At 62.1% G+C, this 55184-nt stretch carries 57 protein-coding genes and 3 tRNA genes (2 of these 60 only partly in view); 30 read left to right on the top strand and 30 right to left on the bottom strand.

Annotated features, from left to right (window positions below; translation table 11 throughout):
• Window positions 1–773: the final stretch of a sodium-translocating pyrophosphatase gene (locus PCJ21_RS04785; protein ID WP_269930234.1), read on the top strand. The gene continues 1375 nt to the left of window position 1, outside the view; 773 of the gene's 2148 nt are visible here — the last part of the coding sequence; its start codon lies beyond the left edge, outside the window; its stop codon occupies window positions 771–773.
• A gap of 170 nt (window positions 774–943) precedes the next feature.
• Here the strand turns inward: PCJ21_RS04785 and PCJ21_RS04780 are convergent, their stop codons facing one another.
• Entirely contained in the window at window positions 944–1477 is a 534-nt protein-coding gene (locus PCJ21_RS04780) for an outer membrane protein assembly factor BamE (protein ID WP_442865961.1), read from the bottom strand.
• Between the two features lie 110 nt (window positions 1478–1587).
• Here PCJ21_RS04780 and PCJ21_RS04775 point away from each other — a divergent pair, with 110 nt between their 5' ends.
• The 8 genes from PCJ21_RS04775 (at window position 1588) to PCJ21_RS04740 (ending at window position 7165) form a co-directional block, all read left to right on the top strand.
• Window positions 1588–2130, top strand: a complete 543-nt coding sequence (locus PCJ21_RS04775) for a ubiquinol-cytochrome C chaperone family protein (RefSeq protein WP_269930279.1) — start codon at window positions 1588–1590, stop codon at window positions 2128–2130.
• 12 nt (window positions 2131–2142) lie between these two features.
• On the top strand, window positions 2143–2697 hold the full coding sequence (locus PCJ21_RS04770) for a DUF177 domain-containing protein (protein ID WP_269930233.1): 555 nt from the start codon (window positions 2143–2145) through the stop codon (window positions 2695–2697).
• Between the two features lie 105 nt (window positions 2698–2802).
• The gene (gene plsX / locus PCJ21_RS04765; protein ID WP_269930232.1) at window positions 2803–3870 is read left to right on the top strand and encodes a phosphate acyltransferase PlsX; all 1068 of its coding nucleotides are present in this window, start codon (window positions 2803–2805) and stop codon (window positions 3868–3870) included.
• Between the two features lie 12 nt (window positions 3871–3882).
• Window positions 3883–4854: a beta-ketoacyl-ACP synthase III gene (locus tag PCJ21_RS04760; RefSeq protein ID WP_269930231.1), complete on the top strand. Its 972-nt coding sequence runs from the start codon at window positions 3883–3885 to the stop codon at window positions 4852–4854.
• Between the two features lie 132 nt (window positions 4855–4986).
• Window positions 4987–5310 (top strand): integration host factor subunit alpha, encoded by a 324-nt coding sequence (locus PCJ21_RS04755; protein ID WP_269930230.1) that lies wholly within the window; start codon window positions 4987–4989, stop codon window positions 5308–5310.
• Window positions 5311–5421: 111 nt separating this feature from the next.
• Window positions 5422–5958, top strand: a complete 537-nt coding sequence (locus PCJ21_RS04750) for a MerR family transcriptional regulator (protein WP_269930229.1) — start codon at window positions 5422–5424, stop codon at window positions 5956–5958.
• A gap of 124 nt (window positions 5959–6082) precedes the next feature.
• A tRNA-Pro gene (locus PCJ21_RS04745) sits at window positions 6083–6159 on the top strand.
• 313 nt (window positions 6160–6472) lie between these two features.
• On the top strand, window positions 6473–7165 hold the full coding sequence (locus PCJ21_RS04740) for an outer membrane protein (RefSeq protein ID WP_269930228.1): 693 nt from the start codon (window positions 6473–6475) through the stop codon (window positions 7163–7165).
• A gap of 82 nt (window positions 7166–7247) precedes the next feature.
• Here PCJ21_RS04740 and PCJ21_RS04735 read toward each other — a convergent pair whose 3' ends face one another.
• From PCJ21_RS04735 to PCJ21_RS04710, 6 genes are all read right to left on the bottom strand, one after another.
• Window positions 7248–7499 carry a DUF1344 domain-containing protein gene (locus PCJ21_RS04735; protein WP_269930227.1) on the bottom strand — a complete coding sequence of 84 codons (252 nt, stop codon included), beginning with the start codon at window positions 7497–7499 and terminating at the stop codon, window positions 7248–7250.
• A 398-nt stretch (window positions 7500–7897) separates the two neighbouring features.
• Window positions 7898–8134, bottom strand: coding sequence for a DUF1344 domain-containing protein (locus PCJ21_RS04730; protein ID WP_269930226.1), 237 nt, complete (start codon window positions 8132–8134; stop codon window positions 7898–7900).
• 213 nt (window positions 8135–8347) lie between these two features.
• A complete protein-coding gene (locus PCJ21_RS04725; RefSeq protein WP_269930225.1) occupies window positions 8348–9586 on the bottom strand; it encodes an O-antigen ligase family protein in 1239 nt (412 codons plus the stop codon).
• On the bottom strand, window positions 9583–11115 hold the full coding sequence (locus tag PCJ21_RS04720) for an undecaprenyl-phosphate glucose phosphotransferase (RefSeq protein WP_269930224.1): 1533 nt from the start codon (window positions 11113–11115) through the stop codon (window positions 9583–9585). Before PCJ21_RS04720 ends, PCJ21_RS04725 begins: the two co-directional genes overlap by 4 nt.
• Window positions 11116–11171: 56 nt before the next feature.
• Window positions 11172–12365, bottom strand: coding sequence for a glycosyltransferase family 4 protein (locus tag PCJ21_RS04715; RefSeq protein ID WP_269930223.1), 1194 nt, complete (start codon window positions 12363–12365; stop codon window positions 11172–11174).
• Window positions 12366–12371: 6 nt separating this feature from the next.
• Window positions 12372–12938 carry a polysaccharide biosynthesis/export family protein gene (locus PCJ21_RS04710; RefSeq protein ID WP_269930222.1) on the bottom strand — a complete coding sequence of 189 codons (567 nt, stop codon included), beginning with the start codon at window positions 12936–12938 and terminating at the stop codon, window positions 12372–12374.
• A 198-nt stretch (window positions 12939–13136) separates the two neighbouring features.
• Here PCJ21_RS04710 and PCJ21_RS04705 point away from each other — a divergent pair, with 198 nt between their 5' ends.
• Complete coding sequence (locus PCJ21_RS04705) at window positions 13137–15338, top strand: GumC family protein (RefSeq protein ID WP_269930221.1); 2202 nt, start codon at window positions 13137–13139, stop codon at window positions 15336–15338.
• A 4-nt stretch (window positions 15339–15342) separates the two neighbouring features.
• Here the strand turns inward: PCJ21_RS04705 and PCJ21_RS04700 are convergent, their stop codons facing one another.
• Window positions 15343–16470, bottom strand: coding sequence for a GNAT family N-acetyltransferase (locus tag PCJ21_RS04700; protein ID WP_333474382.1), 1128 nt, complete (start codon window positions 16468–16470; stop codon window positions 15343–15345).
• 164 nt (window positions 16471–16634) lie between these two features.
• Here PCJ21_RS04700 and PCJ21_RS04695 point away from each other — a divergent pair, with 164 nt between their 5' ends.
• Window positions 16635–17693 (top strand): polysaccharide deacetylase family protein, encoded by a 1059-nt coding sequence (locus PCJ21_RS04695; protein ID WP_269930219.1) that lies wholly within the window; start codon window positions 16635–16637, stop codon window positions 17691–17693.
• A 3-nt stretch (window positions 17694–17696) separates the two neighbouring features.
• On the opposite strand, the gene PCJ21_RS04690 is transcribed toward PCJ21_RS04695, so the two are convergent.
• Complete coding sequence (locus PCJ21_RS04690) at window positions 17697–17915, bottom strand: DUF2842 domain-containing protein (RefSeq protein WP_269930218.1); 219 nt, start codon at window positions 17913–17915, stop codon at window positions 17697–17699.
• 160 nt (window positions 17916–18075) lie between these two features.
• Here PCJ21_RS04690 and PCJ21_RS04685 point away from each other — a divergent pair, with 160 nt between their 5' ends.
• Window positions 18076–19170 (top strand): COX15/CtaA family protein, encoded by a 1095-nt coding sequence (locus tag PCJ21_RS04685; protein ID WP_269930217.1) that lies wholly within the window; start codon window positions 18076–18078, stop codon window positions 19168–19170.
• Here PCJ21_RS04685 and PCJ21_RS04680 read toward each other — a convergent pair.
• The 3 genes from PCJ21_RS04680 to speB form a co-directional block, all read right to left on the bottom strand.
• A complete protein-coding gene (locus PCJ21_RS04680) occupies window positions 19160–20002 on the bottom strand; it encodes an aminoglycoside phosphotransferase family protein (RefSeq protein ID WP_269930216.1) in 843 nt (280 codons plus the stop codon). The two genes, PCJ21_RS04685 and PCJ21_RS04680, sit on opposite strands and share 11 nt — an antisense overlap.
• Before the next feature lie 2 nt (window positions 20003–20004).
• Window positions 20005–20943, bottom strand: coding sequence for an N-acetyl-gamma-glutamyl-phosphate reductase (gene argC, locus PCJ21_RS04675; RefSeq protein ID WP_269930215.1), 939 nt, complete (start codon window positions 20941–20943; stop codon window positions 20005–20007).
• Between the two features lie 85 nt (window positions 20944–21028).
• Complete coding sequence (gene speB / locus PCJ21_RS04670) at window positions 21029–21985, bottom strand: agmatinase (RefSeq protein WP_269930214.1); 957 nt, start codon at window positions 21983–21985, stop codon at window positions 21029–21031.
• 200 nt (window positions 21986–22185) lie between these two features.
• Here speB and PCJ21_RS04665 point away from each other — a divergent pair, with 200 nt between their 5' ends.
• Entirely contained in the window at window positions 22186–23256 is a 1071-nt protein-coding gene (locus PCJ21_RS04665) for a glycerophosphodiester phosphodiesterase family protein (protein WP_269930213.1), read from the top strand.
• A gap of 27 nt (window positions 23257–23283) precedes the next feature.
• On the opposite strand, the gene PCJ21_RS04660 is transcribed toward PCJ21_RS04665, so the two are convergent.
• From PCJ21_RS04660 to PCJ21_RS04645, 4 genes are all read right to left on the bottom strand, one after another.
• Window positions 23284–23565, bottom strand: a complete 282-nt coding sequence (locus PCJ21_RS04660) for a hypothetical protein (protein WP_269930212.1) — start codon at window positions 23563–23565, stop codon at window positions 23284–23286.
• A gap of 126 nt (window positions 23566–23691) precedes the next feature.
• Window positions 23692–24168, bottom strand: coding sequence for a 30S ribosomal protein S9 (gene rpsI, locus PCJ21_RS04655; RefSeq protein WP_269930211.1), 477 nt, complete (start codon window positions 24166–24168; stop codon window positions 23692–23694).
• Window positions 24169–24170: 2 nt separating this feature from the next.
• A complete protein-coding gene (gene rplM / locus PCJ21_RS04650) occupies window positions 24171–24635 on the bottom strand; it encodes a 50S ribosomal protein L13 (protein WP_269930210.1) in 465 nt (154 codons plus the stop codon).
• Window positions 24636–24849: 214 nt separating this feature from the next.
• Complete coding sequence (locus PCJ21_RS04645) at window positions 24850–25314, bottom strand: PaaI family thioesterase (RefSeq protein WP_269930209.1); 465 nt, start codon at window positions 25312–25314, stop codon at window positions 24850–24852.
• A gap of 150 nt (window positions 25315–25464) precedes the next feature.
• On the opposite strand from PCJ21_RS04645, the gene PCJ21_RS04640 reads away from it, so the two are divergent.
• The 5 genes from PCJ21_RS04640 (at window position 25465) to PCJ21_RS04620 (ending at window position 29116) form a co-directional block, all read left to right on the top strand.
• Window positions 25465–26286 (top strand): enoyl-CoA hydratase, encoded by an 822-nt coding sequence (locus PCJ21_RS04640; RefSeq protein ID WP_269930208.1) that lies wholly within the window; start codon window positions 25465–25467, stop codon window positions 26284–26286.
• A 1-nt stretch (window position 26287) separates the two neighbouring features.
• A complete protein-coding gene (locus PCJ21_RS04635; protein ID WP_269930207.1) occupies window positions 26288–26710 on the top strand; it encodes a VOC family protein in 423 nt (140 codons plus the stop codon).
• A gap of 43 nt (window positions 26711–26753) precedes the next feature.
• A complete protein-coding gene (locus PCJ21_RS04630; protein WP_269930206.1) occupies window positions 26754–27275 on the top strand; it encodes a CoA-binding protein in 522 nt (173 codons plus the stop codon).
• Window positions 27276–27421: 146 nt separating this feature from the next.
• Window positions 27422–28705, top strand: coding sequence for an O-acetylhomoserine aminocarboxypropyltransferase (locus PCJ21_RS04625; protein ID WP_269930205.1), 1284 nt, complete (start codon window positions 27422–27424; stop codon window positions 28703–28705).
• Window positions 28706–28771: 66 nt separating this feature from the next.
• A complete protein-coding gene (locus tag PCJ21_RS04620; protein ID WP_269930204.1) occupies window positions 28772–29116 on the top strand; it encodes a cupin domain-containing protein in 345 nt (114 codons plus the stop codon).
• 3 nt (window positions 29117–29119) lie between these two features.
• On the opposite strand, the gene PCJ21_RS04615 is transcribed toward PCJ21_RS04620, so the two are convergent.
• Window positions 29120–29773 (bottom strand): CatB-related O-acetyltransferase, encoded by a 654-nt coding sequence (locus PCJ21_RS04615; RefSeq protein ID WP_269930203.1) that lies wholly within the window; start codon window positions 29771–29773, stop codon window positions 29120–29122.
• Window positions 29774–30049: 276 nt separating this feature from the next.
• On the opposite strand from PCJ21_RS04615, the gene clpP reads away from it, so the two are divergent.
• The 4 genes from clpP (at window position 30050) to PCJ21_RS04595 (ending at window position 35414) form a co-directional block, all read left to right on the top strand.
• Entirely contained in the window at window positions 30050–30682 is a 633-nt protein-coding gene (clpP, locus tag PCJ21_RS04610; protein WP_269930202.1) for an ATP-dependent Clp endopeptidase proteolytic subunit ClpP, read from the top strand.
• A 300-nt stretch (window positions 30683–30982) separates the two neighbouring features.
• On the top strand, window positions 30983–32257 hold the full coding sequence (gene clpX, locus PCJ21_RS04605; protein WP_269930201.1) for an ATP-dependent Clp protease ATP-binding subunit ClpX: 1275 nt from the start codon (window positions 30983–30985) through the stop codon (window positions 32255–32257).
• Window positions 32258–32530: 273 nt separating this feature from the next.
• Complete coding sequence (gene lon, locus PCJ21_RS04600) at window positions 32531–34945, top strand: endopeptidase La (RefSeq protein ID WP_269930200.1); 2415 nt, start codon at window positions 32531–32533, stop codon at window positions 34943–34945.
• A gap of 196 nt (window positions 34946–35141) precedes the next feature.
• Window positions 35142–35414, top strand: a complete 273-nt coding sequence (locus PCJ21_RS04595) for an HU family DNA-binding protein (protein ID WP_018427423.1) — start codon at window positions 35142–35144, stop codon at window positions 35412–35414.
• A 181-nt stretch (window positions 35415–35595) separates the two neighbouring features.
• Here PCJ21_RS04595 and PCJ21_RS04590 read toward each other — a convergent pair whose 3' ends face one another.
• The 3 genes from PCJ21_RS04590 to PCJ21_RS04580 form a co-directional block, all read right to left on the bottom strand.
• Window positions 35596–36690: a M24 family metallopeptidase gene (locus tag PCJ21_RS04590; RefSeq protein ID WP_269930199.1), complete on the bottom strand. Its 1095-nt coding sequence runs from the start codon at window positions 36688–36690 to the stop codon at window positions 35596–35598.
• Window positions 36691–36769: 79 nt separating this feature from the next.
• The gene (locus tag PCJ21_RS04585; RefSeq protein ID WP_269930198.1) at window positions 36770–38362 is read right to left on the bottom strand and encodes an ABC transporter substrate-binding protein; all 1593 of its coding nucleotides are present in this window, start codon (window positions 38360–38362) and stop codon (window positions 36770–36772) included.
• Complete coding sequence (locus tag PCJ21_RS04580; protein ID WP_269930197.1) at window positions 38362–39033, bottom strand: helix-turn-helix domain-containing protein; 672 nt, start codon at window positions 39031–39033, stop codon at window positions 38362–38364. The genes PCJ21_RS04585 and PCJ21_RS04580 overlap by 1 nt, the downstream gene beginning before the upstream one ends.
• 188 nt (window positions 39034–39221) lie before the next feature.
• Between PCJ21_RS04580 and PCJ21_RS04575 the strand changes: the two genes are divergently transcribed.
• The 6 genes from PCJ21_RS04575 to PCJ21_RS04550 all read left to right on the top strand — a co-directional run bounded on the left by PCJ21_RS04575 (window position 39222) and on the right by PCJ21_RS04550 (window position 44613).
• Window positions 39222–40235 carry an ABC transporter permease gene (locus PCJ21_RS04575; protein ID WP_269930278.1) on the top strand — a complete coding sequence of 338 codons (1014 nt, stop codon included), beginning with the start codon at window positions 39222–39224 and terminating at the stop codon, window positions 40233–40235.
• The gene (locus tag PCJ21_RS04570) at window positions 40235–41140 is read left to right on the top strand and encodes an ABC transporter permease (protein WP_269930196.1); all 906 of its coding nucleotides are present in this window, start codon (window positions 40235–40237) and stop codon (window positions 41138–41140) included. The genes PCJ21_RS04575 and PCJ21_RS04570 overlap by 1 nt, the downstream gene beginning before the upstream one ends.
• On the top strand, window positions 41137–41967 hold the full coding sequence (locus tag PCJ21_RS04565; RefSeq protein ID WP_269930195.1) for an ABC transporter ATP-binding protein: 831 nt from the start codon (window positions 41137–41139) through the stop codon (window positions 41965–41967). The genes PCJ21_RS04570 and PCJ21_RS04565 overlap by 4 nt, the downstream gene beginning before the upstream one ends.
• The gene (locus PCJ21_RS04560) at window positions 41964–42707 is read left to right on the top strand and encodes an ABC transporter ATP-binding protein (RefSeq protein ID WP_269930194.1); all 744 of its coding nucleotides are present in this window, start codon (window positions 41964–41966) and stop codon (window positions 42705–42707) included. The genes PCJ21_RS04565 and PCJ21_RS04560 overlap by 4 nt, the downstream gene beginning before the upstream one ends.
• 14 nt (window positions 42708–42721) lie before the next feature.
• A complete protein-coding gene (locus PCJ21_RS04555) occupies window positions 42722–43228 on the top strand; it encodes a GAF domain-containing protein (protein ID WP_269930193.1) in 507 nt (168 codons plus the stop codon).
• Window positions 43229–43512: 284 nt separating this feature from the next.
• Window positions 43513–44613, top strand: coding sequence for a helix-turn-helix transcriptional regulator (locus PCJ21_RS04550; RefSeq protein WP_269930192.1), 1101 nt, complete (start codon window positions 43513–43515; stop codon window positions 44611–44613).
• Window positions 44614–44679: 66 nt separating this feature from the next.
• On the opposite strand, the gene PCJ21_RS04545 is transcribed toward PCJ21_RS04550, so the two are convergent.
• Window positions 44680–45402 carry a hypothetical protein gene (locus PCJ21_RS04545; protein ID WP_269930191.1) on the bottom strand — a complete coding sequence of 241 codons (723 nt, stop codon included), beginning with the start codon at window positions 45400–45402 and terminating at the stop codon, window positions 44680–44682.
• 48 nt (window positions 45403–45450) lie between these two features.
• Here PCJ21_RS04545 and PCJ21_RS04540 point away from each other — a divergent pair, with 48 nt between their 5' ends.
• Window positions 45451–46482, top strand: a complete 1032-nt coding sequence (locus tag PCJ21_RS04540) for a glycosyltransferase family 4 protein (RefSeq protein ID WP_269930190.1) — start codon at window positions 45451–45453, stop codon at window positions 46480–46482.
• 327 nt (window positions 46483–46809) lie between these two features.
• Here the strand turns inward: PCJ21_RS04540 and PCJ21_RS04535 are convergent.
• Window positions 46810–46885 (bottom strand) — tRNA-Val (locus PCJ21_RS04535).
• 213 nt (window positions 46886–47098) lie between these two features.
• On the opposite strand from PCJ21_RS04535, the gene PCJ21_RS04530 reads away from it, so the two are divergent.
• Window positions 47099–47175, top strand: a tRNA-Asp gene (locus PCJ21_RS04530).
• 63 nt (window positions 47176–47238) lie between these two features.
• On the opposite strand, the gene PCJ21_RS04525 is transcribed toward PCJ21_RS04530, so the two are convergent.
• The 8 genes from PCJ21_RS04525 to PCJ21_RS04490 form a co-directional block, all read right to left on the bottom strand.
• Window positions 47239–48429 carry a hypothetical protein gene (locus PCJ21_RS04525; protein ID WP_269930189.1) on the bottom strand — a complete coding sequence of 397 codons (1191 nt, stop codon included), beginning with the start codon at window positions 48427–48429 and terminating at the stop codon, window positions 47239–47241.
• Window positions 48430–48464: 35 nt separating this feature from the next.
• Window positions 48465–48767 carry a hypothetical protein gene (locus PCJ21_RS04520; protein WP_269930188.1) on the bottom strand — a complete coding sequence of 101 codons (303 nt, stop codon included), beginning with the start codon at window positions 48765–48767 and terminating at the stop codon, window positions 48465–48467.
• 1378 nt (window positions 48768–50145) lie between these two features.
• Complete coding sequence (locus PCJ21_RS04515) at window positions 50146–50910, bottom strand: ATP-dependent Zn protease (protein ID WP_269930187.1); 765 nt, start codon at window positions 50908–50910, stop codon at window positions 50146–50148.
• 8 nt (window positions 50911–50918) lie between these two features.
• Window positions 50919–51260 carry a DUF6634 family protein gene (locus tag PCJ21_RS04510; protein WP_269930186.1) on the bottom strand — a complete coding sequence of 114 codons (342 nt, stop codon included), beginning with the start codon at window positions 51258–51260 and terminating at the stop codon, window positions 50919–50921.
• The gene (locus tag PCJ21_RS04505) at window positions 51254–52756 is read right to left on the bottom strand and encodes an AAA family ATPase (protein ID WP_269930185.1); all 1503 of its coding nucleotides are present in this window, start codon (window positions 52754–52756) and stop codon (window positions 51254–51256) included. Before PCJ21_RS04505 ends, PCJ21_RS04510 begins: the two co-directional genes overlap by 7 nt.
• Before the next feature lie 409 nt (window positions 52757–53165).
• Window positions 53166–53378, bottom strand: coding sequence for a hypothetical protein (locus tag PCJ21_RS04500; protein WP_269930184.1), 213 nt, complete (start codon window positions 53376–53378; stop codon window positions 53166–53168).
• Between the two features lie 372 nt (window positions 53379–53750).
• On the bottom strand, window positions 53751–54695 hold the full coding sequence (locus PCJ21_RS04495) for a hypothetical protein (RefSeq protein WP_269930183.1): 945 nt from the start codon (window positions 54693–54695) through the stop codon (window positions 53751–53753).
• A 303-nt stretch (window positions 54696–54998) separates the two neighbouring features.
• Window positions 54999–55184: the final stretch of a hypothetical protein gene (locus PCJ21_RS04490; protein ID WP_269930182.1), read on the bottom strand. 543 nt of this gene lie beyond the right edge of the window; the window shows 186 of its 729 coding nt (coding positions 544–729); its start codon lies off the right edge, out of view; it ends in the stop codon at window positions 54999–55001.

Here is a 55184-nt window from a genome sequence, read left to right as displayed (position 1 = left end):
TGGATGCCGTCGGCAACACCACCAAGGCGGTGACCAAGGGCTATGCCATTGGCTCGGCCGGTCTCGGCGCCTTGGTCCTGTTTGCAGCCTACAGCTACGATCTGCAATATTTCGCGGCCAACAGCGCGCAGTACCCGTACTTCGCCGACATCGGCACGGTCTCCTTTGACCTGTCCAACCCCTATGTCGTCGCCGGCCTGATCTTCGGCGGTCTCATTCCCTACCTGTTCGGCGGCATCGCCATGACAGCGGTCGGGCGTGCGGCGGGGTCCATCGTCGAGGAAGTGCGCAAGCAGTTCCGCGAGGATCCGGGCATCATGAAGGGCACCTCGAAGCCCAACTATGCCCGCGCCGTCGACCTCCTCACCAAGGCGGCGATCAAGGAAATGATCATCCCGTCGCTGCTGCCGGTTCTGGCCCCGCTCGTCGTCTATTTCGGCGTGCTGCTGCTCTCGGGCTCCAAGGCCTCGGCCTTCGCCGCCCTCGGCGCATCGCTGCTCGGCGTCATCGTCAACGGCTTGTTCGTGGCCATTTCGATGACCTCGGGCGGCGGTGCCTGGGACAACGCCAAGAAGTCGTTCGAGGACGGCTTCACCGACAAGGACGGCGTCAAGCATATGAAGGGCTCCGAGGCGCACAAGGCTTCGGTGACTGGCGATACCGTCGGCGATCCCTACAAGGACACCGCCGGTCCGGCGGTGAACCCGGCGATCAAGATCACCAACATCGTCGCTTTGCTGCTGCTCGCGGTCCTGGCCCACAGCGCAGGCTGATCGAGCGGGCAGGGTAGCCTGCCCGAACCGTCTTAAGCCCCGTCCGCGCAAGCGGGCGGGGTTTTTCTTTTGCGGCTGGGCGTGGCTTGGGGCGCTTCTGCAAAAAGAAAACCCGCGGGATTGCTCCCGCGGGTCCTGTTGCCTGAGATTCTGAAAAGTCTTGTGGAGGCCTAGCTGCCGCCGAGAATGCTGCTCGCCGCGCTCGAGCCCATCTTGCCGGCGCCTGCCAGCAACTGGCCCAGGAAGTTCTGGTCCTTGCCGCCCGTCGGCGTCGTGCGCGAGATGAAGTCGAACACCTTGCCGTCCTGCATGCCGTAATTGGCAATATTGGTGACGCGGCCGTCCTGTCCGAAATAGACCGCAAGAACGCGCTGTTCCACCAGCTTGGGCTTGGCGAAGGCGACCGCGCGCTTGCGGGTCTGCGAGATGTAATAGAACACCTCGTTGTCGAAAGTGGCGGTGGTCGACGGTGTGCCCAACGCCAGCAGGACCTGCTCGCGGCTGGAGCCAACCGGCACCGAGTCGATCGACTGCTGGTCGATGACATAGCCCTGGGTCAGCGTTTCGCTGGGCGTCAGGTCGCCGAAGGTCTTCGAAGTGTTGCAAGCCGAAAGCGCGGCTGCAGCGACGATCAATGACACGGCGCCTGCCGGACGCAACGAAATCGGCATCTTGAATTTCAGCGAGTGCAACAACAACTCCATCCTGTCGTGCCAGAGCCCAGCTTGCGCGAAGCCGCAAAACCGGTAAACCAGCTTGCGCGCCGATGCAACAAGGCCACTTAGCGAAACGGGTCCCCGGGAGACCGCCCTCTATGTTCCAGCGTCTGTTTGGCCGCAAAAGCCGAGCCAACCGCGCCATCGTCGATGCGCTCTATACACGAATCGTGGCGGCCGCGCGGCAGGAGCCATTTTATTCGGCATGGAACGTTCCCGATACGCCGCTTGGCCGTTTCGAAATGCTGTCGCTGCATATGTTCTTGTTTCAGCACCGCCTGCGCGGCGAACCCGGAACCTCGGCGGAGATTGCCCAGCAGTTGATCGACGAGTTCTTCCTTGACGTCGATCATTCGCTCCGCGAGTTGGGCATCAGCGATGTCGGCGTGCCCAAGCGCATGAAGAAGCTCGCAAAAATGTTCTACGGCCGCACCGAGTCCTACAAGGCAGCGCTGGAGCAGGACGATCGCGCGGCTCTTGCTGCGGCTTTGCTGCGCAATGTACGGCCGGGCGTGGAGGCCTGGCCGGAAGCCACCGATCTCGCCGCCTATGTTTTCGAGGCGAATCGTGAGCTGGCCGGGCAGCCGTCCGAAGATATTTGCGCCGGCAAGCTCGATTACCCGGCCCCAAAGGCAGCCTGAAGGAGGCCACCGATGAAGAATGTCCAGACCGACAGCCCGGTTGGTTATCCCGTCAATGTCGCCCGATTGCCGCAAAAGGGCATGCCCGTGCTGATCGATGCGGACGCGGCGCAGCGCGCGGCCCTGGCCGGGGCGCACGGGCTCTTGTCCGTCGAACGCTACCGTGCCGACCTGCTTGTCACCAAGTGGAAGCGCAACGGCATCAAGGTCAGCGGTCGCGTCGAAGCCGAGATCACGCAAGCCTGCATCGTCACCCTTGAGCCGGTCACGGCGAGCATCGACGAGGATGTAGAGGGCGTTTTCCTGCCCGAGGAGTCCAAGCTCGGCCGCCAGGGCTTCAATGCCGCCGGTGAGATCCTGCTCGATGCCGAAGGCCCCGACGGACCCGAGACCTTCACTGGCGACACGATCGACGTCGGAGCGCTCGCCGAGGAATTTTTCGGTTTGGGGATCGATCCATATCCGCGCAAAACCGGCGCGGCCGCGCCCAGTGCGGCCGACGCGGAAGCGGAGCCGATCGAAAGCGAATTCCAGAAAAAGCTTCGTTTGATATCCAAGAAGCTTTGAAAACGCCTGCCTTTTCGCGTAATCCCGGTTGTACGGTTGCCAGGAACCGCTATTTTCGCCGGACTTTTGCGTGCCCCTACGCCAAAACAGTGAGATGACCGACTAGTGATCAAGATTTCCATTGATGCCATGGGCGGCGACCACGGGCCTTCCGTGATCATTCCAGCCTTGGCCAAGGTTGCTACCCGGCGCAGCGATATCCGCTTCATCATCTATGGCCGCGAGGAAGTGGTGCGCCCGGAACTGGCGAAGCAGCCGAGACTGGCCGCCGTCAGCGAGTTCGTCCATTGCGAGGTCTCCGTTCGCATGGACGACAAGCCCAGCCAGGCGTTGCGCCAGGGCCGCTGGAAGTCGTCGATGTGGAAGGCGATCGAGGCGGTGAAGGGCGGCACGGCCGATGCCTGCGTTTCCGCCGGCAATACCGGCGCGCTGATGGCGATGTCCAAGTTCTGCCTGCGCACCATGGCGACCATCGATCGCCCGGCGATCGCCGCCCTTTGGCCGACGACACGCGGCGAAAGCGTCGTGCTCGACGTCGGCGCGACAATCGGAGCCGATGCGCACCAGCTGATCGATTTTGCCATTCTCGGCACCGGCATGGCGCGCGCGCTGTTTGGCATCGAGCAGCCGACGGTCGGCCTTCTCAATGTCGGCGTCGAAGAGATCAAGGGCCAGGAAGAGGTCAAGGAAGCCGGGCGCATGCTGCGCGAGGCGAACATGTCCTCGATGAACTACCGCGGCTTCGTCGAGGGCGACGACATCGGCAAGGGCGTCACCGATGTGGTGGTGACCGAAGGCTTTTCGGGCAACATCGCGCTGAAGACCGCCGAGGGAACCGCGCGCCAGATCGCGGGCTATCTGCGCGAGGCGATGAGCCGCACGCTGATGGCCAAGATCGGCTACATCTTCGCCAAGGGCGCATTCGATCGCCTGCGCGAGAAGATGGATGTGCGCCGCGCCAATGGCGGCGTGTTCCTCGGCCTCAACGGTATCGTGGTCAAGAGCCATGGCGGCGCTGACGCCGATGGTTTCGCTGCCGCAATCGAAATGGCCTATGATATGGTCAGGAACCGGCTGCTCGACCGCATCGAAGCCGATCTCGACCTGTTTCACGCACGCAATCCGCATGCTGCGATGGGCCGTCCCACCGCTGCGGTCGATGACCAGGAATAGGAATTCGTTGAAGTGATCAGATCAGTTGTGCGCGGCATCGGTTCGGCGCTGCCCCGTCGTATCATGAAGAACGCCGATTTCGAGGGCATGGTCGAGACCTCGGACGAGTGGATTGCTCAGCGCACCGGCATTCGCCAGCGCCATATCGCCGCTGATGACGAAACCACGGCCTCGCTCGGCGAAGCAGCGGCCCGCGCGGCACTCGACAATGCCGGCCTGACGCCAGACGACATCGATCTTATCGTGCTGGCGACATCGACGCCGAACAACACATTCCCGGCCACCGCGGTCGAGATCCAGAACCGCCTCGGCATGCGCCACGGCTTCGCCTTCGACATGCAGGCAGTGTGCAGCGGCTTCGTCTACGCCGTCACCACGGCCGACCTCTACATCAAGGGCGGCATGGCCAAGCGGGTGCTGGTCATCGGTTCGGAAACCTTCTCGCGCATTCTTGACTGGAACGACCGTTCGACCTGCGTGCTGTTCGGCGATGGCGCCGGCGCGCTGGTGCTCGAAGCGCAGGAAGGCGAGGGCACCATCGCCGATCAGGGCGTTCTGGCCGCCAGCCTCCGTTCCGACGGCATCCACAAGGACAAGCTCTATGTCGATGGGGGGCCTTCGACCACGGGCACCGTCGGCCACCTCAAGATGGAAGGCCGCGAGGTCTTCAAGCATGCGGTGGGCATGATCGCCGACGTCATCGAGGACGTTTTCGCCCAGACCGGGATCACCGCCGACGATCTCGACTGGTTCGTGCCGCACCAGGCCAACAAGCGCATCATCGACGCTTCGGCCAAGAAGCTTGGCATTGCCGAGGAAAAGGCTGTCGTCACCGTCCATCTGCACGGCAACACCTCGGCGGCATCCGTCCCGCTGGCGCTTTCCGCGGCGGTCGCCGACGGTCGCATCAAGAAGGGCGACCTCGTGATGTTGGAAGCGATGGGCGGCGGATTTACCTGGGGCGCGGTGCTCGTCAGGTGGTGAGCGGGGTGTCGTTGCGGCACCTTGAATGACTTGCAGTAAGGTCATGGCATCGGTCCTTGACCTTGACGGATCAATTACTTAACCTCCGGCGCGTTGCTCATTTTTGTTGCTTTTTGAGGATTGGACCGTCGCATGGGGGGCAAGACACTTACACGTGCAGACCTCGCTGAATCCGTCTACCGGAAAGTCGGCCTTTCGCGCACGGAATCGGCGCAACTGGTCGAAACCGTGCTGGACGAGATTTGCGAAGCGATCGTGCGCGGCGAGACCGTCAAACTGTCCTCTTTCGCGACGTTCCATGTCCGCGACAAGAATGAGCGCGTTGGCCGCAATCCGAAGACCGGCGAGGAAGTTCCGATCCTGCCGCGCCGGGTGATGACCTTCAAGGCATCCAACGTGCTCAAGAGCCGTATCCTGCGGGCCCACCAGAACGGCAAGTCCAGGGCCGCCAAGTAACTGATTCCACCGACTAATCGGTTGATAGCCTGGCGCGGATTCGCGCCGGGCTTGAATGTTGTCGCGCAAACCGCTGAAATGAATCACGAATCGTTTGCGAAAGTGGCGACCATGGACAAGAGCCCCGACGCCTTCCGCACCATCAGCGAAGTGGCCGAAGATCTAGACCTGCCGCAGCACGTGCTGCGCTTCTGGGAAACCCGTTTTACCCAGATCAAGCCGATGAAGCGTGGCGGCGGCCGCCGCTATTACCGCCCGCAGGATGTGGAGCTCATCAAGGGCATCCGCCACATGCTCTACGAACAGGGCTACACCATCAAGGGCGTGCAGAAACTGCTGCGCGACAATGGCAACCAGTTCCTGGTCGCCATCGGCAGTGGCGACCTCAAGGCAGTCGAGGCCATCGCCCAGCGCAAGCAGGCGGAAGCACCCCTGACGCCCGCCGCCCAGCCACGCGTCGACGAGGAGATGCTGGTCGGCGAGTCGCGCGCCAAGCCGAGCCGGCGCTTCTTCGGTTTGGGCAAGGGCGATGACGAAGGCCCCGTCTCTGCCGATTCCGGCAAGCTGTCCCGCGACAACCGCGCGCTTCTCCAGGAAGCGCTGTTCGACCTTCTTGAGTGCAAGCGACTGCTCGATCAGGTGCGGTGAGGGCGCCTCACGGACTGCCGCGAAGCCCGGTCTCAGGTAATTTTCGACAATGAACAAGATTGGCGGAAAAGCCGTCGAAGTGGGTTGACCGAAGCAGCAATATGAAGGTACACCGCGACCGGTCCGGAGTGTAGCGCAGCCCGGTAGCGCACTTGACTGGGGGTCAAGGGGTCGTCGGTTCGAATCCGGCCACTCCGACCAAAATTTCCCCACCGATACAACAGCTTATGAGAAGTTCAGCCAACGTTGAACAACTCATGGCTGGATTCGGGCAAGCAACGGGTAGCAGGGGGTAAACTTTGGCCCCCGCTTGGTGCACCAGTTCGGCCAATTCAGTTCGCCGTCAACGCAGAGCGGATTTTCGGGGATCGGCCGGCAGTTGTTGTCGTTGACGGCTGCTGTTGTGCGTTTGCCACACCGCGTAAAGCGCTTCGCTGGCCCAGTCCTTCCTCATGTACTTGTAACGCAAATGGTCTAAGCTTCGTATCGGGGGCGATACGAGGAACATCTTATGATGCGGACTCTTCTCGCGACTACTGTGCTGCTTGGGCTTGCCGGTACTGCCGGTGCCGCAGATGCCGTTGTTTACGATCAAGCCGTTTCAAGCGCCTACAACTGGTCAGGCATCTATGTCGGCGCGGCAATCGGATACGCATGGGGCGATTCTCCTTTTGAGAACCGGACCGGCGACTACGTGCAACGTACCGACTACGATCCAGACGGCGTCCTCGGCGGCGTCTATGTAGGCTACAACCACCAGTTTGCGAACAATGTCGTTCTCGGCATCGACGCGGATATCAACGCTGCCCACCTCACGGGTGGCGGTGGCGAGTACTCGGATAATGACGGCCCGTTGGTGGGACTGGACACCTCATCAAAGATGAATTGGAACGGCGCAGTCAGGGCTCGTGCCGGGTATGCCATGGACCGTTTCTTGCCATATGTCGCGGGTGGTCTCTCGTTTGGCGGATATGAGTTCGAACTTCTCGGTGACAACGTGCTCATGTTTTCCGAGAAGGAAACCATGGTCGGCTGGAACATCGGTGCGGGCATAGAATATGCGGCAACCGACAATCTGATCCTGCGAGCCGAGTACCGCTACTCCGACTTCGGCAGCAAGGACTATGCAGAGTTGCGGGGTGAGGAAGCTGGTAAGATCAAGCTTCGCACCCACGACATCAGGCTTGGGCTTGCCTACAAGTTCTGAGCGGCTGCTCAGATACCCCCCATGGGGCGGCAACACAAACGCCACGAGCATGGCTATTGCCCGTGGCGTCCGGCCTAAGCGGCTACATCATCGAGTGGCTGGCAAAGACGTTCTCGACCTTGTCGCGTTCATCGTCGAGCTGGATCGACACGCGACTGCCGACCTGGATCGCTGGCAGCGCGACATCGCGTGGGACCGTAAAGCTCTTGCCGTTGTCAAGGGTGATGACGCGGGCATGACTGTTGAAGCGGACGACAGTGCCGTTCACTTCTGTGGCGAGGGCGGCGCCTGACATCAGGGCGAGCGAAGCCGCCGCGAGAATGAGCTTTCTCATCGTGTTCTCCTGTCGGTGGTAGTTGGAGGCATCTTTGGCTGAATGCCGGTGCCGATGCCTCGATGCCAATAGTTACGGATGGCCCGGGAGCAGGTTGCAGCGCTGCCGGTAAACTCGAAACACGAAGTGGTCACGTCATCGTTTGGGCTGCGCTGCAACTTGCGAGCTTGCTTGCCCGTTCACGTGCGCGCTTTGCTCCGGCCCCGTGACTTGGGCAAAAGAAAAAGCCACGGGTGGGAGGGCCCGTGGCTTTCTCGATGGCGATGGCAGGACATCGCCGGAGGCGTTTGCCCGATTAGCGCATCGGCCCGAAAATCGGTGCCGATTTTCGGAAAGCACGATGCGCCAACTCAGTAAGTTAGAGCGTCCTTTGTGCGTCCATTCGGACGCACGGCGCTCTAGCGCAGGACGGCGGTTACGCGGTCGCCTTCATCGTTGAGGATGATCGAGACCTGTTCGCCAGCCTGGATCGTGGGCAGAGCAACGTCGCGAGGGACGGTGAAGCTCTTTCCACTTTCAAGCGTGATAACACGAGTATTGTCGTTGAATGTGCTAACAACGCCGTTCGACGATGCTGCCATGGCGGCGCCGCTCATGATCACGAGTGCGGATGCAGCAAGAATGAGCTTATTCATGGGGGTATTCCTTTCAAAAAGTTGGCTGCGAAAACGTTTTTTTATTTGGTCGTTTCGCTTACCACCCTCAGATAGGCTCGCTCAATTGGGAATGCCATAGCGCGACCGGTCACTCTGATTCACAAAGCAGTCACACCGAAGTGAGCCGGCGAAAGGGTGCCGGACCGTTCACAAATCGCGCCGATTGTGTGCAAAGCCGGCGCCGCCGGCGAGTCAGTTCACGTGGCGAACATGCGTCATCTGATGACGCGCCTCGAGGCCGATCGCGCCCCAGATCATGCCGAGGAGCAAGTAGAAGTGGCGCCAATGGTCGGTATCGATGACCGTGCCCAGCGCGAGATGGCCGATGAAGACGACGTAGGATGTGAGCAGGTACGGCTGCCATGGACGGTCGCGCAACAGGATGCGGAAGCCGGCCGCGACAGTCCATACGATCAGCAGAAGATACGAGGCGAAGCCGAGCCAGCCATAGTCCATCAGGGCTTTCAGCCAGATGTTGTGCGTGTCCTCGCCGTAGATCTGGCCGAACACGAGGGGGCCGATGCCGAACGGCTTTTCGGTCGCAAGCAAGAAGCCGATCCCATAGCGGGCGAAACGACCGAGACGGGCGCCGTCATAGTCCTGCACCAACTGTGCGCGGGTGGTGAACAGTTCGGCGATGCTGGGGATCTGCAACGCCACCAGAAGCGCCACCGTCAGCAGCGCGAGCGCGGCGATGCTCATGACGACGATGCGAAGCCGGAACATGCCGCTGTTGCTCTGGATGAACAGGAAGCCGGTGAGCAGGATCGCCGACGCGCCGAAAAGGCCCCATGCGCCGCGCGAGAATGACAGGAAGATGCCGCCGGTAACGATCAGCAGCGGCACGGCATAGACCGCCATCCTTGCCGGGCTGCCGGTCAGCAGGCGGTAGAGCAGATAGATGCCCGGCAGGGTGAGGAAGGGACCGAACACATTGGGGTCCTGAAAGGCGCCCGCCGCGCGTCCGAACTTGGTGAACATCTCCGCGCCCGGCACCGCCCCGAAATAGCCGAGTATGCCCAGGAGCGAGGTGACCACCGCCGATGTCACCCAGGCAAGGAAGATCACGCGGTAGAGCTTGGGATCTGCCTCGGTGACGGCGGCGAAGAAGATCGCGGTGAAGGCCAGGAACAGCGACACCGCAAGATAGAGCGGCGTGCTCATCAGATTCGACATCTGCGTCATCGAGATCATGCCGCCGATGTTGAAGGTCACCAACAGGACGACCATCGGCGTGATGGCGCGGGAAATGCGCAGCCCAAACAGCGACCACACCGCGATCAGGCCGGCCATGTAGAGCTCGTAGGGCGCCGGTTCGCGAATGACGAAGCCCGACAGCAGCACGCCCAGCGCAATGGCGCCGGTCGAGATCAGGCTGGCCAGCTTGGCGTTGATCGCGGCCGGCGGCAGCTCATGGGCGATCGCGCTCAATAGGCGTTTTCCGTATCAAGCAGCCGGATCGGCGTCAGGAACAGGATCTTGATGTCGAACCAGAGGGACCAGTTCTCGATGTAGTAGAGGTCGAACTCGGTGCGCTTGCGGATCTTTTCGTCCGTGTCCATTTCACCGCGCCAGCCGTTGATCTGGGCCCAGCCGGTGACGCCGGGCTTGACCTTGTGGCGGGCGAAGTAGCCGTCGACCACTTCATTGTAGAGGAGGTTGTGCGACTGCGCGGCCACCGCATGCGGCCGCGGGCCGACAAGCGACAGGCTGCCGAACAGCGAATTGAAGAACTGCGGCAGCTCGTCGATCGAGGTCTTGCGGATGATGCGGCCGACGCGGGTGACGCGCGGATCGTTCTTGGTCACCGACTTGCGGGCGGACGGGTCGGACTGGTCCGCATACATGGAGCGGAACTTGTAGACCTCGATCACCTCGTTGTTGAAGCCGTGGCGCTTCTGCTTGAACAGCACCGGTCCCTTGCTGTCGAGCTTGATGGCGATTGCGGTGGCAATCATCACCGGCGCGAAGACGAGGATGCCGAGCAGGCTGAAGACGATGTCGAAGGCCCGCTTGGCGACCGAATCCCAGTCGTTGATCGGCTTGTCGAAGATGTCGAGCATCGGCACCGCGCCGATATAGGAATACGAGCGCGGCCTGAACTGCAGCTGGTTGGAATGCGCCGACAGGCGGATGTCGACAGGCAGCACCCAAAGCTTTTTGAGCAACTGCAGCACGCGCGTCTCGGCGGAGACGGGCAGCGACACGATCAGCATGTCGATGCGGGCGATGCGGGCGAAGGCCAGCAGTTCCGAAACCGTGCCGAGCTTGGGATATCCGGCCACGATCGGCGGCGAGCGCCGGTCGTCGCGGTCGTCGAAGATTCCGCAGATGCGGATGTCATTGTAGGGCTGCTGTTCGATGGAACGGATCAGGGATTCGGCCGCCTTGCCGCCGCCGACGATGACCGCCCGGCGCTCCATGCGGCCGTTGCGGGTCCAGCGCCGGATCAGTTTCGCCGCGACAAGGCGCTCGAAGGCGAGAACAGCGAGGCCGATCACGAACCAGCTCCCGAACAGCAGGCGCGAATAGTCGGCGGACACCTTCATGAAGAAGGCTGTCACCGCCATCAGCGCGAAGGTCATGGCCCAGCACAGCGTCATCCGGCCAATCGCGCCGCCAGGACGCAGCAACGATTGCAGCTGATAGCAGTCCATCACTTCAAAGAAGATGACCGCCACCAGCGAGGCCGCGGCGATGACCAGCGGATACAGCCAGCCCAAATGGTCGAGAAAGCCGACGTGGTAGGCGTAGATGACGAGACCCGACACCGCCAGCATCGCGAATTCGACAAGCCGCAGGACACCGCTGACCATGACGGGAGACATGCTGTCCTGCCGGTACTGCGCGGCAACTTCCTGTGCGACATTGCTCAGCTTGGTGCTGGCTTTGCGGCCGTCGCCGCTCGCTGCCCTGACCGCTTCTGCGGTAAAGCGCTGTGCTGGATCATTGTCGGTCATGGGCATCGATCTGAGAAGCTGGCAATACTATCGCCAGATCGACTATCAGCTTTGGCCTAAGAAACCCTTGAACGGTCCGTTGGCATTGTCCGCTTTGCGTTAAGGGGCAACGGCGAAAGGGCTGAGCGATAGGCTCGTTCGATATTTTCGGCCATTACTGCCACGCTGAAGCGGCTCTTGAGCTCTTGCGTATCGGGCATGGCACGTGCGTATTGGGCCGGAGCCTCAAGAAAGGCGCTCATCTTGCCGGCAAGTTCGCCAGCGTCCGGCCGCACCAGCGCAGGCGACGCCGATCCGAGTATCTCCGGAATACCGCCGACGGCAGTGGCGACGATCGGCTTCTGCGCGGCCAGGGTTTCGAGCACGATGTAGGGCATGGCCTCTGCCCGTGAAGGCACCACCACGCAATCGGCCAGGGCGAATGCGGCGCGCGCCGGCATCGCCGGCCGGAACTGCACTTGAGCGGCGAGACCGAGCCTGTCGACCTGCGCCCTGTAGCGGGGAAGGTCCTGCCCGTCGCCGACCATGATGGCAATGACGCCCGGCTTGGCCTGGCGCCTGATCGCCGAAATTGCCTCGATGAACAGATCCGGCCCCTTCAGGTCGCGCATCATGCCGATGTAGAGGAAGTCGGCGGCGCCGACCTGCGAAGGCACCGGTTCGAATTCAGCTTCCTGGAGGCCGTTGTAGACGAGACTGTTGGCCGCCCGCGGCTCACCGATCTTGCGCACGAACGTTCTGCGCTCGTAGTCGGAGACGAACAGCAGATGGTCGGTAAACCGCTCCATCAACCGTTCCAGCGCAAAGAAGGCCTTTCCCGACGTTGTCTTCTCGTCATAGTGCAGGCTGCCGCCATGCGGCGAGTAGATGCGGGCCACGCGAGACCTTGAAACCCGCAACAGTGAGCCGAATGCGCGCGAATAGGCGCCGCCCTTGGCGCCATGGCCGTGCAGGACGTTCGGCTGCAATTCCTTGATTATCTTGTAGCTCCGCCATGCGGCGGTCAGGTCGCCGAGTCCGACATGGCGCTGCATCGGCGTGCGGTGGACGCCAAGTGCAAGCATCGGCCTGACGGCGTCGAACAGGCGCTCCTCATGGTCGCCCCCTGTGGTCGAGTCGCAGACGATGCCGACCGAGTGCCCGGCGGCCACCTGGGCTTCCGTCAGATCGCGCACATGCCTGAAGATGCCGCCAACCGGCGACCTGAAGCAATGGACGATCCGGAGCTTGGCGGAAACGGGCTGGTGCATCGGGGGCTAGAAGAGCCGCTCGCGGACATAGATGGTGTCGCCGGGCAGCAGTGGGTCGGACGTCACGACGCGGCCGGTCATGACCTTGCCGTTGATGTCCCTGGTGATGTCGACATTGCCCTGGTTGGCACGGGCGCTATAGCCGCCGGCCATCGCCACGGCTTTTTGCACGGTCAGGCCGGGGACATAGGAATATTGCCCGGCAGCGCCGACCTCGCCCATCACGAAGATCGGGCGGTAGCGGTCGACCTCCACGGAAACGTCGGGGTCGCGCAGATAGCCCTGGCGCAGCTTGGCCGCGAGTGCGGCCTCGACCTGCTGGGTGGTGTTGCCGCGCGCCGGGACCGCTCCGACCAGCGGGAACGAGATGTAGCCGGACTGATCGACGCTGTAGGTGTTGGTCAGGCCTTCCTGTTCGAACACCGTGACGCGGATCTGGTCTCCGGCGCCGAGCCTGTACGGCTGGTCGAGCGCCTCATGGAAGGCGGCAGGCGCCGGGCGATAGCTGGAACAGCCGGACGCGACGAGCATGACGGCGACAAGCGCCTGACAAAGGGGAAGGGTGCTTTTCATGACGGGCGACGCGCCTTCGACTGCTTGCCGCCATGCGAGGCGACTGGTTCGGCACCGTTATCGACTTGTTAGGGTTAATGCCCGGTAAAGGAAAGTTGCGCTGCCTGGCTTGGTCCAACGCCAAGCACCCGGCGTCGTTAACGCATGGGTTACCATGTTTGTTTACCGTGCGCCTGCTTAGCCTCGGAGTAGGAATGCATGTCAGGCGTCCAATCCAACACCGGTGATGTCGATGTCGATCTTCGCCAGCTCTTCGCCAGCCTCATCAGCAACTGGCGTCGGCTGGCAATTGTCGTGTTCGCGGTGACCGGACTGGCCTTTGTCTTCGCCTCGCTGGCAACCCCGCACTATCGGGCCGAGACCAAGATCCTCATCGAGACCCGCGAATCCGTTTTCACACGGCCCGACGGCAGTGGCGAAAGCGACCGGCCGATGCTCGACGAGGAGGGGGTGACCAGCCAGGTCGAGATCATCGGTTCGACCGACATCCTCAAGCAGGTCGCCAAGAAGCTCGATCTGGCTTCGCTGCCCGAGTTCGACGCCTCCGCGGACATGTCGGCGCTGTCGCGCCTGCTGGTGATCGCCGGTTTGAAGGGCGATCCGAACGAGTTGCCGCCGGAAGAGCGCGTGCTCAAGGCAATGCGCGAACGCCTGGTCGTCTACAGGGTCGAGAAGTCGCGCGTCATCGGCATCCAGTTCTCGTCGCAGGACCCCAAGCTTGCCGCCGCCGTACCCAATGCCATCGCGGATGCGTATCTCGAATTCCAGCGTGGCTCCAAGCTTGAATCCAGCACCGAGGCCATCGATTGGCTCAAGCCCGAGATCGCCGATCTCAGCAACCGGGTGAAGGACGCCGAAGCCAAGGTTGCGGCCTTCCGCGCGCAGTCCGACCTTCTGGTCGGTCAGAACAATTCCGTGCTGGCGACGCAGCAGCTTTCCGAGCTGTCGAGCGAACTGTCACGCGTTCGCGCCAACCGTTCCGCCGCGCAGGCAACGGCGCAGACAGTCCGCCAGGCCCTCAAGGACGGCGGATCGCTCGACGCTATTCCGGAAGTCTTGTCGTCGGGGCTGATTCAGCGGCTGCGCGAGCGGCAGGTGCAATTGCGCAACGACATTGCCGACCTTTCGACGACCCTGCTTCCCAATCATCCCCGCATCAAGGCGCTGAATTCACAGCTGGCCGACCTCAACGCGCAGATCCGGAACCAGGCCGAGAAGGTGCTGGGCGGGCTGGTCAACGAGGCTGCGGCCGCGACCCAGCGCGAACAGCAGCTTCTGGCAGACCTGAACACGCTGAAGGTCGAATCCTCTCGGGCCTCCGAGGAAGAAGTCGAACTGCGTGCGCTGGAGCGCGAGGCTGCCGCCCAGCGGGCCTTGCTCGAATCCTACCTGACCCGCTACCGCGAGGCCGCCTCGCGCCAGGACCGCAACTATTTGCCGGTCGATGCCCGCATCTTTTCGCGCGCCATCGTTCCTTCCGAGCCGTATTTCCCCAAGGTCGTGCCGATCGTCGGCGCCGCCTTTGTCGGGTCGCTGTTGCTGATGGCGATCCTGACGCTGCTGCAGGAACTGTTTTCGGGCCGCGCAATGCGCCCGGCCGCCGGTTCGCGGGTCGCACCTGTTGCGCAGGTCGCGATGCCCGCAAGACGCGCGGCGGAGCTGCCGGATGATACTTCGCAGACTTCATGGGATGTTGCCAACGAGCCGGTCCTGCATGACGAGCCCGAGGAACTGGTGCTGCGCGACGCTCTCCCGGCGCGCCGCGACGGTGTTGCCGACAATGATGTTTCGTCCGGGCAGACCTATCCCGGCATCAGCATCGAACGCGCCGCAGAGCGGCTGATCACCAGCGGTGCGGCGCGCGCGATCTTCGTCTCGCCGGAAGGCGACGAGGCCGCCGCCACAGCCGTTCTGGTGGCGCGCGAGGTCGCCGATGTCGGACTGCGCGTCCTGCTGCTCGACCTTACCGCAACCGGTGCTGCCTCGCAGCCGATGCTTGATGGCGGCCGCTATCCCGGCATCACCAATTTGCTCGCTTCGGAAGCGCAGTTCACTGACGTCATTCGCGCCGACCACTATTCCGAGTGCGACGTCATGCCTGTTGGTACGGTCGATCCGGCGCGCGCCATGCGGGCAGCTGACCGCCTCCCGATCATCATCGAATCTCTCACCACCGCCTATGATCTGGTGGTCATCGAATGCGGTCCGGCCGATGCCAATGAAATCAGGCGTCTTGTCGGCGACGGCACGGAGGTACTCGTCAGCTTCCTGAAGCATGGCGAGGAGATCGTCGATGTCGCCGACGGACTTCGCGCTGGCGGTTATGACGACGTCATGTTGGTGACGCCGATCGGCCACGATCTGCCGACGTCGCCTCAGCCGACCCGCTCGGCGGCCTGAGCTTTCAGTCTTCTTCCGCGGGCGTCGGGGCCTTGCCGCGCACGCCCGTCCTCAGCCGCTTCATCACTGCCCATAGCCCGGCATTGTTCTTGATGGCCCTCTTGATCAGGGAGGCCATCCGCAGGGCAAGCGCATAGGCGCTGCCCTTGGCCGTCAGCGGCGCCAATACATCGGCATGGCGGATTTCGATGTCGCACCATTGGCGCTTGTAGGGCTCGTCGCCGACGCTGAAATCGTAGACCGCAAAGCCTTGCTTGCATGCCTCTTCGATATTGTCGAAGAACAGGAACTCACCGGGGCTGGCATAGGCCAGTTCGTCATCGGCGATGGCGCCGAACTCGCACACCAGGCGACTGCCGACCCGGCTCGAACCGGTCACCGCGCGATATTTCCCGCCCACCTCAAGCCCGTGCAGCACGAAAGCTGGCTCAGGCTGCTTCAGCGCCGTCGAAAACAGGGTGCGGAAGAACCTGCGAACTTGCGGCTCGCCGAAGACGTCGGTAATGCCCATGGCGCCGAAACGCTGTTTTTTCATCGCGAAGAAGGCGTCGAACATCGCGTCGATGTCGGCATCGTTTGTTGCCAGAACCCGCTTGTGGCCGCCCACAGCCTCGTATTTGCGCTGCTGGCTGCGATGGCGCTTTCGCTTCTTCTTGCCGCTGGTTCGGCCGAGCACCGCTTCGAATCCGCCGTTGAGATTGACCGCCAGCGCGACGTTGGGGCTCGGCGAAGACGGCAGCTTCAGCAGCGGATTGGGCAACCCATCAAGATCGGACAGCAGCCGCTCGAAGGCGACGAGATCGATATCCGGCCGCGCCCTTTTGATCGAGGCGAGCAGCGCCTGCACATCGGCATGGCTTGCCGTTTCCAGCCAGCGCGCATCGCTTGCGGGAAAGTTGCCGTTGGCGTGGCTGCCGCCGATGAAGCGGGCGACGGTGAAAGGCCCCTTGCGGCAAACTTCCAGCGCCAGCGCCAGCACCGGCCGGCCTTCTGCGCTGAGCGTGGCAATGATCGCGTCGGCGCCGGCGACATCGGCCCAGGTCGACACCCAGTCGCCGCTTTGCGAGGGGCCGTGAACGGAATGCGCACCAAACTGGCGATAGGCGGCAATGGCAGCTGCGTCAGCTCGCACCGTCGCTGCAGGCATGAACGATGCAGTTGCTTCGGCTGTCCGGGGCAATCTGCTGCCATCGCTCGCGGCAGTAGCGTCAACCATACTTAAATCCTTGGCGTCTAAGCATCAGCATGGGCACAGGCGTGCCGATACGGTCGAGCCTAGATGCCAAAGGTGAAGGAATGATCGACGCAGCCGACAGGGCGCGGAAACTGGCCTTTCGGTTGATCGGCAGCGCCGGCCTTGGAGCATTGGCCCGCCCGCTTGTCGGAGGCATCGGCGCTATCTTGATGCTGCATCGCGTCACGGCGTCCTCTGACCGGCCCGACGGTCCCAACCGGCACCTCGGCATCACACCGGCATTTCTCGACGTCCTGATCGGCGAGATGAAGCGTCTCGGCTATGTTTTTGTTTCCATGGACGAAGCGGTGGCGCGGATCCGTGCGGGCGGCAAGGCAGGGCAGTTCGCCGCGATTACCGCCGACGATGCCTATCGCGACAATCTCACCGAGGCGCTGCCGGTGCTGGAAAGCCATGCCGCGCCGATAGCCATCTATGTCGCGCCGGGTCTCATCTCCGGCGCAGTCGACCTTTGGTGGGAGGTCGTCGACGCCATTGTCGAGGCGGGCAAGCCGGTGGCGCTGAAGCGCGCGAACGGCGAGGTGCATCTGGATTGCGCGACACCGGAGGCGCGCAGGCGTGCGTTCCAGTGCCTGTCCACGCATTTGACCGAGCATGTTCAGGAGCAGGACCAGCGCGCTTTGCTGAGCGAGTGGGCGTTGTCAGCCGGCGTGGACGCATCGGAGCCAGGCCGCAAGCTGTTGATGAACTGGGACGAAATCAGGCGGGTCGCCGATCATCCGTTGGCCACCATCGGCGCGCACACGGTTCACCACTACAATCTCAAGCGGCTGACACCCGAAGCAGCGATGCGCGAAATGTATCGATCGCGCAGCCTGATTGAAGGCGAACTGGGCCAGGCGCCACGCCACTTTGCCTATCCCTACGGCTATGCCGCGGCCGTAGGCCTGCGCGAAACGCATCTGGCACGGGAGGCGGGGTTCCTTTCAGCCGTCACCACAAGGCACGGCATAGTGAGGCCCGAACACGCCAGCCATCTGCACGCACTGCCGCGCCTGTCGGTCAACGGTCGCCATCAGAACCTGGGCGCCATGCGGGCGATGCTGTCGGGGGCCACCACCGTCATGGCGAGCCGCGGCCGCCGCGTCGTGACGGTGTAGGGCCTAGCGGCGGGACGCCTTCGGCGGCGTGACCATCCATTTGATGATCCACATCGCCGGCAGGATCCACAGCAAGCCGCTGAGGAAGAAGAAGATCAGATGCACGACGGCGCTGGATTCGGCCAGCTGCGCCACCGCAACCATCGTCGCAACGAGAGCGTAGACGATCACCAAGAGCACCAGAAGCACGGTGCCGATCAGCTTCTTGAGGCGAACGGGCATATTTTCATCCTTTGTCCGCGAAGGGCATAGTCGCTCCCGCCTGCCGGCGCAACTGGTCTGGGCTGCCGGCGCGACTGCGTGTCGCGTGGTCCGAACTTGCCAGCGAAGCTGCTATGGTCCACCTGTCCGCCAGGTTTCGAACGAGCCGGGAAAGACGCCGATGTCTGCGACGACCAACACTGCCGCCCCGATTGCGCTGCGCGACAAGGAACGGCGCGACCGCACCGCCGTTCGTATCTGGCTGTACGCCGTGCTGGTCGTGCTGTTTGCGCTCGTCATGGTCGGCGGCGCCACCCGCATGACCGGTTCCGGACTCTCCATCACCGAATGGAAGCCCATTCACGGCGTCATCCCGCCACTCAACCAGGCCGAATGGCAGGAGGAGTTCGAAAAATACCAGCAGATCCCGCAATACGAGCAGATCAACAAGGGTATGACCGTTGACGAGTTCAAGGGCATCTTCTGGTGGGAATGGGCGCATCGCCTGCTTGCCCGCGGCGTCGGCTTCCTCGTCGCCATCCCGCTCGCCTTCTTTTGGGTGACTGGCCGGCTCGAACGCCGCCTCAAGCCGCGACTGGCAGGCCTTCTGGCGTTGGGCGGCCTGCAGGGCTTCATCGGCTGGTGGATGGTCGCGTCCGGCCTGTCGGAGCGTGTCTCCGTCAGCCAGTATCGGCTGGCGATCCACCTGACCTTCGCCTGCATCATCGTTATGGCCGTTGCCTATATCGCGCGCGGGCTGGCTACCTATTCCGAGCCGCCCGCCGACCGGAGGGTCCAGCGTTTCGCCGGCGTCATGGCGCTGCTGGTGCTGTTCCAGATCTATCTCGGCGCGCTGGTCGCCGGCCTGCATGCGGGTCTCAGCTACAACACCTGGCCGCTGATGGACGGCGCCATCGTGCCGGGCGACCTGCTGCTGATCGAGCCGGTCTGGCGCAACTTCTTCGAAAGCCCCAAGACGGTGCAGTTCGTCCACCGCATGTTCGCCTGTGCGGTGCTTGTCGCGGCGCTCTGGCATGCCGTTTCGACCACCCGCATTGCGCCGCGCACCACCCATGCGCGCCGCGCCTGGCTGCTGCTGGGGCTCATCCTCTGCCAGGCGGCCATTGGCGTCGGCACCTTGCTGGCGCAGGCGCACATGCATTGGGCGCTGCTGCATCAGGGTTTTGCGCTGATCGTGCTGATCTTCGCCACGGCACACTGGCGCGGCGCCAAGGGCGCATACCCGCTTGAAACGACGGTTGAGGTCAGAACCTAGCGCGAACGCCGCGGACCGCCGCGACGACGGCCAGTTCGCTGGTCTCGTCGCGGTCGTTGCCGTCTTCGGCATGCCATGAGGCCGACAGGCAGCCCCAGGCGATGGCATGATCGAGGATCGTGTCGGGGCGCTGCCCCAGTGTCCCGGCGAACAGCTCGGCCATGACGGCGATGCGTTCGGGCCGGATACAGAGATCGGCCTGGCGATCGAGCGGGTTGTAGAAGAAGTTCGCCGCGTCGAAACCCGGATCGCCGATCAGGCCCTTGGGATCGATCGCCAGCCAGCCGCGATCGCCATGCAGTACGTTCTCGTGATGCAGGTCGCCGTGCAGTACGCGCAGGTCATGCGGATTTGACAGCAGGCGCTCCGCAATGACCGCGCCGTCCCGATAGGGACTTTCCAGCTCAGCGCTGCGATCCTGCCCAGCCTTCTTGAACAGGCTGGAAAAGCGCTCTTTCAGCGGCTGCAAATCCCCTGGAGGGGGGGCATCGGACGGCGAAAAGAGCCTGGCCATCACCTCGTTTGCGATGTCGGTGGCGTGGCGGTCGCCATGTTCGTTCAAGTCATCGACAAGCAGCCGGTCGCCGGCAAATTCGAGCAGCATGTTGTGCCCCTCGAAACCGAGCAGCCGCACGGCGCCGACGCCGTCGCGCCAGCTGAGATAGTGCGCGCCGCGCAATTCGTCGGCAACGTCGTCGAATGGCTTGAGCGCCTTGACCACGGCCGGGCTGCCGTCGGCCAGCCGCACCTTCCAGATGCGGCTGGAAAACGTCTCGGCAATGAGCTGGGGGTCGCTGACTTCCCAGAGATCCGGAAAGACAGCCTGATCCATCTTTAGTGCTTGAGCCCGAGCATCAGGTCCATGTTCTGCACGGCGGCACCCGAGGCACCCTTGCCGAGGTTGTCGAGCAGCGCGACGAGATTGACCTGGCCCTGGCCTTCGGTGCCGAAGACATAGAGCTTCATGCGGTCGGTATCAGCGAGCTCGGTCGGGTCAAGCCGGTCGAGCTTGGCGCTGAGCGCCAGCGGCACGACCTCGACGATGTCCTGTCCGGCATAATGCGCGGCAAGCGTGGCGTGGATGTCGCCGATCGACGCTGAACCATTGAGGTCGGCGAGATGCAGCGGCACCTGGACGATCATGCCCTGCGCAAACCGGCCGACCGATGGTGCGAAGATCGGGCGCCGGTCGAGCAGGCCGTGCTGCTTCATCTCGGCAACGTGCTTGTGCATCAACGGCAGGCCATAGAGGAAATGCGGTGCGGCGATGTGGTCGGGACGCGACGCGTCCTCCATCTGGCCGATCATCTGCTTGCCGCCGCCGGTATAGCCGGAAACGGCGTTGACGCTGACCGGATAGTCGGCGGGCAGGGTGCCGGCCGCGACCAGCGGACGGATCAGCGAGATCGCGCCTGTCGGATAGCAACCAGGGTTGGCGACCAGCCGCGCGTCGGCGATGCGCTGGCGCTGGGCGGCGTCCATTTCGGCAAAGCCGTAGGCCCAGTCGGGGTGGACGCGATGAGCGGTCGAGGTGTCGATGACGCGGGTCGAGTTGTTGCCCTCGAGAATACGCACCGCTTCCTTGGACGCGTCGTCAGGCAGGCAAAGGATGGCGACGTCCGCCTCGTGCAGGCGCTCGGCCCTGAGGTCGACGTTGCGGCGTTCGGCTTCCGGGATCGACAGCACGGCAAGGTCGTCGCGGGCAGCGAGTCGCGTGCGGATTTGGAGGCCCGTCGTACCGTGTTCGCCGTCGATGAAGATTTTCGGTTTCATTGTCTGCCGTCCGTCGAAAAAATCATTATTTCAGGTGGTTATGGCCAAATTCGGACTCATGTCCGCAGCCTCTTGATTCAGTGCCTCAGGCTTTGTCGCGAGCCTTCCGCTCGGCCAGCAGGCCAAGATAGTGCATCGCCACCGTCGAGCCGGCGATTGCCGTAATATCGGCATGGTCGTAGGCCGGTGCAACCTCGACGATGTCGGCGCCGACAATGTCGATCTGGGTCATCTGGCGCAGCACCGACAGGATCTTGGCCGACGAGGGGCCGCCGGCCACGGGCGTTCCCGTTCCAGGCGCGAATGCCGGATCCAGGCAATCGATGTCGAAAGTCACATAGGTCTTCTTGCCGCCGGTGCGCTCGGCGATCGCGTAGGCGATATCGGCCGCCCGCATCTCCTCGACCTCGTGGCCGTAGAGGATCTTGATGCCGAAATCATCGGGCGCATGCGTGCGGATGCCGATCTGGATCGAACGGTCGGGATCGATGATGCCGTCCTTGACCGCACGGCCGACGAACGAACCGTGGTCGATGCGCTTGCCGTCGTCGGGCCATGTGTCCTGGTGAGCGTCGAACTGCACCAGCGCCATCGGGCCATGGATAGCCGCATGGGCCTTGAGCACCGGCCAGGTGACGAAGTGATCGCCACCGAGCGTCAGCAGGAATGCGCCAGATTTCAGGATCTTGGCTGCTTCGCGCTCGATCGTGCCCGGCGTCTTCTGATGGTTGCCGCTGTCGAGCAGGCAGTCGCCATAGTCTATGACCGCCAGATCCTCGAACAGATCGCGCTGGAACGGATATTGCGGGTCACAGTCGAAGATCGCGGAGGCGCGGCGGATCGCCTGCGGACCGAAGCGGGCGCCCGGACGGTTGGTGACGGCCGCGTCGAACGGAATGCCCCAGACGACCGCGTCGGCACCGGCAACGTTCTTCGAAAATCTGCGGCGCATGAAGGACAAGGCCCCTGCATAGGTCGGATCACCCGAGCGGCCGGTGTTGGTCCGCGCGGTGAAGGCGTGATCGATCGACGAAGAGGGCATGGGCAATCTCCTTTTTCAGTCTTTCGCAAGGCAAGGGCGCCAGAACTACAGAAGCTCGGCCGAACATGCCAGTCCCATGGCGAAATGCGTGTGACAAGGCCGTGTTCCCAAGCTTCATCGCTCTGTCATGGGCCTTTCATGCCCCTGTCATCGCCGCCGCCTAGGTCCTTCAGGCATCAGTTGGCCATGGAGCGATTCCCATGCGGGCAGTTCTGGCAGGTGTAGCCACTTTCGTCTTTGGGCTTGGCGCAATATCGGTTGCGCATTCCGGCTCCCGGGCCGAACAAATCCTCGAGCGTTTCGAGAACGCCAACCAGTGCCGTGACCACGTCATGGTCGTGGCGCACAGGGCAGGCGGACTGCAGGATGGCAAGGCGCGATTTGCCGAGAACTCGATGGCATCCCTGCGCAACGCCATCGCACTCGGTGCGGAAATGGTCGAGATCGACGTCAGGCGTTCAGGCGACGGCCAGTTGATCGTCATGCACGACAGCTGGCTCGACCGCACCACGGACTGCGAGGGCGAAGTCGCCGCCCGTGCCATGGACGAACTGAGAAAGTGCCGCCTCGTGGTTGAAGGCACCGGCGCCGTCACCGCCGAACCGGTGCCGACGCTGCAGGAATTTCTGGCCGTCGCCAAGGGCCGGATTTTGGTCAATCTCGACAACAAGCTCGAGACCGCTGACCTCGTCGACATGGTGGCGCTGGCGCGCGCTATGGGCATGGTAGAACAGGTCGTGGTCAAGGCGAACCTGTGGAGCCCGGAGCGTGTTGCCTCGGTCAAGGCGACCATGGCCGGGGTCGGGCAGGGGTTTCAGTTCATGCCGATCATGGCGGACGATGCGGTGCGCGACCCGGTCTTCGTTGAGGCTGCCGGCAAGGCGTTTGCCGCCAATGCCGTCGAGATGATTACCTGGCGCGGTGATGCGGACAAGATGACCGTATCAGGCGGCCCACTGTTCTCGGCGAAGGTGAAGGCTGCATCCGTTCGCGGCAACTGGCACATCTGGGTCGACACCCACGCCATCGTCAACAAGCCCGGCGGGTTCCTTTCCGGCGGTCGCGGCGATGAACTTGCAGTGGCAGCAGGATTTCCCAATGAGGTGTTCGGCTTCTGGGTCGAGCGCGGCGCCACCATGATCCAGACCGACGAACCGCGTGCGGCGATCGAATGGCTGGCCGAAAACGGCTACCGCGTGCCCTATGCCGACGCTCCTGAATCTGTGGCCTCGGCAATCAGCGAAGCGGACGTTCCTGCGCCGACCAACTGACAGATGCGATGCCGGCGGCGGATGCCGCTAGTAGTCGTTGGCTCCCCGAAGCGCCTTGCGCCGGTCCTTGAGCGAGTATTTCGAGCCGCCCTCCTTCAGCATCTTCTTGCCCAGCTTCCTGCACCGGTTGTCGGCCTTCTTGGCAGCACCCCTCGAATCGGCGCCTTTCTCCCTTGCCCGATCATGCGCCCGCATCCAGCAGGTGTCGAACTCCGTCTTGCTCTTGAGGAACTTGTTCGTGGCTGCATCCGCCGTCGTGGCGGGCGCGGCAAATGCCAGTGCTGCTGCCAGTGCGAGCATGCGGAGCATGACCGTCTCCCACGGATGAGGCTTGGGCCTATCGCAAGAGATTAGGCCAGTCCGGGCAGGACGGCATCCAAAAAAAGAAAAGGCCGCCCGAAGGCGGCCTTTTCGAAATTTCTGGGTTCGGGAAGCTTAGCGCTTCGAGAACTGGAAGCTACGACGGGCCTTGGCCTTACCGTACTTCTTGCGCTCGACCGTACGGCTGTCGCGGGTCAGGAAGCCGCCCTTCTTGAGCACGCCGCGCAGCGTCGGCTCGTAGTAGGTCAGGGCCTTGGAGATGCCGTGACGAACGGCACCGGCCTGGCCGGACAGGCCGCCGCCAACGACGGTGGCGATGATGTCGTACTGGCCGACGCGGTTGGAAGCGACGATCGGCTGGTTCAGGATCATCTGCAACACCGGACGCGCGAAATAGGCCGCGAATTCCTTGCCGTTGACGACGATCTTGCCGGAGCCGGGCTTCACCCAGACACGGGCGATGGCGTCCTTGCGCTTGCCGGTGGCATAGGCGCGGCCGCTCTTGTCGAGCTTCTGGACGTGGACCGGAGCTGCCGGCTGTGCGGCGACAGCGACGGTGCCGAGTTCTGCGAGCGAGCTGAGATCAGCCATAATTACGAGGCCTTCTTGTTCTTGGCGTTCAAAGCGCCGACGTCGAGCGTCACCGGCTGCTGAGCGACATGCGGATGGTCGGCGCCTGCATAGACGCGGAGGTTCTTCATCTGGCGACGGCCGAGCGGGCCGCGCGGGATCATGCGCTCAACGGCCTTCTCCAGGACGCGCTCCGGGAAGCGGCCTTCGAGCAGCTGGCGCGCGGTGCGCTCCTTGATGCCGCCGGGGTGGCCGGTGTGCCAGTAGTAGACCTTGTCGGTGAATTTCTTGCCGGTGAACGCGACCTTGTCTGCGTTGATGATGATGACATGGTCACCGTCGTCGACGTGAGGCGTGAAGGTCGGCTTGTTCTTGCCGCGGAGGATGTTGGCGACGATGGTGGCGAGACGGCCGACGACGAGACCTTCGGCGTCGATCAGCACCCACTTCTTCACCACGTCCGCAGGCTTCTGCGAAAAGGTTGTCATGGTTGTAGCTTTCGTTTCGGACCTTCCGGAGAAGGCGTTTCTTGTTGCTTTTATTGGCCGATGACCACAGCCATCCGCCAATAACAAAACGGCGACCCAATTCGGGCCGCTGCTTTGGCTGGGCTTATAGGTGAGCGGCGGGAGCCCGTCAAGGACTGCGCGCCGTACGTTGGTCAAGATAGTGTAATAATATCAGTAAGATAGGGTTGTGGTATTATTTTACCGCATCCAAATTGCGCTTTGGTGGGATGGAATATGTGCCGGTTGCGTGCGCCACGGTCTGCTTGTCCGGGCCTGCAACGATGTCGATGTCGAACACCATCAGGCTCTTGCCCAGCTTCAGGATGCGGCAATGGCCGTCGATCGGGCCCGCTTCTGCCTTGCGCATGAAATTGATGTTGAGGTTGGTCGTGACCGAGAGAGCGTCGGGGCCGGCATGGCTGAGCACGCAGACATAGCCGCCGATGTCGGCCAGCGTAAACAGCGACGGGCCGGAGACCGTGCCACCCGGACGCAAATGGCGTTCGTCGGCGTTGAGCCGCACGGTGCAACCGCCGGCGAAGACGTCCATGACCTGATAGAAGTCGTATTCCTCGTTCAGCTGCGGATAGACCTCGCCGAGGAGGCTGTTGACGTCGGCCGCCGTCATCAGCGGCTGCAATCCCTTTTGTTCTGGCATGTCGGTTCCATCCCTCGCCGGAATCTGTTCCGATCTTTTGTGAGCGCTGCCACCAAGACATAATTGGGAACAAAGGTTCAAGGCCAAGCGTATAGGCATATGGTTTGATGCAGCGATTCTTTCGCCGGTCGAATGCAGGGAGAGGAAGTGATGGCCGAAATCGTCGCCATGAAGCGCACCGCATCCGATGTGAAGGTGCAATCCAGCCTGGACAATGGCGTCTTGCGCCTGGTGCTGGCCAATCCGCCGGCAAACGCCCTGTCCATCGAGGTCATGGCCGCGCTGCACTCCCATCTCGACAGTGCCCGCAACGACGCCGAAGTCCGGGTCATTGTGCTCGCCGCTTCCGGCAAGGTGTTCTGCGCCGGTCATGATCTCAAGGAGATGACCGCGCACAGAAGCGATGCCGATCGGGGGAGGGCCTTTTTCGAACTGACGATGACCCGCTGTGCGGCGCTGATGCAGGCGATCGTGCGCCACCCAAAGCCCGTCATCGCCGAGGTCGACGGCCTTGCCACGGCCGCCGGCTTGCAACTGGTTGCCAGTTGCGACCTTGCCATAGCCTCGGATCAAGCGACCTTCTGTACGCCTGGAGTCAACATCGGCCTGTTCTGCTCGACGCCGATGGTCGCGCTGTCACGCAACGTCTCTCGCAAGCAGGCGATGGAAATGCTGCTCACCGGCGAGACCATCGATGCGACAAGCGCCCGCGACTTCGGCCTGGTCAACCGCGTCGTGCCGCGCGAATACCTGAATCACATTGTCGGCAAATACACTCAAACCATTGTTTCGAAATCGCCTTTGACGCTGAAGACCGGCAAGGAAGCCTTCTATGCCCAAGCCGGGATGGGGCTGGAAGAGGCGTATGACTACACCGCCCGCGTGATGGTGGAGAACATGATGGCCAGCGATGCCGAGGAAGGCATCGGTGCTTTCATCGAAAAGCGCGAACCACACTGGAAGGGAGAATAGATTGGAACCGCGTATCTCGCTTGTGACACTCGGAGTAGACGACCTCGACCGCGCCGTTCGCTTCTACGAGGCGATGGGGCTCAAGCGAAACACGGTCATCACCGAAGGCGTCGCATTCTTCCAGATGGGCGGTGTCGTGCTTGGCCTTTGGTCACGCGAACAACTTGCGGCGGATGCGGGCGTCGCCAACGGCAAGGGCGCTTTCTCGGGCATGTCCCTTGCATACAACACCCGTTCCGAGGCCGAAGTGGATGACGTTCTGGCCAAGGCAGAGCGTGCCGGCGGGCGCATCGTCAAGCCGGCGCAGCGCGCGTTCTGGGGCGGTTGGTACGGTTATTTCTCCGATACCGAGGGCCACCTCTGGGAAGTCGCGCACAATCCCGATTTTCCGATCGCCGAAGACGGCTCAATCTCTCTCCCTTGAGAGGCTTGGCGCCGGCGTCCTTCAACAAGCACGAGCGAGGCATATGAACCACGACGCTTATGACGACGCCTACATCGCCGGCATCCTGAACGGCGTCCGGACGATCGCCATCGTCGGCGCGTCCGCCAATGAGGTCCGTCCCAGCTACTTCGTCACCAAATACCTGATCGACAAGGGATATGAGGTTTTTCCGGTGAACCCCGGCCATGCCGGCAAGGAATTGCTGGGCCGCATGACCTATTCCAGCCTCGCCGGCATTCCCGTCGCCATCGACATGGTCGACGTGTTCCGCGCGTCCGCCGCCGTGCCGCAAATCGTCGACGAGATTCTTGCACTCGATCCCCTGCCGAAAGTCCTGTGGACGCAACTCACCGTTCGCAATGACGAGGCGGCGGCGCGCGCCGAGGCCGCAGGCATCAAGGTGGTCATGAACCGCTGCCCGAAGATCGAATATGCAAGGCTTGCCGGCGAGATCGGCTGGACCGGGGTCAATTCCGGTGTTTTGTCATCCAGGCGCCCGCTCATGCGCCCGGGCTTCCAGAGTTTCGGCATTCGCGCCAAGTAGTCCGCCGCCGGCGCGCGATTGCGCCTTCCTGCGCAAATTATCTCTGTCGGCGACGGCGGTTGTGGAATATTCGTCTTTGCTTTCCGATGCCGCCTTCGCCAAAGATGTCAGCCGATTTCACGGACCTATTCTTTGGAGGTAAAAAGATGTCCCAGCGCACCCCCGGGTTCAACACGCTCGCCGTCCACGCCGGCGCAAAGCCCGATCCGGCGACCGGCGCCCGCGCCACGCCCATCTACCAGACGACGTCCTACGTCTTCGACGATGCTGACCACGCCGCTTCGCTGTTCGGGCTGAAGGCGTTCGGCAACATCTACACCCGCATCATGAATCCGACCCAGGCGGTTCTCGAGGAGCGCGTCGCCGCGCTCGAGGGTGGAACCGCGGCCCTTGCCACCGCCTCGGGCCATGCCGCCCAGGTGCTGGTCTTCCACAACCTGATGCGCCCGGGCGAGAACTTTATCGCCGCGCAGCGCCTCTATGGCGGTTCGATCAACCAGTTTGGCCACGCCTTCAAGAATTTCGGCTGGGAGGCCCGCTGGGCCGACACCAACGACATCTCAAGCTTCGAAAAGCAGATCGACGCCAAGACCAAGGCGATCTTCATCGAAAGCCTTGCCAATCCCGGCGGCACCTTCGTCGACATCGAGAAGATCTCCGATGTCGCCCGCAAGCATGGCCTGCCGCTGATCGTCGACAACACGCTGGCGAGCCCGTACCTGATCCGTCCGATCGAGCACGGCGCCGACATCGTCGTGCACTCGCTGACCAAGTTCATCGGCGGCCACGGCAATTCGATCGGCGGCATGATCGTCGACGGCGGCACCTTCGACTGGTCGAAGTCAGGCAAGTACCCGATGCTGTCGGAGCCGCGTCCCGAATATGGCGGCGTCGTCCTGCACGAGACTTTTGGCAATTTCGCCTTTGCGATTGCCGCTCGCGTGCTTGGCCTGCGCGATCTCGGGCCGGCGATTTCGCCGTTCAACGCGTTCCTTATCCTGACCGGTCTCGAAACGCTGCCGCTGCGCATGCAGCGCCATTGCGACAACGCGCTGACGGTTGCCGGCTGGCTCTCCGACCACCCCAAGGTGGCATGGGTCGCCTATCCCGGACTCAAGAGCGACAAGAACCACGCCCTGATGAAGAAGTATTCGCCGCAAGGGGCGGGCGCCGTCTTCACCTTCGGCTTGAAGGGTGGCTACGAAGCCGGCGTCAAGTTCGTCGAAGGCCTTGAGCTGTTTTCACACCTCGCCAACATCGGCGACACCAAGTCGCTGGTCATCCACCCGGCCTCCACCACCCACCGCCAGCTTTCCGACGAGCAGAAGGTTGCGGCCGGTGCCGGCCCCGACGTCGTCCGCCTGTCGGTCGGCATCGAGGATGTCAGCGACATTGTCGCCGATCTCGAACAGGCGCTGGCAAAGGTCTGAAAAGCAGTGCAAGAAAAGGCCCCGGCAGCGCATCGCAGCCGGGGCCTTTGGCACCTGGGGGGTGGCGTGACGAGATTTCTGAAGATCGATACCGACGGCACGGAGCCCGAAGCGGGCGCTCCGGCCGAAGGCCGCCTGATTTCCGGCAACCCGCAGTTTCGCACCTGGAACGCCGAGGAAGCCGACGGCGGCCTCTACGCCGGCATCTGGGAAGCAACCCCAGGCAAATGGCGCATCGAATATGACGAATGGGAGTTCTGCCACATCCTGTCGGGTGTTTCGGTCATCGCGGAGGAGGGCGGCGAAGCCCGCACGGTGCGCGCCGGCGACAGCTTCGTCCTCAGGCCCGGCTTCAAGGGAAGCTGGGAAGTGCTTGAAACGACTCGCAAGGAATATGTGATCCGACTCTGAGGGTCAGCTTATTCCCGCGTTGAATTTCTCCGACGCCAAGGCCAGCGCCTCGATCTCGTTCGCGCATAGCAGCGGCTTCAGCGCCTCGAACTTATCCGCGGACCATTCGTAGACCCTGAGCGCCAGCAGTTTGTCGACAACGGCTTGCGGAAAGCGCGTCTTGATCGGCACGGCAGGATTTCCCGCAACGACAGTGTAGGGCGCCACGTCCCTGGTCACGATCGCGCCTGAGGCGATGACGGCGCCTTCGCCGATGGTGACGCCGGGCATGACCATGGCGCGCATGCCAATCCAGGCGCCGTCGCCGATGATCGTGTCGCCCTTGCCGGCATAGGCGTCGAGAATGACCTCGGCGAACGGATAGAGGCTGAACCAGTCAGTCCTGTGCGTGTGGTTGCCGCCAAGAAGGATCGCCGCTTCGGCCCCGATGCAGACATAGTCGCCGATATGGAGCTGGTCGATCGGCCAGGCCGGCTCCCATGCCTTGCGGCTGTATTCGTCGCCGTGGAGGTAGCGGACCACGCTTTGTTCGAACGAGCCTGACCAAGCGTCGCTGTAGTAGCTGTGCGTGCCGCGAACATGGATGTTCGGGTTGGTGACGGTCTCGTGCAGGTGTTCAACCTTGGACCAGTGTTTGGCGGTGTTTGGCGTTGTCATGACAAGCTCCTTGGTCGTTCGTCTTGGAAATGCGTGCGGTGCCTGTCCATCCTTAAGCCCGGCGGGCAGCAGGCGTTTGTGCCCGAAGCTGCCAATAGCGTGGCTGGTGGCTGAAAGGCCAGTGCTTGGGGCAGGGCAGGCATCAAGCTTAATGAAGCCGGGCGCGTTGGCGCATCTTGCGCAACGCCAAGCCGGCATCCTATTTACAGGAACAAAGCCTCTGAACCGATTCTGCCCGTCCGGCGCCGGAATCCCATCTCGATAAAGGGATAGTCGATGAAGAACCCCGTCGAAACATACATGAACCTCGTTCCGATGGTGGTCGAGCAGACCAACCGGGGCGAGCGCGCCTATGACATCTTCTCGCGCCTCCTCAAGGAGCGCATCATCTTCATCACCGGTCCGGTCGAAGACGGCATGGCGACGCTTGTCTGCGCCCAGCTTCTGTTCCTCGAAGCCGAGAACCCGAAGAAGGAAATCAACCTCTACATCAACTCGCCCGGCGGCGTGGTGACCTCCGGCATGGCGATCTATGACACCATGCAGTTCATCAAGCCTGCGGTTTCGACGCTCTGCATCGGCCAGGCCGCCTCGATGGGCTCGCTGCTGCTCTGCGCCGGCCACAAGGACATGCGCTTCGCCACTCCGAACGCCCGCATCATGGTGCATCAGCCTTCGGGCGGCTTCCAGGGCCAGGCGTCGGACATCGAGCGCCATGCCCAGGACATCATCAAGCTGAAGCGTCGTCTCAACGAGGTCTATGTCAAGCACACCGGCAAGGACTACGAGACCATTGAAAAGACGCTCGACCGCGACCATTTCATGACAGCCGACGAAGCTCGCGACTTCGGCCTGATCGACAAGGTCATCGAAAGCCGCGAAGTCGCCGAGGGCGCGTCCGCTCAGTGAATCGGCGCGCCGGCCAGACGATTCGGACACATTTCGCATTTTTGAAATGCCCTGCGGCATTTCGGACACAATTTGCTGTTCCATCGGCGCCCATGGCAGCCTACGTTAAGGCTGCGTTGAGTTTCGGCGGCTTAGCGTTGTGCAGGAATGCCGCGAATCGTTGCAGCGACTTCTGGAATGTGTGTTGTACGGAGCTCGTTGCGGCGGCCAGGGATGGCGGTGGCGGCGTCCGTCGTTAGATTGCATATACGCTCACTGGCCAGATCACCGGCGGAGCGGCAGTGAAAGGACTTGGACAAGATGAGCAAGGTCAGCAACGGCGGCGGCGACTCCAAGAACACGCTCTATTGCTCGTTCTGCGGCAAGAGCCAGCATGAGGTACGCAAACTCATCGCCGGTCCGACCGTCTTCATCTGCGACGAGTGCGTCGAGCTGTGCATGGACATCATCCGCGAGGAGAACAAGACCTCGATGGTGAAGTCGCGCGAAGGCGTGCCCACACCGCAGGAAATTCTCAAGGTTCTGGACGACTACGTCATCGGGCAGCCCCACGCCAAGCGCGTGCTGTCGGTTGCCGTCCACAACCACTACAAGCGCCTGGCTCATGCCGGCAAGAACAACGACGTCGAGTTGGCCAAGTCGAACATCCTGCTGATCGGCCCGACCGGTTGCGGCAAGACGCTGCTTGCGCAGACGCTGGCCCGCATCATCGACGTGCCGTTCACCATGGCTGACGCGACGACGCTGACCGAAGCCGGCTATGTCGGCGAGGATGTCGAAAACATCATCCTCAAGCTGCTCCAGGCTGCCGACTACAACGTCGAGCGTGCCCAGCGCGGCATCGTCTACATCGACGAGATCGACAAGATCAGCCGCAAGTCGGACAATCCTTCGATAACCCGCGACGTCAGCGGCGAGGGCGTCCAGCAGGCGTTGCTCAAGATCATGGAAGGCACCGTCGCTTCCGTGCCGCCGCAGGGTGGTCGCAAGCATCCGCAGCAGGAGTTCCTGCAGGTCGACACCGCCAACATCCTGTTCATCTGCGGCGGCGCGTTCGCCGGTCTCGACAAGATCATCTCGGATCGCGGCCGCAAGACCTCGATCGGCTTTGCGGCGGTCGTCGCTTCGCCGGAAGATCGTCGCACCGGCGACCTCTTCCGCCAGGTTGAACCGGAGGATTTGCTCAAGTTCGGTCTGATCCCCGAGTTCGTCGGCCGTCTGCCGGTTCTGGCGACGCTCGAGGACCTCGACGAGCCAGCCCTGATCCAGATCCTGACAGAGCCGAAGAACGCGCTCGTCAAGCAGTACCAGCGCCTGTTCGAGATGGAGAATGTCGATCTGACGTTCCACGAGAACGCACTGTCGGCGATCGCCAAGCGCGCCATCGAGCGCAAGACCGGCGCCCGCGGCCTGCGTTCGATCATGGAAGCCATCCTGCTCGACACGATGTTCGAGCTTCCGGCGCTGGAAGGCGTGCAGGAAGTCGTCATTTCGGAGGAAGTGGTGACCGGCAGCGCCCGGCCGCTCTACATTTACTCCGAACAGCAGGAAAAGAAGGGCAACGTCAGCGCCTGACAACCGGCGAGGCTGACTTTGAACCGCTCCAGCGAACGGCGCCCCAGCGGCGCCGTTCGGCATTTGGAGTTCCTGCCGACAAGGTCGCTCGCACAGTCACGTGTTGGGCCTTGATGTTTTCCCGGCGAAGCTCCAACTAACTGACAAGAGGCGATGGGTCAGGTTTCGTGCTGTAATGCCGCGCGGTAATCGGCGGTAGGCGGAACCGTCCATGGTCGTTAATATGAGATTCGCGGTTGGCCATTGTGCGGCCGCGATATGAAAGGTTGGACAATGGCCAAAATATCCCGCTCTTCCGGCGAAGGTACCTTCGCAGTCCTGCCGTTGCGCGACATCGTCGTGTTCCCGCACATGATCGTCCCGCTGTTTGTGGGCCGTGAAAAGTCGATCAAGGCCTTGGAAGAGGTGATGGGGCAGGAAAAGCAGATCCTGCTCGCAACCCAGATGAATGCCGCCGACGACGATCCCGAGCCGGGCGCCATCTATGACATCGGCACGCTCGCCAATGTGCTGCAGCTGCTGAAGTTGCCCGACGGCACCGTCAAGGTGCTGGTCGAGGGCACCACGCGCGCCAAGATCGCGTCCTTCACCGACAAGTCCGACTTCCATGAGGCTCATGCCGTCATTCTCGGCGAGCCGGAGGAAGAGGCTGTCGAGGTCGAGGCGCTGGCCCGTTCTGTGGTCTCGGACTTTGAGAACTACGTCAAGCTGAACAAGAAGATTTCGCCCGAAGTGGTTGGCGCCGCCAGCCAGATCGAGGACTATTCCAAGCTCGCCGATACGGTTGCCTCGCATCTCGCGATCAAGATCACCGAGAAGCAGGAAATGCTCGGCACGCTGTCCGTCAAGGAGCGTCTCGAGAAGGCGATGGGCTTCATGGAAGCCGAAATCTCCGTCCTGCAGGTGGAAAAGCGCATCCGCAGCCGCGTCAAGCGGCAGATGGAGAAGACCCAGCGCGAGTACTACCTCAACGAGCAGATGAAGGCGATCCAGAAGGAGCTCGGCGAGGGCGAGGACGGCCGCGACGAGGCCGCCGAGATCGAGGCGCGCATCAAGAAGACGAAGCTGACCAAGGAGGCCCGCGAAAAGGCGGAAGCCGAACTGAAGAAGCTGCGCTCGATGTCGCCGATGTCGGCCGAGGCCACCGTCGTGCGCAACTATCTCGACTGGATCCTGTCGATCCCGTGGGGCAAGAACTCCAAGGTCAAGCAGGACCTGAACTACGCCCAGGAGGTGCTCGACACCGATCACTACGGTCTCGACAAGGTCAAGGACCGCATCGTCGAGTATCTGGCCGTGCAGAGCCGCCAGAAGAAGCTGAAAGGCCCGATCCTGTGCCTTGTCGGCCCTCCCGGCGTCGGCAAGACCTCGCTCGGCAAGTCGATCGCCAAGGCGACCGGCCGCGAGTTCGTGCGCATGGCGCTCGGCGGCGTGCGTGACGAGGCCGAGATCCGCGGTCACCGCCGCACCTATATCGGCTCGATGCCCGGCAAGGTCATCCAGTCGATGAAGAAGGCGAAGAAGTCGAACCCGCTCTTCCTGCTCGACGAGATCGACAAGATGGGCCAGGACTTCCGCGGCGATCCGTCGTCGGCCTTGCTTGAGGTGCTCGATCCGGAACAGAACGCAACGTTCATGGACCACTATCTTGAGGTCGAATACGATCTCTCGAGCGTGATGTTCGTGACAACGGCGAACACGCTGAACATCCCTGCGCCCCTGATGGACCGCATGGAGCTCATCCGCATCGCCGGCTACACCGAGGACGAGAAGGTCGAGATCGCCAAGCGGCACCTGATGCCGAAGGTGGTTCGCGACCACGCGCTCCTGCCCAAGGAGTTCTCGGTTTCGGAAGATGCGATCCGCGCCGTGATCCAGCTCTACACCCGTGAAGCGGGCGTCCGCAGCCTTGAGCGTGAGCTGATGAAGCTCGGGCGCAAGGCGGTTACCGAGATCATCAAGACCAAGAAGAAGTCGGTGAAGGTCACTGCCGCCAATCTGGACGAGTATCTCGGCGTGCCACGCTATCGCTACGGCCAGGTCGAAGGCGAGGATCAGGTCGGCGTCGTTACCGGCCTTGCCTGGACCGAGGTCGGCGGTGAGTTGCTGACGATCGAAGGCGTGATGATGCCCGGCAAGGGCAAGATGACCGTCACCGGCAACCTGCGCGACGTCATGAAGGAATCGATCTCCGCGGCGGCATCTTATGTCCGCAGCAGGGCGCTTGATTTTGGCGTCGAGCCGCCGCTGTTCGACAAGCGCGACATCCACGTGCATCTGCCGGAGGGCGCCACGCCGAAGGACGGTCCGTCCGCGGGGGCCGCCATGGCCACCGCCATCGTTTCGATCCTGACCGGCATTCCGGTCCGGGCCGATGTGGCGATGACCGGCGAGATTACGCTTCGCGGCCGCATCTTGCCGATCGGTGGCCTCAAGGAAAAGCTGCTTGCAGCGCTTCGCGGCGGCATCAAGAAGGTGCTGATCCCGGAAGATAACGCCAAGGATTTGGCGGATATTCCGGAAAACGTGAAGAGCGGCATGGAGATCATCCCGGTCTCCAGGGTTGGCGAAGTGTTGCGTCACGCCTTGGTGCGCATGCCTGAGCCGATCGAATGGACCGAACCGGTCGATGTTCCGGCGGCCCAGACCGACAGCTCCGAAGATGCCGGCAAGGGCTTTGCTCACTAAGCTGCATCTAAAGTTGCACGACCAAATTGGAAAGCCGGGCTCGCGCCCGGCTTTTTCATGTGAAAAACCCCGGAATTCCGGGCTTTTTCTACGTTTTCGTAGCCTTTTTGACTTGGTTGTGCCGGAAGCTTTTTCTAAAGTCCGTCTCCTACCGGCTGAGTCTAATGTCCCGGTTTTCTCATGGAAGGGAATTTGAATGAACAAGAACGAACTAGTGTCCGCTGTCGCCGAAGCTTCCAAGCTTTCCAAGGGCGATGCGCAGTCCGCAGTTGATGCGGTGTTCTCCGTCATCACCGGCGAACTGAAGAACGGCGGCGATGTCCGGCTTGTCGGTTTCGGAAATTTCACCGTGTCAAAACGCGCAGAGTCCACCGGCCGCAACCCGCAGACCGGCGCGGAAGTGAAGATTCCGGCTCGTACGGTACCGAAGTTCTCGGCCGGCAAGGGCCTCAAGGACGCGGTCAACTGATCGCTTTCCAGCCGATGCAGTGATTGAGAAGCCGGGCTTGCCCGGCTTTTCTTTTTTTGAGCGGTCGAGTTTTGCAGCACCAAAACAAAAGGGGCCGCAGCCAAGCCACGACCCCTTGAGAATTGTCGCTGGGACAAAAGGTTTGGCGGGCGGGGCCGCAGGGCCGCCCGCCCATCGTGGTTCAGGCCTTCACGCGGAACGCCTCGCGCGGCAGGTCGGACAGCACCTCGGCGCGGTTGCCGCGGAGAATGACGATCTCCTCGAGACGCAGGCCGAAGCGGCCCTGCAGGTAGATGCCTGGCTCGATCGAGAAAACGTTGCCTTCGCGCAGGATCGTTTCCGATGTTCCGGTGATGTAGGGTGGCTCGTGGATGTCGATGCCGAGACCATGGCCGGTGCGGTGCAGGAAGTACTCGCCATAACCGGCCGCGACGATCACGTCACGGGCGGCCTTGTCGACCTCCTTGGCGGCGACGCCGGGCTTGGCGGCGGCGAGGGCCGCCTGCACGGCGCGCTCGAGCACGTCGTGGACCTCGTCAAAGCCCTCGGGCTTGTCGCCGAACACGCCGACGCGCGTCATGTCGGACGGATAGCCGTCCTTGCGGCCGCCGATGTCGATCAGTACGGCCTCATTGGCCTTGAGCTTGCGATTGCCGGTGTGGTGATGCGGGTAGGCGCCGTTCTCGCCGAAGCAGATGCTGACGAATTCCGCCTTGGCGCCGTTGGCTGCGTAGAAGTCGCGGATCGCCTGGCCGACCTCGAGTTCGGTTACGCCTTCCTTGAGGGCCGCGAAACCGGCCTTCATCGCGCCGTCGTTAAGCACGGCGTTCATCTTGAGCAGGCCGTACTCGGCCTCGTCCTTCTCGCCGCGCAGGACGCTGACGGTCTCGGTGAGGAAGCCGCGAGCGGCGCCGGGCAGGGCGTCGATCACCAGGAGCGCGAAATCGGCGCGCATCGTCTCGTCGAGCGCGATCTTCAGGTCGCTGCGGTCTGCGCCGGAATCCTTGAGCAGCTTGGCGAGCGCGGCGTTCGGGCCGTCGGCGTCGGTCCATGGGTAGAACGGCAGCTTGGTGTAGGGACGCTGGCTGTCGACGTTGAGCGCCGGCATCAGGAAACCGGCATGGTCCCTGGATACGATCAGCAACACCGGCCGCTCGTCGCCATGGGGCGACATGCCGGCCAGCCAGGCAAGATGCGAGGAGGGGCCGACGACGACAAGGTCGGTTCCGGTTTCAGCCATGCGGTCACGCAGGCGCGCCATGCGCTCTTCGTACATTTTTCTTAGCCTTTGACGTTTTTTGTGGGGGGTAGGAAAAAGGCCGCCCGTGACGGGCGGCCTTCGGAACGACGCCTGGTCAGTTCTTCTTGACGAGGCGGTAGTAGACGAAATCGGAGGTTGCGCCGTTGACGTAGCCCTCGACGTTCTTGGCACGCGCCACCTGGGTCGCGGCCTGGAACATGATGACGATCGGCGATTTCGCCTGCACCTGCTTCTGCAGGTCCAGATACATCGCGCTGCGCTTGACCGGGTCAGCCTCGGCGAGTGCCGCCTTGGTTGCCTTGTTCAGCTCTTCCGGCACGGCCCAGCCGTTGCGCCACGTCGTGGTCGACTGGTAATGGTCGTCGGAGTTGTCTTCGTTGTAGGCGAAAGCCTTGGCGTTGGAGTGCGGGTCCATGAAATCGGGCCCCCAGTACAGCAGCATCGCCTCATGCGTGCGGGCGCGGTACTTGGTGATCACCTGCGAGCCGGTGCCCGGGATGATGTCGAAGGTGATGCCGGCTTCGGCGAAACTTGCCTGCAGCGACTGCGCCATGTCGGTGAACGGCGTCGAGTTGATGACGTCGAGCGTAACCTTGATCGGCGTCTTGATGCCGGCATCGGCCAGGATCTGCTTGGCCTTGGCCGGATCGTAGGTGTACGGGGTCTCGTCGAGCGAACCCGGGAAGCCCGATGGCCAGAAAGCCTGGTGCGTCTGCATCTGGCCCTTCAGGAAGGTGTCGGTCATGCCCTTGTAGTTGACCAGGTAGCGGGCGGCGTCCCACACGGCGGGCGGCGTCAGCGTTTCGGTCTTCTGGTTGAACGACAGGAAGTGCACGGCTGCCTGCGGATATGTCTCGGTCGTCAGCTTGTCGTTGCCGGCGAGGCCGGCGATCTGGTCCGAGGTCAGGTTCTTGGCCATGTCGACGTCGCCAGACTGCAGCAGCAGCTGCTGGGTTGCGGCTTCGGCTACGTGGCGGATGATGACGCCCTTGATCTCGGGCGCGCCGTTGAAATAGTCGGGATTGGCGGCCAGGTTGATCAGTTCGCCCGGACGGAACGCCTTGAGCACGAACGCGCCGGTGCCCGCCGAGTTCGACTTCAGCCAGCCATTGCCCATGTCGCCATTGGCTTCGTTCGCCTGCAGCGTCACCGCGTCAACCACCGAAGCGGGACGGGCGGCCAGGACGTTGAGCACGAATGCGGAAGCGAAGTCACCTTCGTATTTGACCACGACCTTGTTGCCGTCGGCCTTGACCATCTGGTCGAAGTTCTCCGGCGTCCAGCCGAGTTGGGTCAGGATGAAGGCGGGCGCCTTGTTGAGCGTGACGACGCGCTTCCACGAATAGACCACGTCTTCGGCGCGCAGCGGGTTGCCCGAGGTGAACTTGACGCCGTCGCGCAGCGTGAACGTGATGGTCTTGTTGGCGTCGTCGGCGGTCCACTCCGTGGCGAGGCCGGGAGCCAGCACCTTGGTATCGGCGGCGTCATACTGGACCAGGCGATCATAGGTCTGGGCGACGTATTCGCCCGACGAGAACTCGTAGGCCTCGGCCGGGTCGATGCTGACGATGTCGTCGATGTTTTGCGCCACCACCAGGACATTGGCCGGCGTTGCAGCCATGCTGATTGCAGGCGCCATCGGCATCGCCAGCGCCGCTGCCAACAGCGCTGCCTTGAACAGTTTCATCATTTTCTCTCCTTTTTGGTTCCCATGGTCTTTTCCTCGGCCCTTGAACCGCGCAGGGCCGGATGCTCCGTGCGCGACCTGAACATCGGCAAGGTGCCGGTCCAGAGCATGCGCGCGAACTTTTGGGTGTCGTTCGACCAGGAATGTGGGCGATTGCCGCGGAAATGCAGGCTGTCGCCGGCCGAAAGCACCATTTCGTCACTATCGAGGCGCTGGGTGATCGAGCCTTCGAGAATGAACAGTATCTCTTCGCCCTCATGGCTGACAGTCTCTGACTTGTAGCCGGGCGGAACGTTGAGGATGAACGAGGACAGAACGTTGCCGGTGAAGTCGGCGGCGATGCGCTCGTAAACGATCGACGATCCGTCGACCGAGAATCGATTGCGCTCGCTGGAACGGGTCCGCCCGTCCTCCATGGAGGGTGTCGAAATGAAGTAATCCACACCCACGTCGAGGCTGCGCGCCAGCTGCGCCAGGGTTCCCAGCGACGGGGTGGCGTGGTCACGCTCCACCTGGCTGAGATAACCCACGGAAATGCCTGCGGCGTCACACAATTCCTGCAACGTCAGCGACAGCTGGCGTCGCCTTGCGCGGATCAGTGCGCCGATCTTGGGCTGGCCCGATGCCGCCTCCTTGCTGGCCTCAGAAATCACCAGGAATTTTGCTCCCATCAAAATTTTTTTGATCTAAGCAAAATTATTTGTATAGTCCAAGCGGAATTTTGCTCGACAGAAAACATCCGCGCCCCAGTGGCGCCAGAGGTGGTGGGAACAAAAACCGCGTGACATTACAGACAGACACCGCCGCTACGGCGCAACCTCCGGGGCCGGGCGGTCCCTCGCGCAGCAATCGGGCCGCCATGTGGCGGTCGGTCAAAAGCGTGGCGGGCTTCATTGTCGCAATCTCGCTGACATTCCTTGGTCTTCTCGCCATCACCTTCTTCATCGGCCGCGTCGTGCCGATCGATCCTGTGCTCGCCGTGGTCGGCGACCGTGCCCCGCGCGCCGTCTATGAAGCCGCGCGCGTCGAGATGGGGCTCGACAAGCCGCTGATCGTGCAGTTCTTCCACTATGTCGGCAACGTGCTGACGGGTGACCTCGGCATGTCGGTCTCGACCGGCCGTCCGGTCGTCGAGGATCTGGCGCGCGTCTTCCCCGCAACGCTTGAAATGGCGACGCTCGGCATCATCATCGGCGTCGTGCTCGGTGTGCCGATGGGCGTCTATGCCGCGAGCCGCCAGGGCAGCCTCGTCGATCAGGTCATCCGCGTCGTCGGCCTGCTCGGCTATTCGGTGCCGGCCTTCTGGCTCGGCCTCGTCGGTCTGGCGCTGTTTTACGCCAAGCTGCAATGGGTCGGCGGCCCGGGCCGCATCGACATCTTCTACGACGGCATGGTCGAGCCGGTCACCGGGTTGCTGTTGATCGACAGCCTGCTGGCTGGTGAAACCGAGATATTCGTCAACGCGCTGACGCATCTTGCGCTTCCCGCCGCGGTGCTCGGCTTCTTCAGCCTTGCCTACATCGCCCGCATGACGCGCTCGTTCATGCTCGACCAACTGGCGCAGGAATATGTGACCACGGCGCGCGTGAAGGGCGTTCCGGAGCGCCTGGTGCTGTGGCGCCACGCCTTCCGGCCGATCCTGGTGCCACTGATCACCGTCATCGGCCTGTCCTATGCCGGGCTGCTGGAGGGCTCGGTGATGATCGAGACCGTCTTTTCATGGCCCGGCATCGGCAACTACCTGACGACCGCGCTGCTCAATGCCGACATGAACGCCGTGCTCGGCTCGACGCTGGTCATCGGCGCCGTGTTCATCGGTATCAACAAGATTTCGGACGTGCTCTACCGCGTCCTCGACCCGAGGGCACGCTGATGGCGACGACACGCGACTGGCTTCTCGACGATTCGCCGTCCTCGCGGCTGCAGGCCCGCCTTGGCCGCAGCTACCGGCTGACCCGCGCCCTGATGCGCAATCCCCTGGCCGTCGTCGGCGCGATCATCGTGCTGACGCTGATCCTGGTGGCGTTGTTCGCGCCATGGATCGCCACCCACTCGGCGGTCGGCCAGGACCTTGCCAACCGGCTGATGCCGCCGAGCGCGGAGCACTGGATGGGTACCGACGAACTCGGACGCGACATCTGGAGCCGCGTCGTCTACGGCGCGCGCATCACATTGATGATCGTGGCGCTGGTGGCGGTGCTTGCTGCCCCCGTCGGTCTCGTCATCGGCGCTGTCGCCGGCTATTTCGGCGGCTGGGTCGACCGTATCCTGATGGGCATCACCGACATCTTCCTGTCGATGCCCAAGCTGATCCTGGCGCTGGCCTTTGTCGCAGCGCTCGGGCCCGGCATCCAGAACGCCATCATCGCCATCGCGATCGCCACCTGGCCCGGCTATGCCCGCATCGCCCGCGCCGAAACGCTGACCATCCGCAACTCCGAGTTCGTCTCGGCCGTCGAGCTGCAGGGCGCCTCGTCGTTCCGCGTCATCGTCAACCACATCCTGCCGCTGTGCACGTCGTCGATGATCATCCGCGTCACGCTCGACATGGCCGGCATCATCCTGACCGCCGCCGGCCTCGGCTTCATCGGCCTCGGCGCGCAGCCGCCGCTGCCCGAATGGGGCGCGATGATCTCGCGCGGCCGCTCCTTCATCCTCGACCAGTGGTGGGTGGCGACCATGCCCGGCTTTGCCATCGTCATCGTCAGCCTCGGTTTCTGTTTCCTTGGCGATGGGCTGCGCGACGTCCTTGATCCCAAGCATGGAGACCGCCAATGAGCGCCTTGCTTGAAATCAAAAACCTGCGTGTCACCTTCCCGACGGCGCGTGGTCCGGTCGACGTGGTCAAGGGCCTGTCGCTGACTCTCGGCCGCGAGCGCCTAGGCATCGTCGGTGAAAGTGGTTCGGGCAAGTCGATGACCGGCCGCTCGATCCTTCGCCTCATCCGTGCGCCCGGCAAGGTCACTGCGGATCGGCTGGCCTTCGATGGCGTCGACCTGCTCAAGCAGTCGGAAAAGCAGATGCGTGCCATCAGGGGGGCCCGCATCTCGATGGTCATGCAGGACCCGAAATTCTCGCTCAATCCGGTCATGACCATCGGCGACCAGATCGCCGAGGCGCTGCTGACGCACCAGAAGCTTGGCCGCGCCGACATCCGGGGCCGCACGCTGGCCATGCTGGAAGCCGTGCGCATCAACGATCCCGAGCGCGTGCTCGGCCTCTACCCGCACGAAGTCTCGGGCGGCATGGGCCAGCGCGTCATGATTGCCATGATGCTGATTCCTGAGCCCGACCTTTTAATCGCCGACGAGCCGACCTCGGCGCTCGACGTCTCGGTCCAGGCCCAGGTGCTCGAGATCATCGACGACCTCGTCAAGCGCAAGGGCATGGGGCTGATCCTGATCAGCCACGACCTCGATCTGGTCTCGGCCTATTGCGACCGTATCCTGGTGATGCGCAGCGGCGAGGTGGTCGAGGAATGCGCCGCCGGAGAACTCCGCAACGCCAAGCATCCCTATACGCGCGGTCTGCTCGCTTCGATCCCCCGTCTCGACGAGGATCGTGACGAATTGCCGGTCCTGCAACGCGACGAGGCTTCGACATGAGCGCGCTTGAGATCGAAAACCTCGACATCTCCTACGGCGATTCGAAGGTCACGCACGGCATCACCCTTTCGGTGGCCGAAGGCGAGAGTTTCGCGCTCGTAGGCGAGAGCGGCTCGGGCAAGACCACCGTGCTCAAGGCGATCGCCGGCATGGCGAAAAGCTGGACCGGGTCGATCTCGGTGTTCGGCCAGCCGCGCACGCATGGCATCGACCGCAACTTCGCTCGGCAGTGCCAGATGGTGTTCCAGGATCCATACGGCTCGCTGCATCCGCGCAAGACGGTCGATGCGACGCTGAGCGAGCCATTGGCCATCCATGGCATCGGCGATAGCGGCGCGCGCGTCGATGAGGTGATGCAGTCGGTCGGTCTCGATCGCCGCTTCCGCTTTCGTTTTCCCCACCAGCTATCAGGCGGACAGCGTCAGCGCGTGGCCATCGCCCGGGCGCTGATCCTCAAGCCGAAGATGCTGCTGCTCGACGAGCCGACCTCGGCGCTCGACGTTTCGGTGCAGGCCGAAATCCTCAACCTGCTCAAGCGCCTGCGCCGCGAACAGGGCCTGACCTATCTGATGGTCACGCACAACCTGCCCGTCGTTTCGTTCCTGTGCGACCGCCTGGCCGTCATGCGCCATGGTCGCGTCGTCGAGGTCGCCAGCGTCGACCAGCTCAAGCGCGCAGCGCTTGTCGATCCTTACTCGCGCGAGCTCACGGAGTTCAGCGCGGCCCATTCCCAGACTTGAAACAGAGGTAGACCATGACCGAGACCACTATCGCCGGGGCGCTCGTCGCCTTCGATGCCGCCATTGCGACCACGACCGAGGTCGAGGGCGTATGGGCCGCCCTGCAGGCGCTGGCCGACGTCGTCGTCGGCGCCAAGCTTTTCACCGTCATGAAGCTCGATTGGGCCAATGAACGCTCGGGCCGCACCTACACCAGCCATCCCGATGCCTATCCGGTGTCGGGTACCAAACCGATCAACCGCACCCACTGGTTCGACAAGATCTATATCGAGCGCCAGCCGTTCGTCGCCAACACCATCAAGGACATTGCCGACGTCTTTCCCGATCACGAGGTCATCTGGTCGCTCGGCTGCGGTTCGGTGCTGAACTGGCCGGTGTTCGTCGCCGACAAGCTGGTCGGCACGGTCAACATGCTGCACGAAGAGCATTTCTACACACCCAAGCGCGTTGCGGCGGCCAATCAGCTGTCGCTGGCTGCCAAGCTTGCGTTCCTGGCGGTGGAGCACATCGAGCGCCGTTAGGCCCCGTCGTGGTCGCTCACATCGCTGCCGGCGCCGCCTGCGCGCCGGCGGACCTCTCCGCACTCTAGCCGCTCCGGCTGTTTGATCGCGCCAGGCTGTCGTGTCCATATGCCGTTGCCGCATTGGAATACAGGGCAGGCGATGGGCAGCGAAACGATCAGGCTCCTCACTCCCGGCGATCTTGCCGTTTTTCGCGACATGCGGCTGCAGGCATGGCGGTCTACCTTGGCTGGCGAATGCGTGCTATCTACCGTCAGGGGTTGTGCTGAGGGCTTTCCTGCAAAATGCGCATCGATTTCGCGAAGCTCGATCAAGCTCTTGATCGGACGCTGGAGGCGGCGATTGATACATCCCTTTGGCCAGATATCCTCGACCGCGTCGCCGAAGCCACGGGAGCATTCGGCGTCAACATCGTACCGATACTTGGGCGCTTCCCCGGGGGGCTGATTTCAACTGACAGCCTGAAGCCTGCCATGGAAGGTTATTTCGACGGGGGCTGGGACAAGAACGAATGGCGCAACCGAGGCTTCCCCATTCTTGCCAGGCGCGGCACCGTTTTGGAGCAGCACTATACGACCAGAGAGGATTTCAAGACCCAAGATTATTATCGTGCTCAATCTCGCTTCGGCCTGGGCAGGACATGCATTGTAGGTTTCGGCCAAGAAGAGGACATTCTTTGCTTTGTTCTTCATCGAAAACTCAACGACGATCCCTACGAGGGCGAACACGAGCGAATTTTTAGCATGATGCGGGACAGATTGATGATGTCGGCCACGATGATGAAACATCTGTCCGCACGCACGATCGATGGCATGGTCGAAGCGTTCGACATGGCAAGCATCGGCGCCATCTTCTTCGACAGGGTAGGGAAGGTTACCGCTGTCAACGCAAGGGCCAACGAATGTCTCGGTCCCCACCTGCAGGTGACCGGGGGTGAGTTGGTCCTGAGAACGAGCTTGGAAACGGCGCAAGTCCGCAAACGCATGAGGGCCGTCCTCACAGAACAATGGTTGGAACCAAAGCGGGCCGATCCGCTCGTGGTCGAACGTCCAGGCATGAAGCCACTGGTGTTGAAGATACAGCGGCTCGGCGGCGCACTGCCGGATATTTTCTCTCATTCGGTTGGCGTGTGCCTGATCGAGGACCTGAACCCGCAATCGCCGCCAGCCAATGTCATTTCCAAATCCCTCGGATTGACGCCGATGGAGGCCACTCTGGCGATGCTATTGGCAGAAGGGGCATCTCTGCGGGACGCCGCGGCCTCGAAGGCAATCAGCTACGAAACCGCGCGCACCCATCTAAGATCGATTTTCAGCAAGCTTGAGGTGAGCAGGCAGTCTGAGCTTGTTGCGCTTGTCAGCCGCTTGAGAGCGTCGCAGCACTAGGTAAGGTTGTTTTGCGGGGCATGTCCTCAGAATCCCTCGGCCACGAGCGGGCACAGAACAGTTCGACTACCTCCAGCCTAGAATTGCGCGAGCGATGGGCAGGACGTGATCCCGGTAGCTGATGGGAGTGGCATAACGGCCAGTCGCAACACGTTCTTTTGCAAATTTCTCCCAATGCGGCTGGAAGCCTTCCGGCCAGTCGAAGTCCTGTCGGATCAACGCCTCACGCGCGAAGGAGTCCGGCGCCTCCTCGAAGATACGCCGCGCTTCTTCCGCGAGAGGCACATAGGCGCGAACTGCAGCCATCTTGCGTACGCGCGCTTCAGCGTCGAGGCAAACCTCAGTGACCTCGCTGCCGACAACTCCGGGGATCGCGGCGGAGGCGAGGCGGGTAACGACTGAGCCCGATGCCGCAAGCCTCGCCGCCACGGCCTCCCCAATCGCTGAGCTCAGATCATGTATGGGATTGTAGCCATCGACAGCGTCAGCGACGACAGTCACGACCGCTGCGCCCTCGACGATTTCGAACGCTTCATTGGCAGCTTTGAGAAACGGCGCAGCATTTCCGGTCAGGATTGCCTCGTACCAATCCCTGTCAGGCACCTGGCCAAAGACTGGCCCGGGCTCGGCTCCCACGGCGTCCAGGGTTTCCCTGGAATATGCCGTCCTTGAGGACTGATTTCCGCCCGAGCCGTCGGTCAGGATACACACGACCGGCCGGGTCGTTTCCATCCAGTGAAAGATCCGCAACTCATGCCCTGGATGAGCTAGGATCAGAATCGTTTTCATCGTTGTCATCCAGTTTGGCAGGGTGGCGGTATATACCGGGGTACTAGAGTGCGCGTGCTCATAACCAACTTGTTCGTCAAGAATTATTCAGGCTCAGAGAACGTGGCCGAACTCTTGGCGGAAGGTTTGAGGAGAGCTGGCCACCAGCCTGTTCTCTTTGCACCCCAGCTTGGCCAGCAGGCGCAGAGCATGCGTCAGCGCGGATTCCGCGTCGTCGACCGGGTGTCTCAACTGACAGAACCGCCGGACGTGATCCACGCGCAGCACCTGACCCCGTGCTTGATTGCCATGGCACGATTTCCAGACGTCCCAGTGGTCTATTCCTGCCACAGTTCGGTTTACGACGTTGAGGCACCACTGCCGCATCCGCAGATCCGCGCAGTCATTGCGGTCGACGAGACCTGCGCTGCCAAGTGCCGTGAGGTTGGCGTGCCGTCTGAACGGCTTTCGGTCATCTTGAACGCCGTCGATCTTGAACGCTTCAAACGACGCACCCCGTTGCCAGCCAAGCCCAAGCGCGCATTGTTGCTGACGAAAAACCGGGGCCACCAGGATAGCGTGCGCGCGGCCTGTGCTGATGCGGGCATCGATGTCGACGAGCTGGGACGCGGGACAAGCCGGTTCGTGCCGGATATCGAGACAGTTCTGGGCGACTACGATCTCGTATTTGCCACCGCTCGAATGGCAATCGAAGCCGCGGCCACCGGTTGTGCCGTCATCGTTTGTGACGAGCGTGGCTTTGCTGGCCTGCTGACAAATGACAACCTTCCGCTATGGCGACGGCGAAACCTGGGAATTGGAATTTTGTCACAGGCAGTGACGGTCGAGAATCTGGCCGATGCCATTTCCCAGTACGACGCCGCCGATGCGTGTCTTGTTACCGAGACGCTGCGCAGATCAGTGGGAGCCGACATTTTCGTGGAGCAACACGTGGAAGTCTACCACCGTGCAATCGCCAGCCAAAAACCACAGAGCGATGAAATAGCGCTTGCAACGGCATATTGGACTGAAGAGCTTTCAGTAACGACGACCGAGCGGAAATGGCAATCTATTGTCAAGGAGCTTGGGATTTTTGGCTAACACAACAGTTCAGAATTGACGGCAAAGGCGTCGAACACAAAAATAGCCGAATAAAGCAGGCTCTTATTCCAAATAGAATTACGAAAACGAATGCTGTGATCTCTGCAAGCAGCGGCAAGTTCAGGTTTCGAACACAGGAAATGGATTTCGTAGATTGCCTGTAGGCAGGAATTCGAATGGGTCCGCCTGAGCGTGCCGACGGGCGCCAGTTAGATTCGGCAGCAAGAATCGCGGCAATGTTGTTGCTGAACTGTTGCCAGCCCTCGAATGGAGCACATTCAGCACGCTGGTGTGAACCGAATAATGCAGCGATTTCAAAAGGTAGCATGGTGGGCGATGACGGGCTCGAACCGCCGACATCTTCGGTGTAAACGAAGCGCTCTACCAACTGAGCTAATCGCCCCAACCGGGCGGAGCTTTAAGCGGTTCGCCGACGATCTGCAAGGTCAAATACGGTCGGTTGTCGGAGGTCGACGCAAGTTGACGCGCGTATCCAACCTGTGGAAAACCAGACGACAAAGAATGTCGATTATCTCTCCGATGTCGCTTGACACTCCCCATCGAACCCCGTAATTCACGCCCCAACGACGCGGCGCCCAGCGCTAACGTCCAGAGCGCGGGTGTAGCTCAGTCGGTTAGAGTGCCGGCCTGTCACGCCGGAGGTCGCGGGTTCGAGCCCCGTCACTCGCGCCATTCTTATCTTATTGAAGGGAAAGTGTTTTCTGGTCTCTTCAACCGACACCGCCAAGAGAAGTTTCAACTTTTCCGCGGGTGGAGTTTCAACTTTTTGAACATGTTCTGTTCAGATGCCAGCCGACGGCGACCGACCTTACGGGATTCGTCCGCAGCGCGAACACGTGCAACGCTGACGCCGAGATAGGTTTGCTGAAGGAACGCGCTTTCATCGATGTTGTTGCCCATCTTGGCAGCTACATCCTCAATCTTAGCCCCGCCAGCGTCGACCTCCCTCGCACCCGATCGTCGAGTATCCATCAGCAATCGCTTTTCACCTTCACCGAACACTGCTCGTCGTACGGTAGCGAAATCCTTATTCAAGGAGTTGGTCCTGTAGGGAACCGGCGGGTGCGGCCGGCCTCCACGGTCTCCAGGCTGAGAGCCGCGGGTGTAGAAGAGGTGTGCGTTTGGAGTGAGCTCGAATGGCAACGCGTTCAGATATGCTTCAACCAGTCTCTTTGTCCGCTTGCATAAGATACCCAATGCTCGTTTCTTCGTCTTGCCCCTGGTAATCGGAAAGGCCCATTCATCACCGCTTGCGTGTATGTGGCTCAAAGTGAGGCCTCGGGTGTCTCCTGGCTGAAAGATGGTGTCCCAGGTGACGGCCATTATGCATGCCAGCCCATGATAGTTCATCCTGATAGCGGCTTTCACCAATCTCACCCATTCTCCCTCTGACCACACTTCTGTTCGGGGCGACGGATTGTGTTTTGTGAGAGCCAAAGATGGATCGGGGTCGTCGGCAAGTTTGAACCCAACGAGTTTCGGGTAAAGAGCACGCCAAGTCTTGAGTCCCCGACCAGCTTTGTCGTCCCCGTAACGCTTTCTGAGCCTTCCATACCAACTGTCGAGTTCTTCGAGCCCTATGAATTTCGGATTGAGATCCCCGAAATAGGGTTCGATCAGCTTCCAACCGCGTTCCCAGTCTTCTTTGGTGCGAGGCGGCTTGTCGATCCATTCATTTGTACGCCTGAAACGATCGAATGCGTCCCCCAGGGTATTCTTTGGGTATTGTTTTCTTGGCCCGCTATCCCCCAATCCCCGGCGCGCCGCCTGCCATCGCTTCTCCCACTCATCTGCGATTTCCCGTGCTTGGGGCCCATCCTTGCCACAGCGGATATTGTGAAAGCCCATAGCCTTCATCTTGGGTGTGACAAGCCAATACCCGCGGCCCTTGCGAACAACGTAGTGTTGGTATCGAATCTTGCTCACAACGTCCCCTTGCGCCTGAAACATACCGAAGTGAGCTAGGTCAGCGACGCCAGCCTTGCCTTGACCAGACGTGAAGCTTCTGCCTGTGTTTGGCTGCGGTCATCAGCGACGAGACCTGCATGTTGATCTAGCCAGTAGTCGATCGCCTTCAGATCGAAGTGACCCGTCACAAGGCAGGCCTCAGGAAACCCATGCGCGACCAAGGCAGGCAGGATCTCCAAAAACGAAGCCCGTGTCAGATGTAGCCGACGCGCCGCCTTCTCCAGCGGCACTAATCTGGGATCGACGCGAAAGCGAATGTCGTTGCAGACAGGGTGGTTGTCATTGGCTGCGCGCATCGGAAGGTCCCCCAGAGTAATTGTCATTCATGGCGACCTTGGCTGAGTCGACGTGCCCGGCTGAGCCGCCCTGGAGGACTACGACGTGGACTCGAATTGGCCCAGCTGGAGAAGGTGCTGTTAACCTAGACCGAACACTTCCGTGTTTAGCGTGGTGGGTTGAAGTGCAAGCCCGTCGTCTCTTCGCTGAGTGACGGTGGATTTCTGACGATTTGCTCTTCCCGTAATCCCGCGTAACCATTGCTTACTCCTCCTACTAACAACCCACGTTTCCTCGTTTCCAGGCGGCCCTCTGCCGCTTCGGCCGACATGCATGCGCCCAGCTGCTCGTCTAGGAGCTAACGGCGGAGAACACCGCTCTTTCGGCCGCGGCATAGCGTTCCAAATCGATTAGTTCATGCCGAACTCCGCGATGCCGTGTCCTTGGTCCCGCGGGATCGCTCGTCCAAGTCGGTGAACTAGTTGCGCGGGCGTAAGCCCTCCTCTGCCATCCGGTGGCCCAGCCATGCATCGAAGCGACGTGAGGGAGTATTTTTCATACAACCCGCCGCCCCGCCTGAACCATGCTGTCAAACCATTGCGGGAGAAAGCGCGCCCAGACAGATCAGGAAACACCAAGTTTATCTGGCTACCCGGCGCAACAGCCTTCCACTCCTGCAGCGCCCGATTCAGCATGGGGGTATACGGAAGACGCGATGGCCCTCGCCGCGCATTCTGAATCCAACGCGGATTGTATCGGCATCAAAACCTACATCGTCCCAAGTGAGCGTGCAGTGTTCCGCTGCCCCTAGACCCGCGAAGGCGATCGTCCTTGCCAGCACCGGACCCATGCTCGTGTTCGGTTGCGCCATCTGCGCCACCTCCGGGTGGGTGGGGGACGCGGCGGTAGGTGTCTCGGGTGGTTCTCTGCCTTGCGGGCATCTGATCTACCTCCTCAAGCGTGACCCGTCGTGCGAGGTCGCATTCAGGCACACGATCGGTTCTGAGTCAACTTTAACATCATACAGCAAGATATTGATGTTAAAACGAATCCTTGCCACCTATTGTTCGGAATCCTTCCGTCTCGATGAGTCGAATCCTGATGGCGGATTTCCGGCCATGAACACTCCCGAAGGACTGACTGGCGAACGCGAAAGGACTTAACCGTGAACATGCCAGCCGGCGACGCGTCTGAGGCCGTGAGCCGCACGAAGCCTTTACAAGCCACTGTTGAAGCGCGTCGCGGTACCTTTCCGGGCAAGTCGCCGGGGCAGGACACAGCGACGGTCGGGACACAACCGCGGTACCCCTCATTGCCCTTCCGACCGCTGCATAGGCCCGTATTAGACATAGGTCGAACAACGTCATCCGACCCTCCAACAGCGTTCGAAATTGGGGATCATGTCAGCGGTTCCACGTTCATTGTCCGCCTTCTCACCTCTCTCAGGACGGCAACTAGGTGCAGCCCTTCCAGCATATCATGTTCCATTAGCGCCTCCGCGAGGAGCCGGATTGCGTCACTGTTTCGACGGATGAGCTCACGGGCGCGGCCATAAGCGTCTTCGAGCCGTGCGCTCACACGCTCGGCCAATACCGGGTTGTAGGCGAGCAACGAGGACCTGTCCTCGACGGGGCGGAAGAGCAGCGGCGATGCCTCGGCAAAACCGAGCGCGGTTTCCATCGCCACGGCGAGTTCGGTCGCCTGGCCCAGATCGCTGTCCGGCGATCCGCCGGCGCCGGCGCTGACAGAACCGAGCATTTCTTCCTCGGCGGCGCGGCCCGCGAGCCGGATGACAAGCAGCCCAACGAAGAAACCTTCCGTCTCCGCTTCCATGATCGGCGTCTCGCCTTCGGTGTAGCCTCCCGTCGGGCCGTCGATGCTGATCGCGGTGACGCGCCCAAGGTCGAGAACGAGCCTGGCGACAGCGTGACCGGCCTCGTGGATCGCCATGCGCCAGCGAAGCGACTGTGGCCGCTCCGGCCGGTCGGAGGCCAGGATGTCGTAGATATCGGCGAAGGCGATCGGTCTTTTGCTGCGCCGTGCCTTCTGGCGCGCTTCGCGCACCAATCGCTCGATATCGGCACCAGTCATGCCTCTCGCCTTCAGCGCGAGCCGATGGAGTACGTCGCTGGTTGCCTCGTCGGCATCGTTCTGATTGATCATGGAGGGCCTCATGCGTCGCGTCCGGGATTGTCGGCTGGGCGGCCAAGGCGGTACCAGCGCGACAGGGTCCGCGCCCAAGTCCCGTCTGCCGACATCGCCCACAGGTCCGAGGTCGCGATCGCGCGGTTCTCGCCCGGGAGCTTCGGGTGCCCCGTCGACAGCCCCGCGAGGCATGGGGCCAGCCGACGGCCAATCACCCAGTGATCGAGGATCGGAGCCTGTTCGGCGAGATGCTCGGGCTGCATGCCAGTGCGGATCTTTCTCATATCCGCCACCAGGGCGGAAAGACGCTCCAGTTCCAGGTCGAACGCAGCATCCTGAACGGCTTTGTACGTGTCGAACATCACCATGGTGAATTGTCCTTTGTGTCTTCGGTAGGAGGTTGGCGCGATGTGGACTCGGATGGTTCGCCGGAAGCGGTGACGCCAGCGTTGGTCACCGCGGCATGCTCGGTTCCTGCAACATCCGCCGGATATGCTGGCCGTGTCGGAGCGCTCGCCACGGCGGAGGCGAGATCGTCCTTCAGGTGATGGCGAATGATGCCGATCAGCGCCGTGGTGTCGGGCCGTGGAATGGGGATGTGCGTCTCAAGCCGTCCGGAACGCAGCAAAGCACGATCAATCGCATCCAGATTGTTGGTGGCGGCGACGACGATGACGCCAGATGTTTTCGCAGCCCCGTTCAGCAGCTCGAGCGCCTTGTTGACCACCGAGTCCCAATACGAATTCCATTCGCCCGAGCTGCCACGTTTGCCGATGCCGTCGATCTCGTCGATGAACAGGATCGAGGGCGCTGTCGCCTCCGCCTCGGCGAAGGAGGCGGACATGCGTTTCAGGACATCGCCCAAATAGCTCGGCTCGAGCCAGGTCGCGACGGAAGTTGCAATCAGCGGAACCTGCAAACTGTTGCAGAGCGCCTTGGCAAATTCGGTCTTCCCGGTGCCGGGCGGACCGCTGAGCAGCAATTTCACGCTCATGTCCTCCCAGGCCAGTTTTCCTGCCCGCCATTCCTCGATATCCTGCTTCAGACCCAAGGCCCAATCCCTGGCCTTGCCGTAGCCGGCCAAGGTTTCGATACGGGGAAGGAATCTGTCCTGGTCGGTCCCTGTCAGCACCGCCGGTTCGATGCGCTCGCTGCCCGATCCGGGGTTGCCACGCTCGGATTTCGAGGTCGTCGTGCTGCGGAATTCCTTTCTACCGGAATCCTTGGATGCAACGCCGCTTCCATTCTCATTTTCGGCTGCCATCGCCAGCCGCATCCGGGCAAGATCATCCAGAAGATCAAGGACCCGTCCCAGCGACGTTCCCGGCCGGATGGCGAGCGCCAAGTCGGCGAGCGTCAGCGCCGAAGCATGCTCGTGGGTGATGCCGCCTTCCGATACCTCACCCAATACCGCGCGCATGGTTTCGCGAATGATGACGTTGTCGATCGGGCCACAGGTGAGATTGACGCGGGCAGCCTGCCGCAGAAGTTCTGGTAACCGATCCTCGCTCTCGGCGACGCCTAGAATGGGATAGGTACTTCGCGCGGCGACAAAGACCTGCCTTGCGGTCCTCTCCCGGTCCTCGGCGTCGTTTTCGCTTCCCTGGAAGGCGATCACGTGCCAGCGGGTTTCGGAATCATGGGAGAAGCGCAAGCCATAACCATCCCGCGAAAGAACCGTGCCCTTGCACGTCGCGACCTTGCCGGGAAGGATAACGCCGCTTCCGAGCAGGTCGAGGAATGTTTCCTCGAAACCTGCAACCCGCCCTGTGATGGTGATGATGGGACTGGGAACACGCAGCGCCTCCAGGATTTTGCCAAAGGGCATCGCGCTCATGGTGATCGACTGGGCGACGAGCAGCATGGTGGTGACGTCGACCGCGCGCAGTGGGGCGGCGGACCGGCGCACGGCACGGAGCAGGCTTGCCGTGTCCGGAAGAGCGAAGGATTGTGATGCAGTACGGCCCTTCCGGAGTCCCTTGCCGTCGCGGCGGGAAAACCCTGCAGGGCTTCCAATGCAATGACGTATTCGTCGTCTTCTGCCGCGCGACGCGATCTTGAACCCGCACTGGCGCCACCCTGAAGCAGGCGCGCGATCTTGGCCTCGGATTTTCCGGCGACTGCCGGCCCCGGCACGAAGGTCCTCACCTTGCGGCCTTCAACGCTCCGGGGTTCTTCGACAAGGATTCCACGCTCCACGGCGTGGTCGATGGCGTCAGTCTCGGCGCGGTGGCGCAGACGCCAAAGGAGATGGTTTGCGAGACGGGTATCCATCAACCGGACCTCCGCTTCGAGCGAGGCAAAGATTTCAGCTGGAGGAGCCCGCAGGTTTCCAGCCATTCCGCGACCATCACGCAGGCGGGATCGCCTTCCTCCACCCGCCGTGCCAGCAGCTCGATTATGACGGGCGGGAGAGGAACCCGCTGGGCGAGGCTCATCCGCGCGAAGTGGATGGCAAGCCCCACCGTCACGGCAGGATCTTCCATCGGTTTGACCCTGCAGTCGCAGGCGGCAATGTGGCCCGCGCGCCTGAGCCCAGCGCAGGTTTCGCTGTGTCCGAGCAGGGTCAGAAGCGGGAGCGAGGCCGTGGCCTTCCTCAGACTGACTGTCGGCGCCGGTTTGCGAGTCGCCGAAGCAGCCGACCTGCAAGGTTTCGACTTCGGGGCTTCCGCAGGAACGCCGATGCCAACATCTGCGGGATTCGCCAGTTTCTGTTTCCTAGTTCTCGGCGCTTCGACGGTTAGCCGCACAGGCTCCGTCCAGGGGACTGGTTTTCTCATTTGAACAAATTCCTCCCGTTCCACAGCACGCTGCGGTTGGTGATTTCGACATTGGTGGGATTGGATCGCCCGTTGGTGTCAGTGCAGGCCGGGTCTTCGGGCGTATCCGAAGCGGGGCTGTTGCATCACTGGCGCCTGCAACGGAACGACGGAGGCCAACTCGTACGGCGTTGGCACCGGGTCATTGGCTGAAGGATTCGCGTCGGGCAGTTTGCAGGTTTCGACAGGGTCGCCTGCCAGCGTCCGACACCGGCGCGCCAGCTCATCCTGGACCCGCCGTGAAAACGCCTCCCGGACCTGCCGGATGAATTCGGCAGCGCCCTCGGCTTCGAGGAGGTGGTCGATCTCGGAAATCCTGAAGACGCCGCGCTCATGGTCGGACATCTCGTCCGCACCATCGACGATCGCGGTCTCGATCCTCACCAGGAGAGGCCCCTGGTGTTCCGCCACCCACTCCGGAGCAATCGCCGCTACCGCCAGCATCCGAAACCGAAGCCGGTCTACTTGCTGAGGGCCGTAGGAGCCAAGGCTCCGCTTGATGTCCAGAATCAGTCCGCTATGGGTCGTCCTGTTGGTGATGAAGAGATCGGGCTTGTAGGATTCCGTCGCATGTACCCGTGACGGAAAACGGACCCCTTTGATCTCGTCGGAAGGTGTCCGCTTCAACATCTCCTGCGCGGCCGGCACGATTGGCATCGGCTTCGTCGGCAGGAGCTTCAAATTCGGATTTTTCTGCACGACCTGCTCAATGGCTGTTTCCAGCAGTCGGCCTTCCTGCATCACTGCTGAGCGGAAGAAGCCGAACAGCGACGCGTATTCGGCGAAGGTGATGTCGTCGCGGCCCTCTCCGGCGAGCGACGCCTTAAAGGCTTCTTCTACCAGCTTATCGATGTCGTTGTCGGAAGCTCCCGACGGCATAAATACGTTCGGCTGTACAAATTGGCGTCGATAACCTGCCAGTCTCGCGGTCGAAATCCGCCGGTTCCCTTCCGGACGGCGGAAATACCCTCTATCAATTCTCATAGCCCAAGACCTCTACTCAGGTTGCGGGTCAGGCCTCCGTCGGTGCTTCCAACACCAGCGGGGGCCGATTGCGTTCATGCCTCTGCGTGAACAGCCGCAACCGATCGGGATCCGGATCGGATCTCAAATGAAAGAAGCCGGCATGGTTAATTTCCGGGCGACGTCCGTCCCCCGTCTTCGAACGGGAGACATGCGCCGTTAGGTAACAATCGTAACCAACTTGCCCACTGGGAGTGTCGTCGACTATTCTGCCTAAATCCCTTTGCGGGCTTTCTACGGGTTCGTCGAGTGTGAGCCACCACCTTATGTTTTGGTGTCTCTGATCATAACGTCGCAGCTCATTGTAAGCTGTCGCGCATAAGATTTCGACGCGTCCAAAACGCTTCCCTTGTTCACCGCAAAAATGAAGTACAACGCGTGTAGAAACGCGAAGCCACCCTGAATGAATATCTGGCCCTGGCTGAGCCTCGCGAAGGCAGGCTGGTAACG

The sequence above is a fragment of the Aminobacter sp. HY435 genome (assembly GCF_027568395.1).
Lineage (GTDB): Bacteria > Pseudomonadota > Alphaproteobacteria > Rhizobiales > Rhizobiaceae > Aminobacter.
This window is presented reverse-complemented; position numbering and strand designations above follow the sequence as displayed.

Coding starts and splice junctions, on each gene's coding strand:
- PCJ21_RS04705 (WP_269930221.1), top strand. CDS start 13,137: ATGTCAGGCGTCCAATCCAACACCGGTGATGTCGATGTCGATCTTCGC.
- rplM (WP_269930210.1), bottom strand. CDS start 24,635: ATGACAACCTTTTCGCAGAAGCCTGCGGACGTGGTGAAGAAGTGGGTG.
- PCJ21_RS04545 (WP_269930191.1), bottom strand. CDS start 45,402: ATGAAAACGATTCTGATCCTAGCTCATCCAGGGCATGAGTTGCGGATC.
- PCJ21_RS04755 (WP_269930230.1), top strand. CDS start 4,987: ATGGGGGGCAAGACACTTACACGTGCAGACCTCGCTGAATCCGTCTAC.
- PCJ21_RS04585 (WP_269930198.1), bottom strand. CDS start 38,362: ATGAAACTGTTCAAGGCAGCGCTGTTGGCAGCGGCGCTGGCGATGCCG.
- PCJ21_RS04590 (WP_269930199.1), bottom strand. CDS start 36,690: ATGTACGAAGAGCGCATGGCGCGCCTGCGTGACCGCATGGCTGAAACC.
- PCJ21_RS04710 (WP_269930222.1), bottom strand. CDS start 12,938: ATGAAAAGCACCCTTCCCCTTTGTCAGGCGCTTGTCGCCGTCATGCTC.
- PCJ21_RS04750 (WP_269930229.1), top strand. CDS start 5,422: ATGGACAAGAGCCCCGACGCCTTCCGCACCATCAGCGAAGTGGCCGAA.
- PCJ21_RS04695 (WP_269930219.1), top strand. CDS start 16,635: ATGATCGACGCAGCCGACAGGGCGCGGAAACTGGCCTTTCGGTTGATC.
- PCJ21_RS04560 (WP_269930194.1), top strand. CDS start 41,964: ATGAGCGCGCTTGAGATCGAAAACCTCGACATCTCCTACGGCGATTCG.
- PCJ21_RS04500 (WP_269930184.1), bottom strand. CDS start 53,378: ATGGAAGATCCTGCCGTGACGGTGGGGCTTGCCATCCACTTCGCGCGG.
- PCJ21_RS04510 (WP_269930186.1), bottom strand. CDS start 51,260: ATGGTGATGTTCGACACGTACAAAGCCGTTCAGGATGCTGCGTTCGAC.
- PCJ21_RS04730 (WP_269930226.1), bottom strand. CDS start 8,134: ATGAATAAGCTCATTCTTGCTGCATCCGCACTCGTGATCATGAGCGGC.
- PCJ21_RS04660 (WP_269930212.1), bottom strand. CDS start 23,565: ATGCTCCGCATGCTCGCACTGGCAGCAGCACTGGCATTTGCCGCGCCC.
- clpP (WP_269930202.1), top strand. CDS start 30,050: ATGAAGAACCCCGTCGAAACATACATGAACCTCGTTCCGATGGTGGTC.
- PCJ21_RS04630 (WP_269930206.1), top strand. CDS start 26,754: ATGAACCACGACGCTTATGACGACGCCTACATCGCCGGCATCCTGAAC.
- PCJ21_RS04740 (WP_269930228.1), top strand. CDS start 6,473: ATGCGGACTCTTCTCGCGACTACTGTGCTGCTTGGGCTTGCCGGTACT.
- PCJ21_RS04645 (WP_269930209.1), bottom strand. CDS start 25,314: ATGCCAGAACAAAAGGGATTGCAGCCGCTGATGACGGCGGCCGACGTC.
- PCJ21_RS04715 (WP_269930223.1), bottom strand. CDS start 12,365: ATGCACCAGCCCGTTTCCGCCAAGCTCCGGATCGTCCATTGCTTCAGG.
- PCJ21_RS04685 (WP_269930217.1), top strand. CDS start 18,076: ATGTCTGCGACGACCAACACTGCCGCCCCGATTGCGCTGCGCGACAAG.
- PCJ21_RS04775 (WP_269930279.1), top strand. CDS start 1,588: ATGTTCCAGCGTCTGTTTGGCCGCAAAAGCCGAGCCAACCGCGCCATC.
- PCJ21_RS04555 (WP_269930193.1), top strand. CDS start 42,722: ATGACCGAGACCACTATCGCCGGGGCGCTCGTCGCCTTCGATGCCGCC.
- PCJ21_RS04680 (WP_269930216.1), bottom strand. CDS start 20,002: ATGGATCAGGCTGTCTTTCCGGATCTCTGGGAAGTCAGCGACCCCCAG.
- PCJ21_RS04770 (WP_269930233.1), top strand. CDS start 2,143: ATGAAGAATGTCCAGACCGACAGCCCGGTTGGTTATCCCGTCAATGTC.
- PCJ21_RS04580 (WP_269930197.1), bottom strand. CDS start 39,033: ATGGGAGCAAAATTCCTGGTGATTTCTGAGGCCAGCAAGGAGGCGGCA.
- PCJ21_RS04720 (WP_269930224.1), bottom strand. CDS start 11,115: ATGACCGACAATGATCCAGCACAGCGCTTTACCGCAGAAGCGGTCAGG.
- PCJ21_RS04665 (WP_269930213.1), top strand. CDS start 22,186: ATGCGGGCAGTTCTGGCAGGTGTAGCCACTTTCGTCTTTGGGCTTGGC.
- PCJ21_RS04505 (WP_269930185.1), bottom strand. CDS start 52,756: ATGCTGCTCGTCGCCCAGTCGATCACCATGAGCGCGATGCCCTTTGGC.
- PCJ21_RS04515 (WP_269930187.1), bottom strand. CDS start 50,910: ATGATCAATCAGAACGATGCCGACGAGGCAACCAGCGACGTACTCCAT.
- PCJ21_RS04520 (WP_269930188.1), bottom strand. CDS start 48,767: ATGCGCGCAGCCAATGACAACCACCCTGTCTGCAACGACATTCGCTTT.
- PCJ21_RS04550 (WP_269930192.1), top strand. CDS start 43,513: ATGCGCATCGATTTCGCGAAGCTCGATCAAGCTCTTGATCGGACGCTG.
- PCJ21_RS04690 (WP_269930218.1), bottom strand. CDS start 17,915: ATGCCCGTTCGCCTCAAGAAGCTGATCGGCACCGTGCTTCTGGTGCTC.
- PCJ21_RS04625 (WP_269930205.1), top strand. CDS start 27,422: ATGTCCCAGCGCACCCCCGGGTTCAACACGCTCGCCGTCCACGCCGGC.
- PCJ21_RS04570 (WP_269930196.1), top strand. CDS start 40,235: ATGGCGACGACACGCGACTGGCTTCTCGACGATTCGCCGTCCTCGCGG.
- PCJ21_RS04735 (WP_269930227.1), bottom strand. CDS start 7,499: ATGAGAAAGCTCATTCTCGCGGCGGCTTCGCTCGCCCTGATGTCAGGC.
- PCJ21_RS04595 (WP_018427423.1), top strand. CDS start 35,142: ATGAACAAGAACGAACTAGTGTCCGCTGTCGCCGAAGCTTCCAAGCTT.
- lon (WP_269930200.1), top strand. CDS start 32,531: ATGGCCAAAATATCCCGCTCTTCCGGCGAAGGTACCTTCGCAGTCCTG.
- speB (WP_269930214.1), bottom strand. CDS start 21,985: ATGCCCTCTTCGTCGATCGATCACGCCTTCACCGCGCGGACCAACACC.
- rpsI (WP_269930211.1), bottom strand. CDS start 24,168: ATGGCTGATCTCAGCTCGCTCGCAGAACTCGGCACCGTCGCTGTCGCC.
- PCJ21_RS04640 (WP_269930208.1), top strand. CDS start 25,465: ATGGCCGAAATCGTCGCCATGAAGCGCACCGCATCCGATGTGAAGGTG.
- PCJ21_RS04495 (WP_269930183.1), bottom strand. CDS start 54,695: ATGAGAATTGATAGAGGGTATTTCCGCCGTCCGGAAGGGAACCGGCGG.
- PCJ21_RS04565 (WP_269930195.1), top strand. CDS start 41,137: ATGAGCGCCTTGCTTGAAATCAAAAACCTGCGTGTCACCTTCCCGACG.
- PCJ21_RS04615 (WP_269930203.1), bottom strand. CDS start 29,773: ATGACAACGCCAAACACCGCCAAACACTGGTCCAAGGTTGAACACCTG.
- argC (WP_269930215.1), bottom strand. CDS start 20,943: ATGAAACCGAAAATCTTCATCGACGGCGAACACGGTACGACGGGCCTC.
- PCJ21_RS04780 (WP_442865961.1), bottom strand. CDS start 1,477: ATGGAGTTGTTGTTGCACTCGCTGAAATTCAAGATGCCGATTTCGTTG.
- PCJ21_RS04575 (WP_269930278.1), top strand. CDS start 39,222: ATGTGGCGGTCGGTCAAAAGCGTGGCGGGCTTCATTGTCGCAATCTCG.
- clpX (WP_269930201.1), top strand. CDS start 30,983: ATGAGCAAGGTCAGCAACGGCGGCGGCGACTCCAAGAACACGCTCTAT.